Origin of the sequence: Trichocoleus sp. AS-A1 (genome assembly GCF_039962015.1) — a bacterium.
Classification (GTDB): Bacteria; Cyanobacteriota; Cyanobacteriia; order Cyanobacteriales; family FACHB-T130; genus FACHB-T130.
This window is the reverse complement of record NZ_JAMPKG010000035.1, coordinates 1-57,671: the sequence shown is the minus strand read 5'-3', so window position 1 is coordinate 57,671 and position 57,671 is coordinate 1. Positions and strand designations below refer to the sequence as shown.

The window sequence follows — 57,671 nt, the reverse complement described above, 5'->3', positions numbered from 1 at the left end:
TGCGATCGCAACCAGAAACAGAAGTCGCGATGTCCAACCAATATGTTGCTCAAGTTCTCCAAGCACCCCTACTTGAAAAAGTATTTTTCCTGACGAAAGAACCTCAGGATTTACAAACTTTGGGCGAGGCGTTACTTGAGCAGAAAAAAGAGAAGTTTATTTATGTCTGCTATTACACTCGTTCCTGCCAAATCTCTGAGAAAAAGCCTGAAGAGGTAAAGCTGCCTTTAGAAAACCAGCAGTTTACGATGGAATTCTTACCTTTAGGAAAATATGGGAATTATCCTATATTCCAGGCATCGATTGGGCAGCGATCGCCCGCAGCGCCAGCCTCATCCTCTTCTGCGGTTCCTGCCTTCAGCAATCGAAGATAAATTGTTAAGCTGTTTGCCCGTAGCGCCAACCTCATCCTCTTCTGCGGTTCCTGCTTCATCCCTTTAGAGGGAGGAAGCTAGAAACTATCGAGTGCGTTAGAGGTTGGAATTCTCGCGATCGCACGCAATTTTGAGGAAAGTGGGCGATCGCTTTCCCAAGCCTGAGGCTGGCTGAATACCTTTATCGTATCGATCAGCACTTTGCCTCAGGCTGAACGTGAGGGGGTGTCAGGAAACCCAGCACCACTTGCACAGCACAAGCTAAAGCTACCAAACTAACGACTGTAATCGGTGACAAAGCCGCACCCGCGATCGCAATCACCAGAATAAAAGCCGCAGAACCCAAACGATAGGCGGCTAAAATCTTACGATGTCGCTTTGTCCCTAAAGTACAGGTAATCAGGTGAATCACCGCCAAGGCTATCAAACACATCGTCACAGCGCCGCAGATCAGCCATCGTTCGTTACTAGGTAACGCTCCTGCCGTTTTGCTGGACACGACAATATGTTCCACACCTACACCAGCAGCAGCAATGCCAATGGCGAGGGGTAAATGGGAATAGAGCCAGATTAAACCAAAGTTCAGGTTGCCAGTTCCCATCCTCCGCAGAGGTGAGCCATCCACGCTGTCAAAGTAGATCCACCACAGGCTAAAAGCAACTATCATCCCCAGCACAGCCACAGTGGCAGATGCAAGACCCCATTGCAGCTGAGAAACGCCTTTGACTACGCCAATCACCGCCTCACCCAACACGATAATCGTAAATAAGCCTAAACGTTCTGGGATGTGTGAAAAGCTCGGCGGCACCTTGGCAGCCAACTGTCTGGCGGTGAGAGGTGTGCCAAAGTCAATCAAAAATCCCAATCCCCAAAGCCAAAAACGCCAAGGAATTGGGACAAAAATTGAGATTAGCCAGATGGCGGCGGCGATGCTAAAGCCTATCACGTACCAAGTTGTCAACTTCCGCGCTGCCACCACAAAGTATCCAGCACTTAGATACTGGAAAATTAAAATACATCGAACAGTTACGTAGGAAAGGGCAAAGCCGTCGGAAGTTTTTCCTAAGCCGTAATGCACGTTTACTGCCAGCACTGCGATCGCAATCATTTGCAGTAATGTCAGCAGTCGGTGTCCTAAGTCGTCAGTATCGAACCGACTTGCGTAAAAAGTCGCCCCAACCCAAGACCACCAAATCGGCACAAACAGCAGCATATAACCCAAAAAACCCAGCAGCGAGACGTGTTCGTTGAGATTATGCGCCACTTCCGCGATCGCTGCCACAAATACCAAGTCATAAAAGAGTTCTAACCAAGTCGCGCGGCGTTCTTTTTCGTTCTCTTCAGGCGTCCGCAGGCGGGGAGGTTGCCACAAAGTTTTAATCATCTTGCACTCTCTAATTTCCGAGAGGATTATGCAGATAATATCCCATAGAAAATCGAATCTTTCTGTAGCGATCGCATTCAGCCGCCAATTGGTCTAAATCTGACTTGGCAAGGCTACCCATAGGCAAGTGAAGCATCGCATTCAACCAGCCGGGAATCCCGATGGTACAGATAAATCTTTTGCGTAAACAGATATTTTGCGCCCATGATAGTCGGGTCAAAAAGTCGCGCGATCGCCACCGGATACTACTACTCTTAAGGGAGTAAAACCCGCTCCAGTTCTAGGTCTCAGGTCTTTCAGTAGGCGTTTAAAATAGAAGTAAGGGACAAAATAAACATTCTTCTAAATGAAACTACAATCATCGGTTTTAGTCCATCTAGGATTCGGAAAATACGTGCGCTCCGACCAGGTGACAGCAATTATCCCCATCGAGGAAGAGCGCGGGCCGGGGCGGCGAACCTTCGTTCATCTACAGGGGGAAGCTGACCCGGTCGTTGCCTCACGGGCTGAAGACACCATCATTCGTGACTTGGTGCAAGAACCGCGTGAAGTCACCCAAGCGCGTCAACAGCAAGAAATTCTCCAAGATTTATTGGTGGATTTGAGCAACGTTAACTCAACGGTGCGTCGGATTAGCCGTGATGAAGGCGGTCTTGATCTGGAACTGTTGGAACGGCGCATCCGCCAAGTTTTAGAGAATTAAGGTCATCGGGAAGGGGCGATCGCGATCGCCCCTGACTTCAGCTCCAAATTGATCAATACGCAGAATCTGACAGTATGCAAGCGATCGCAAACAACATTTCATCTCCAGAAGCGCCATCCACCCGTTTGTGGATGCCGGAGCGAGTTTTATTCACACCCGCTGCTTTAGAAGAACCTTACGGTCAGCAGATACTTTCTCGCGTCCAGTCGCTTAATTTACCCATCGAAGAGTTGGCGCGAAACCGCCTGACTGGTTTACGTGGCGAGAGCGATCGCGATACCTACAACATTGCTAAGCGTACCCTTGCCGTCGTCACCGCACCGCCTAGTTCCTTCAAACTCAGCCCCATCCCTCCATCGGCTGACTGGCAATTTCACATCGCGGAAGGCTGTCCAGCACACTGTCAATACTGTTATTTAGCCGGTAGTTTATCAGGGCCACCAGTGATTCGCGTCTTTGCGAACTTGCCGCAAATATTGGAGAATCTAGCAGCTTACGAAGGAAGCGACGCCACAAGTTTTGAGGTTAGCTGCTACACTGACCCGCTAGGTATTGAGCATTTAACAGGTAGCCTCGCAGAATGTATCCGCTACTTTGGCACGCGGACGAATGGATATCTGCGTTGGGTTTCCAAGTTCGATGCGGTGGATGAATTACTCAACTTGCCGCACAATGGTCACACCCGTTGTCGAATTAGTGTGAATGCCGATCCGGTATCTCGTCGCTTTGAAGGCGGTACAGCCTCAGTAGCTTCCCGGCTTCAAGCTTTGCGGCGGTTAGCTTTACCTCGATCTTCTGGCGGTGGCGGGTATCCAGTGGGTTTAGTGATTGCGCCGATTATGCCGATAGAGGATTGGGAGACACATTACACTCGTTTGCTTGACTCGATTAGCGAAGCACTCGATTTTGATTGTGACCTAACTTTCGAGTTGATTTCCCACCGCTTCACCCCTGGCTCAAAAGAGGTTTTGCAAACTTGGTATCCCCAATCAAAGCTGGACATGGACGAAGAAACACGCACTGTTAAGCGTAACAAATTTGGCGGCACCAAGTATGTTTATGACACTGACACGATGAAGACCCTACGGCGCTTTTTTGAGAGTGAGATTACTAAGCGCTTTCCTCAAGGTCGCATTCTCTACTGGACTTAAGATTTCTAGCTAAATCTAATCTTATTCGCTGACCAAAATTACAGGTCAGCTTTTTTATATTTTGAGCAAGTTTGCAAGGATTGAGAATTCTTCTTGATTTTGTGGAGCGATCGCTGTAGAAGGCTTATCAAGCTGATTCCTTCTTTTCGGCAGCTACACGCTTATGGTTTACCCAAACGGTAAACCATAAACAGACAGCGCGATCGCTCTACCTTCCTACACCCTTGACATTTATGTAACATGAATGTAGTATAAAGATTGCCGCACAAGTGGCAAACGTCTTTTCATAGCTCTGGTAAGGCAGAGTATTTGTCCTATGATTCCCCGAACGCGCATCCGTAATATTGGCATTTCTGCTCACATCGACTCTGGTAAAACAACCCTCAGCGAGCGGATTCTGTACTACACGGGCAAAATTTACAAGATTGGCGAAGTTCGGGGAGGTAGCGATCGCGCTACGTTGGACTACATGGAGTTGGAGCAACAAAAAGGCATTACCATCACTTCAGCAGCGACAACTTGCGTATGGAATGATACGCAGATTAACCTGATCGATACTCCGGGACACGTAGATTTCACGATTGAAGTTGAACGTGCATTGCGGGTTCTTGATGGTGCGATTATGGTGCTGTGCGCTGTTGCTGGTGTGCAATCGCAATCTATCACCGTAGATAGGCAGATGAAGCGCTACCGAGTGCCGCGTATTGCCTTCATTAATAAGATGGATCGGACGGGTGCAAATCCATTCCGAGTCGTGCGATCGCTGCGAGAAAAACTAGGTTTGAACCCGGTACTGCTTCAGTATCCTATCGGCAGCGAGGATAAGTTTGAAGGCGTCATTGATTTGATTGAAATGACGGCAAACTATTTTGCTGGAGAAAAAGGCGAAATTCGCGCTATTGAGTCGATTCCCGAACACTTACGGGATGAGGCAAAAGAAGCACGAGAAAAGATGCTCGATCAACTCTCTATGTTCTCCGAACCGATAATGGAGATGCTACTTGAGAGGGAGGAAATTCCCAAAGAAATGATTTGGGAAACCCTGCGTCGGGCAACTTTAAGCTTGCAATTAACTCCAGTTCTGATGGGTTCCGCTTTCAAAAATAAGGGGGTTCAAAACCTCTTAGATGCTGTTGCTCTTTACTTGCCGTCTCCAGTGGATAGAGAGGTGGTGAAAGCGATCGCGATTCCGACTAATGAGCCGATTCATGTCTATCCAGACACGGAATCCGCACTGGTTGCCTTGGCTTTCAAAATTGCCAAAGATGAGTACGGACAACTGACTTATACCCGCATCTATTCTGGGACGCTGCGTGAGGGACAACGCATCTACAACACTCGCACCAACCAACGGGTGCTAGTGAGCCAAATTGTGCGGATGCACGCGAACAAACGCGAGGAGGTCGAAAGTGCCGCCGCTGGGGACATTGTAGCTCTGCTGGGTGTAGACTGCGCTTCTGGCGATACCTTCTGTTCGGAAGGAACCAACTTCTCTTTGGAGGGGATATTTGTGCCAGAACCCGTAATGACGCTAGCGATCGCGCCCAAGAAACGGGAAGATGCCGATCAAATGTCAAAAGCGCTCAATCGCTTTACACGGGAAGATCCTACCTTCCGCGTCAGCATCGATCCGGAGTCCAAAGAAACCCTGATTTCGGGGATGGGGGAACTGCATCTAGAAATCTACATCGAACGCATGAAGCGGGAATACAACGCCGAAGTTAACGTCGGTGCGCCCGCCGTAGCTTACCGCGAAACCGTTACCCAGTCGGCAACCTTCGACTACAGGCTCAAGAAGCAAGGCGGCGGCCCCGGTCAGTATGCTCATGTTATCGGTCGGATTGAACCCTGCGAAGAATCGTTTGCGTTCGAGAATCGGGTGGTTGGTGGTGCAATTCCCAAAGAATTCATCCCCGCTTGCGAGAAAGGTTTCCGCGAAGCGATCGCAAGCGGACATCTCATCGGTTATCCGATTGTTGGTGTCAAAGCGATACTAGAAGCGGGTTCCTACCACGCGATTGACTCTTCGGAAATGGCGTTCCGAACTGCGGCGAGTCTTGCCCTCAAGCAAGCCTTTGCCAAAGCAATGCCAGTCATCCTCGAACCGATTATGCTCGTGGAAGTGGAAACACCTAACGAGTTTGTGGGGCGAGTGCAGGGCGATCTCTCGTCTCGTCGCGGCATCTTGCTGGGTTCTGAGACGATGGAAAATTACGCTGTCATCCGTGCCGAAGTGCCGTTCGTGGAAATGTTCGGTTATTCTGCACAGTTGCGATCGCTTTCTTCCGGTCAAGCTAACTTCTCAATGGAGTTTACCTCCAACAAGCCGGTACCCGCCAACCTGCAACAGCAACTGATGGAAAATGCCGCCCATCTGCGCGGCTAAAGCCTGCATCTGAAAATAGCACTAAGGAGTGTTCGCGTAGCGGCACTCTCTTCGCGGACTGAGGACTAAATTTTAGTTCTCAGTCTTTTCTTTGCACTAATAAAATGGAGTAACACACTCAAGGAGTGCCTGATGAGCCAAACCACTACCGATCGAGTCCGTTGGACAGTTGCCGATCTGGAGTTGTTGCCAGATAACGGGAATCGCTATGAGATTGTGGATGGAGAATTATTTGTGACACGCGCACCACACTGGGGTCATCAAAGAGTATGTAGCAACATTTGTACAGAGTTGAATTTTTGGTCGCGACAGACTGGTTTAGGAGAATCTGCAAGTGGTGCTGGCATCATTTTTACAGATGCTGATAACGTGATTCCTGATGTGGTTTGGGCAAGCAAGGAACGATTAGCTGCTGTGTTGGATGATGCAGGGCATTTAACCGCAGCACCAGAGTTGGTGGTTGAGGTGCTATCTCCAGGCGAGGAGAATGAACGCAGAGATAGACAGGTGAAACTAAAACTCTACGCATCGCAGGGAGCTAGGGAATACTGGATAGTTGATTGGCGTTTGCAGCAAATTCAGATTTATCGACGGGAGGGGGCAACACTTGTGCTAACAGCAACATTGTTTGCCAGCGATGAACTGACTTCGCCCTTGCTTCCCGGTTTTACTTGTCCTGTGGCGCGGTTGTTTAGTTAGAAGTTAGCGGAAATTAGCGATCGCAATTTGCCTTGAATTGTAAACCCAAGATGAATCGAATAGCACAACGAAAAATTGCTAGATGTTATTGTTGCAGAGACAGCCATCGTTAGTGATCGTCGTACTTAAAAATCTTTCTAAAACCCACCGCAATTGCCAATTTCAAAAGATGCTTTACTGCTACGGTTACTGCTGCCAGCGGAAGGCAAATCGTGATGATTACTATTTGCCTTTTTGCTTTTATCTTTAATATCAGGCAAACTTAGTTTAAATAACTTCATAGAAATGCTTATTTTTTAAAACACTATTGACAAATTAATTGATATATGTAGAAAATGCCTGCGGGCGTCTGTCGCCAGTGCTTGACGGGAAGCGAATCAGGATTAGGGGAAATCTCAAAGTGAACATTCTGCTAGTGGAAGATGATGAGCGTTTGGCACAAGCTCTCACCAAAACCCTCAGCGATCGCAATTATATAATTGACCGGGCAGCCGATGGGCAAGCAGGCTGGCAATTCGCACGGGCTGGTACTTATGACTTAATTTTGCTAGATGTGATGCTCCCCACACTGGATGGCATCAGTCTTTGTCAGCGGCTACGTTCTTTGGGGCGGTTGATGCCGATTCTCTTATACGCTGCCCATGAAATTGATGGCGATAAAGTCATGGCGCTGGATGCTGGTGCGGATGATTATGTCCTCAAACCCTTTGATTTAGAAGAAGTAGCGGCTCGTGTCCGCACTCTCCTGTGTCATTGCTGTTTATTAAAGCCGCCAATTCTGAAGAATGGCAGCCTAGGTCTTGACCCGCCTACCTTAGAGGGACGCTATGAAGGGAAAAACTTGCATCTTACCCCCAAACAGTACGCGCTACTAGAACTGTTTGTGCGCTGTCCGAATCAAGTCTTTAGGCGCAGCGAGCTTCTGGAACACCTGTGGTCGTTTGAGCAACCACCCGCTGAAGAAACCGTCCGATCTCACATTAAAGGGTTGCGGCAAAAACTGAGAGCCGCGGGCGCTCCCACCGATCTGATTGAGACGGTTTATGGGCTAGGATATCGCCTCAAGCCAGCTCAATCTCATCCTCCAACACAAGCGGTATCCTCCGCCCTACACCAGCCGCCGACTCCCGCTCAAACGCAGGCGGCAGTGATGAAAGTTTGGGAGCGCTTGCAAGGAGAGATTATCTCTCGGATAGATGTTGTTGAGGAGGCAACGACTGCCTTATTGAGAGACGAACTGGGGTTGGAACAGCGCCACCGAGCAGTTTGGGCAGCTCACAAGCTAGCGGGTTCTTTAGGGATGTTTGGCTTTCCTTGGGGTTCTCAACTAGCTCGTCAGATTGAACATAGCTTTCAACCGGAGACGCCATTGGATCGGGACATAGCGCAACACTTGTGCGAATTAGTTGCGGATCTCCGATGCGAACTGCGGCAGCCTCCAGCAATCGGGCGCAAAATTCGCTCGGTGTCGGTGGATGTAGAAATGCAAGATAGATTGTCTCAGATTAAATCTGGTTGATTGAGCCTAACGGAGTTCTTGGCTCATTCCAATCCGGCTTGCTAATCCAGATTAAAATCTCCGATAAGTCAAAATAATTTTCAGATGCGTTGCGTCCGTTGTTTCCTGAAATTCTTGCTGGCTTTTTTACCGCTCACCTTACCTGTTAAAGCTCAACAAATGGAAGTAACTGATAGCGATCGCCTGATTATCCGTTCTGTGATTTCTAACCAACTGGAAGCATTTCAGAAAGACGATGCTGAAGGCGCTTTCTCTTTTGCTAGCGCAGAAATTCAAGCTCAATTCGGGACGCCAGACAACTTTTTAAGGATGGTGAAGGCTGCTTATCAACCAGTTCATCGTCCTCGTTCCGTGATGTTTGAGAACATGACCACAATTGAAGGATTCCCAGCTCAGCAAGTGCTTCTACTCGATCGAGATGGGAATTTGGTCAGGGCACTTTATCTGATGAAAAAGCAATCTCAGGGTAAATGGAAAATTACTGGATGTTATTTAGTGCCAGTAAAAGGAGAAACGGTTTGAATAGAAAATTGGTAAGAAGAGTTTTGAGTTTTGATGTGAGAAGATAGTGTTTAAGATGAAATCAAAAAAAGATAAATTTATACTTATAAATCTATGAGTTCTTCTATTTCCTCCCAAACACCTCGCCCCCCACTGCTACCGACACAAGCTTTGGCGGCAAAATCATTTCACTGGATCAACATTATTAGCTTGCTTTTAATGATTACCAGCGGACTACAGATTTACAACGCCAATCCGGTTTTTGGTGGACGCGGTGGTTGGCATTTTCCACCCTTGTTTTTGCTAGGCGGCTGGCTTGCTGGAGGTAGACATTGGCATTTTGCTGCCATGTGGCTATTTGCTCTAAATTTAGTTTGGTACGGGATTTATATTTTGATAACTCGGCGCTGGAAGCATCGATTTGTAGGTGAGAAGGATGTGAAGGCACTGCAATTGAGCCACAACCCCAAGCGCATTGCTTATGCTTGGCATCGAATTGCTTACACCGCGATTATTCCGATTTTACTGCTAGCTTTGCTAAGCGGACTGGGAATGTATAAACCAGCTCAATTTCACTGGATTGTTGATTTATTTGGCGATTGGCAAGCATTGCGAATTGTTCACTTTATGAGTGTGCCAACTGTCATACTCTTTGCAATGGTTCACTCTTGGCTAGCTCTTAAAGTGGGAGGTTCTCGTTTAATTGATTCTATGTTCTGGTAACGGTATTTTATAATGAGCTGTAGCTTGGGTTACAACAATCCTAAAGCTCATTATCAATCTAGTTTCCTTCTTTAAAATGAGTTCACTGGATTTCTTACTGTAACTCTTAAAGGAGGAGGTTGCTATTTAAGTTATTGAATATTTTAGTAGAGATATTTTATGAACTTGATTCAAGTTCCCCGTCGCAGATTTCTGCAATTCTCAGGACTTTCTAGTATTAGCTTACTTCTGGGGGGTTGTGCGTTCAGCGTGTTTGAGGGGATTGCAGGTAAAGCTTTTGAACCCCTCAACCAAAGTGTTGAAGAGTTGCTGCTAAATCCGCAAAAACCTGTACCTGAATTTCCTGCTAGCCAGATTGAGCCAGATGCTTTAATTATTAATACATTTGACTTTACGCCACAAATAGACCCTGTTGCGTTTCGCCTAGATGTAAATGGCGAGGTTAATAATCCTTTGAGTCTTAGTATGGCGGAGCTTCAGCAAATGCCTTTATCCTCAATGACAATTCGCCATGTCTGCGTCGAAGGTTGGGCGGCAATTGTGCAGTGGGGGGGAATCCAACTGCGGGAAATTGTATCTCTGGCGCAACCAAAAGCGAATGTCCGCTATGCTTACTTTAAGTCGGCGGATGGTTATTACGAAAGTTGGGATATTGCTTCTGCGTTGCATCCCCAAACTCTCATGGCGTATCAAAAAAATGGTCAACCTTTATCGGTTGAGAATGGTGCCCCTCTACGTCTAGCTTCCCCGATTAAACTCGGCTACAAGCAAAGCAAATGGGTGACAAGCATTACGCTAGTTGGCGATTTGTTACCTTATAAGGGCTATTGGGAAGATCAAGGTTATGAATGGTTCGCAGGGCTATAGTTGCAGCCTGCGGTTTCACACTTCAATTTTTATCTTGAACTTTTATACGAATGGTAGATGCAAGGCTCTGGCAATTATTTTAAAGCTATTTTCAAAGCCATAAAATAACTATGTATAGCAAGATTGAGAATTCCCGAATCATACTTCAATCAAAAAATATCAATCTTGCTCCAAGCGATCGCGTTCTTTGATCTCATTGCATTGAAAGTGTAGGGGAGTCTCTGATACTCCCCTACTGACGAGGCGTATACTACTTACCTGTCGTCTATTACAACGCAATTTTCACTTCCTTGAAAATTAATCAGTTGCCCAAGACTTGCCCAAGAGCTGCGATCGCAGATTGAGCATTTTGACTCTGCCGAACGAAGTGGCAGATGTAGCGCTACTTAAGCGGCGCGGCGAGTGAGTAAGTTCCACAGGAAGACTGCAACGATTGCGCCTAAAACAGCGACAATGATTCCAGGAATGCTCAAGCTAGAAGCTGCTAATTGTAGAGTCCCCGTTTGCAGGAAAGTACCGATACTACCGCCTACGAAAGCTCCAATGATTCCTAGTACGATGGTTCCTAGAATACCACCGCCTTGATGACCCGGATAAATAGCTTTAGCAATTGCACCAGCAATCAGACCTAAAACGATCCAAGCAATAATGTTCATGGTTCTGATTCCTTAATAGTCTCTTCTTTACATTTACAGATTAACAGTTCAAATAGAGCAATCCTATCTGCCACACGATATAAGTGTCTTTACCTCAAAAGATAGGCAAACAGATAGGCAAACGGCATTCTTTTCACGTTCAGATTCCTAAAGCGCTAATTCGTCTATTGATTGCACCGAACTTTCTACTCAATTAATAATATTTAACATTGGGGTAAAAGAGGATAAACGCTTAGGTTCAAGCTCTAGAGTTGCCTTCATCCTACAAAAAAACTAAATAAAGCATCCTTCGGACTGATGTTAAATTACCGAGCAGTATGATAACCTCCGGACGAATAAATCGGGAGAATAAGCAGTGAGAGCGCTAATCCGGCTGGGAATTGCACTGTTACTTATGCTATTTGGGTTAGTTAGTTACTGCACTACGACAGTGGAGAACCCGGTAACTGGGGAAAAGCAGCGGGTGCAACTTTCGCCAAAGGAGGAAGTCGTCTTGGGACTGCAAGCGCGATCGCAAATGGCGGCGAAATTTGGCGGTCTGTACCCAGATCCGGCGCTACAAAACTATATTGACAAAGTAGGAAATGAGGTAGTGCAGGAGTCAAAGGCGAAGACTTCCGGCTATCCCTTTGAATTTCATCTGCTGCGCGACCCTCAAACGATTAATGCCTTCGCGTTGCCGGGAGGACAAATTTTTATTACTGCGGGTTTGCTGCGTCGTCTTTCTTCTGAAGCACAACTGGCGTCTGTGTTGGGGCACGAGGTCGGGCACGTTGTGGGACGACACGGGGCGGAACGCTTGGCAAAGCAGCAACTTGGTACAGCACTGGTAACAGCGGTTGGAGTTGCGGCGAGTGACGACCAAGGTGGCGGTCGGCAGGCACAAGTGATTGCCCAAGCAGTGAACCAGATTGTCAATCTGCGCTACGGACGGGAGGACGAACTAGAAAGCGATCGCCTTGGCGTTCAGTTTATGGCGCAAGCTGGATATAACCCTAAAGCCAGTGTCGAAGTGATGCAGATTCTGGCGAGTGCGAGGAGTGGCGGTCAATCCCCGGAGTTTTTCAGCACCCACCCCAACCCTGAAAACCGAATTCAAAAACTACAGGCTTTGATCTCTCAAACCTATCCCAACGGCGTTCCACCACAATTAGAGATTGGACGCGAGGACTTTGCTCAGTCTGTGCGATCGCGTTTGCCACCCGCAACTCAGTAGCGACCGGGAAACTCACCCTTACAGCCCTCAGCCCTTCAAGACAGCACATTCCGAATGTAGCCCCACTTCCCGCCGCTGAAAGACAATTCCCCATTCTCACCGGAACGCCACGATCCACCAATATTAACCAGCGCCAATCCTTGGGAAAAGGATTGCGCGTTGTCGAATTCTGTAGGAATGACCAGCTTTCCTATCTTGTTAATATAGCCCCACTTGCCAGCAATTTTGACTGCTGCTAGCCCTTCTACAAAAGACTCAGCATCCTCAAATTGCGGCAAAATTACCACCTTCCCAGTTTTATCGATATACTGCCATTTCCCAGCAAGTTTTACCGCTGCTAATTTTTCTGAAAAAGATTTAGCGTCGTCAAATTGTGGCAATATTACCAGCTTTCCCGTCGTGTCAATATAACCATATTTTCCACCAACACCAATGCGTGCCATTCCTTCCGAAAAGGCATCAGCGCTATCAAATTGCGGAGGAATTGTGAGGGTGTTTGGATTAAAAATAGTTTGGAAGCGAAGCAGAAAGTTGTTGATCCAACCCTGAGGCGCATCTAGCGCCTTAGTGTTCCTCCGATCGATGTAGCCCCACTTGTTCTCTATCTTGACTGCTGCTAACCCTTCTGAAAAAGACTTAGCTTCATCAAATTGCAGCGGAACGACGAGTTTCCCCGTATTATCGAGATAACCATATTTGCTACCAATTTTTATCGCTGCCATCCCTTCTCTAAAATACTCAGCGCTATCAAATTGGAATCGGCTAATCAATTTTCCGGTAGTATCAATAAAGCTCCATTTATAGCCCATTTTGACTCGCGCCAACCCGCTATGAAAAGAATCCACCCAGTCAAATTGTGGCTGGCTGACACTTTTTCCGGTCGTGTCGATATAGCTATATTTGCCGCCAATTCTCCGACTGGTAAAACCAAGCTGTTTGAAGTGTGAGGGATTAAAGGGTTCAGGCTGGGAGTAGGGGCCAGAACGCAAGGCTTTGGCTAAGGCGTCGTTGTCTTCTCGCAGCCCTTCGTAGAAGAAGAAAACTTCGCCTTGGATGCCACGAAAGCGATTGTAAGCGATCGCTTGCAACAAGTATTCGGCGCTGATGCGATATCCCCCGACTTTGAGTAAAATACCGGGTATCAGGGTTGGTAGCTGTTCCGGGGTAAATTGCTGGGCGACAAGAGTATCAACCAGTTGTTTGTAACTAGAGAAATCGCGGCGATACAACTGTGGATGCATCATATCAACCAACCCGCGATCGCTCCAAGCTTTGGGATCTTGCAAGTATTCCTGAAGTGCCCAACCGTGGGGACTCGGTGCCAGTGAAATCAGCAAGTCTGGCTTAATATTAATGACTTCTTGGTAGAGACGAGTTAAAAAATCGGTGAGAATATCCGCACGCCACTGAAGCCATTGCGGATCTTTTGGGTTTTGCGGAGGATTTTGGAGGAACTGCTGAAAGTAGCGATCGCTTGTTCGTCGATCGTAGCCCCCTTCGCTTGGAAGTGCAGGCAGGCGATCGTCCCCTTGAATGCCGCTAATCTCGTAATTTTTGACAACTTCTAGCACTAAATTGAGTAAGAATTCCTGCACTTCAGAATCAAGGGCATTCATCCACTCGAAACTGTTCTTTTTAACTAAATTGCCGCTATTATCGCGGGCACCCCAATCAGGCTTTTTCGCTAGAATATGCCCACCATTTTGATTGTAAGAAGCGGCGAATCCGTATTCAAACCAGGGAATCACCGCAAGTCCGACTCGACGCGCCTCAGTTATCATTTCAGCTAAGGGATCGCGATCGCGATATCGCGGATCAATTTCGACCCCAAAATTGTCTCGCATCACTTTACTGGGATATAGCGTAAAGGCACTATTCCAAATAACAGGAAAAACCACATTGAACCCAGTTTGAGCGAGGAAATCCATCGCCGCAGCAATGTTTTGCCGAGAATTCAGGACTTTGCTATCTGTCGTGGTAATCCAGACACCGCGAGTTTCCATTACTGCCTCTTTGGCGCGTATTGTCTAACCAGTGCCACTCCTTCAGAAAAAGCATCCGCTTCATCAAATTGTGGCGAGATTACGAGTTTACCTGTTTTATCGATATAACCCCACTTGTCAGCAATTTTGACTCGTGCCAATCCTTCCGAAAAAGCTTCAGCTTCATCAAATTGCGGTTGAATCACCACAAATTCCATCCCTGGAATATACTGCAAGGGCACGCCAGGAATACTCAAAGCGCGACAAATCAAAGCCGCAATCTCGCCTCTCGTGGCATTCTGATTGGGGTTAAAGCGTCGGACATTCGGATAATTGACGACGAGATATTTTTCGGTTGCAGATGCGATCGCGCCAATTGCATAATTGGGAATCTGCGCCGCATCCTCAAAATACTTTTTTAATATTTCGCTAGGATTTGTGGGAGCGCCATACTTCAACCCCGACACCAAAGCCACTAAAGCTTGCACTCGCGGAATCGGCTGGCTGGGCTTAAATGTGCGATCTGGATAGCCAGACAAAAAACCAGCCCGATAAACAATTTGAATCGCCTGATAAGCCCAATGACTTGAAGGTACATCCACAAAGTTAATCGCATTCCGAATCGGGACAGTATTGGGAAACGCTTTTCGCACCAGCGCCGCAAACTCTGCCCGCGTCACCTGTGCATTCGGACGAAAACTGCCATCTGGGTAGCCGCTAATTAGATTTCGTTCATGTAGTTGTTTGATACACTCTTGCGCCCAATGGTTTTGAATATCAGAAAAGATAAGCTCGTTCAACTTGACTAACTCCTGAATTCTAATTTACCTATTAATACAATTCTCATATTTAAAGACAAAATATTTGCTCCACCCTATATTCTTTGTTAAAAGGTGAATTTTTATCCTAGCCCCCCTTAAAAAGGAGGGTTGGGGGAATCTCTAATAATCAAGCATCAATAATGATCGTCTTGATTAACAATTTTAATCTTGCTAGCGGCTTTAGTCGCTTTATCCCGCGCCTCTTGGACATTACTTGCTTTCGCCAAAGCAACTCCCATTCTGCGGTTAGGGCGAGAATTTGGCTTTCCAAATAACCGGATATCTACATTTGGTTCAGATAAAGCCTCTTGCACCTCCATAAAAGCGATTGAATTTGAATGCTTACTTGCCAGAATTACTGCACTTGCTGAATCCCCTAATAGTTCTATTTTAGGAATTGGTAAGCCTAAAACCGCTCTTAGATGCAATTCAAATTCATTCAAGTTTTGAGAAATTAATGTTACCATTCCCGTATCATGAGGTCTGGGAGAAAGTTCGGAAAAAATTACAGAATCTTTGGTAATAAAGAACTCTACCCCGAAGATTCCAGCGCCTCCCAAAGCATCAGTAACTTTTTGCGCGATCGCCTGTGCTTCCAAAAGCAAGTTTTCTGGCATTGCTGCGGGTTGCCAAGATTCTTGATAATCCCCCCTTTCTTGACGATGACCAATAGGAGGACAGAAAATAGTTGGAGCATTCCACTGCTTAATCGTTAGCAAGGTTATTTCTAATTCAAAGGGGATGAACTCTTCAACAATAATTTTTTGAGTATCTCCTCTAGAACCTTCAATTGCGTACTTCCATGCCGCTTCAACCTCATCGCTCGAATTGACAACCGATTGACCTTTTCCAGAGGATGACATCACAGGTTTCACTACATTGGGAAACCCAATTTTGTCGCAAGCATCAATAAATTCCTCCAGCGTTGTTGCATACGCATATTTAGCAGTTCTAAGTCCTAATTGCTGATGGGCGAGTTCTCTAATTCGGTCTCGATTCATCGTGTAATGGGTAGCAGTAGCAGTCGGAATGACTGTAAACCCTCTATTTTCAAATTCAATCAGTTTCTCCGTCCTAATCGCTTCGATTTCCGGAATAATTAAATTTGGCTGATGTTTTTGCACGACGGCTTCTAGGTCATCAGCACTGAGCATAGAAATTACTTCAAATTCATCAGCTACTTGCATTGCTGGAGCATTATGATAGCGATCCACTGCAATGACATGGTTGCCTAGACGTTGAGCAGCGATGACAAATTCTTTGCCGAGTTCTCCTGAACCAAGCAGCATGATTTTTTGAGGAAGCTTCAGAGAGTGTCCCATTGATTTTTTGACTTTGAGCTACCAGATTTCGCCAATTCATTGTAAAACTAAGCAGCGCTATTTAGATCGCGATCGCCTAGAATTACTACATTCTTCTTTCCGATGCGGCGGAGGGCGAATTTATGTCAATTTTAGGCTGGAATTATGTATCTGCCTATCAAACCTACCTTTACAATAATTAAACTATACATCCATAGAAATATAGATACAGCAATCAGAATTCATTTATAAAATCTTGGATATCTCTTCTTACTCTCCCTAAGCGCTCTATAGCGAAGAGAATGTAGCGTTAATAAATTCAATTAGTTATCAGCATCATTTTTTGCGGGAGAATCTAGCCACGTCCACAACTGTGGAGAGGTGAAATCAGGCACTGCAAAAATTGCTCCGCAGTCGCAGAGAATTTTGGGATCGTAGGTGGAGGCAATGCCAATTGTCGCAATGCCTGCGCCTACCGATGAACGAATGCCGGAGGGAGAGTCTTCAAAAGCGATCGCTTGTTTCGCTTTAATACCAAAATAATCTAACGCCAGTTGATAGGGAGCTGGATCAGGCTTGCCCGCGATCGCTTCTTCTGCTAAAACAACGGTGGCGAAGGCATCTGCCAAACCCAAAGCTTCTAGCATGAAGTAGACATTTTTACGCGGTGCATTGGTGACAACTGCTCGTTGCAACTTTAATTCTTCTGTCCATGCCAAAATTTTAGAAAGTCCAGCCAGGGGTTTAAGTTCTGGTGATAATTCTCGGAAATACGCTTCTTTCGCTTCAGCGAGTTGTTCGCTTTCTGATAAGGATAACTGAGGGAGAATATCTTGGATAATAACTGGATTGAGGCGTCCGCTAATCCGGTTTTGGTAAAAATTCTCGTCAATATCAATATCGTATTGTTTTAAAATATCCTGCCAAGATTTGTAATGGATTCGGTCAGTATTTACCAGAGTCCCGTCCAAGTCAAATAAAATTGCAGCCAACATAGTTTCAGGGGCAAGACGATTGAATTAGTGCCATAGCTATCCTAGGGTGGGAAGCAAAGCCAAGCAAACATTCTGTCATCTTACCTGTACCTTTTGCCGTATTGAAGAAAACACTCCCAAGCGGACAATAGTAAGTATGCAGTCGCTCGACTGTTATACCCTTGATTGACAAAGCGGCATAAAAAGAGCGATCGCTTTCTATCTCTGGTGTGTCGTAACTCCTGTACTGATGTCCTCAAATTTTTTGTTATACGGTGCGAATGGCTATACCGGAACCCTGATTGCGCGATTGGCAGTACAGCAAGGGTTACGCCCGATTCTGGCAGGACGCAATTCCGAAAAGTTGCAGCCGTTAGCGACATCGCTTGGTTTAGAACACCGCGCCTTTAGCCTAGAAAATGAATCCGCCGTGGATGCGGCACTCAAGGATGTCGCCGCGGTACTCCACTGTGCAGGGCCATTCTCGCGCACGTCTAAGCCAATGGTTGAAGGGTGCCTGCGGACAAAAACCCATTATCTGGATATTACCGGAGAGGTGGCAGTATTCGAGGCGATCGCTGCCAAAGATGCTGAGGCAACAAAAGCAGGCGTAATGCTGCTTCCCGGCGTCGGTTTTGATGTCGTTCCTTCTGACTGTCTCGCGGCTCATCTCAAGAGACAGCTGCCTTCAGCAACAAGTCTGGCGCTGGCTTTCACCGCCGGTCAGACATCGCGGGGAACTGCCACAACAATCGTGGAAGCTCAGAAGCAAGGAGGCTTAGTGCGGCGGGGTGGCGTTCTGACTCCGGTTCCGACTGCTTGGAAAACTCGAACCATCGACTTTGGAGAAGGCCCTGTTTTAGGCACCACACTTCCTTGGGGAGATGTGTCTACCGCTTTCTACAGCACAGGGATTCCCAATATTGAAGTTTATATGGCAACCCCTCCCTCCACTTACTGGGCGCTAGTCGCAAGTAGATATTTGGGTTGGTTATTGGGGTCACCACCCATGCAAAGCTTACAGAAACGTCTAATCCAAGCTCAACCACCAGGACCAACCGATGCACAGAGGCAACAGGGGAAAACTAGATTGTGGGGAGAGGTGTCAGATGATGGCGCAACTAAGGTATCCCGACTGCAATGTCCAGAAGGCTATACGCTCACAGCACTGACGGCGCTGGCTATTGTTACTAAGGTGCTTGCCGGACAGGTGAGTGTTGGTTTCCAGACGCCGTCTAAAGTCTATGGTGCCGATTTGATTTTGGAAATTGAGGGGGTTGAGCGGTCAGATATTAATAATGGGTAATGAGTAAACAGGTATTCCATTACCCATTCCCAGCTTTATCTACCCAGATGGCGAGCTGCTAACTGCATCGCATCAGCAATATCAACATCGCCATCGCGGTCGGCATCTAAGAAAGTATTCAGAACTGGATTCGACCCGTGCGGATTTTGAGCGCTGGAGCCAGTTTTTAGAAGATTTAACACCAAGGGAACGAGAATCGGCAACATCTGTTGAATCATCGCCGGATTCAAGCCGGTTCTTTGAGCAATGACTTGCACGATTTGTGGCACTTGAGAAAAACCAAAAAGCGCATCAACGGCTTGAGGATTGGGAGAAGTGCCGCCATATTGATTGACAAGGGCTTGCGCTTGTTGGGGGCCTTCGGTAGCTTGCTTCTGTTGTAGAGCAGAGCGCACGTAGTTACCTACAAGGGACATTGTAGATTGCACTGCTGACGGGTCGGCACCATAATTATTGCTGACCTGCTGCACGGTACCAAAAATATTATCCATCTGTCCGGGAGTCGCTTCGCGATCTGGACTGTCTAAGGCATTGATAATTTGGTCAAAAAGCCCCATAACTCTTTCTACTCCGATAACTTGAACAAAATGTCTCACTTTTGGACTGTAGTTCGCCTCTAGCTATTAGCAGAGAATTTTGGTTGTTGATGTTGATGCGACACCGACTTGATGTTTGATCGGTAAAGCGATCGCTAACTCTGTCCCTTTACCAACTTCTGATTTGCAGCTAAAATTACCGCCATGTTTCTCTACGATAATCTGATGGCTGATTGATAGACCCAAGCCCGTACCAATGCCTCTCGGCTTCGTGGTAAAAAAGGCATCAAATATTTTCTCTTGATGTTCTGGTGAAATGCCAGAACCATTGTCAGCAATCCGCACCCCAACGGTATCCTTGTTTAGGCGTTCTGTAGAAATCACGATTTCTCCAGGCTCTTTTGCCTCTTCTAGAGCATCAATCGCATTGCTGAGTAAATTCATAAATACCTGATAAAGCAAGCCGGTGTAACCTTCGATGGCTGGGATATCGCCGTAGTTTTGAATAATATTGATATTATTTTTAATCCGATTGTTCAAAATCAGCAGGGTACTATCAATACAGGCGTGCAAATCTACAGAATTAGGTTGTGGTTCATCGAGGCGAGAAAAATCTTTTAAACTTAGAACAATTTGTCGAACTCGGTCAGAACCGACTTTCATCGATTGCAGAACTTTAGGCAGGTCTTGTTTAAGAAAATCGATATCAATTTCCTCTGCTTGAGTTTGAATCGTTTCAGGCGGATTGGGAATTTCAGCTTGATAAGTTTCTAGTAATGCGAGAAGTTCTTTAACGTAGTCACCAGCATAAGCCAAGTTGCCATAGATAAAGTTAACCGGATTATTGATTTCATGGGCGACTCCGGCAAGCATTCGCCCCAAGCTAGACATTTTCTCACTCTGGATCAGCCGTAACTCGCTATCTGCTTTTTGTTCTTGCAAAAGGTGCCCCACCTGGAGGATGAGCTGATTGAGGGAGGTTGCCAACATTCCCACTTCATCTTCAGTTGTAATCGGCACTTGCAAGCCAAAATTAGATTCTTGAGTTGCCCGCTGTGCTACATCAGTTGCAGCTTTCAGGGGACGGACGATGGCGCGAGAAGTGTAGATGGCTAAAAGGATAGCGATCGCAATTGACAATAAAATACTTGCAACAATAATTTTAAATCGGATTGTTTCCGCAGCAATCAAAGCCAGTTCTGCCTGCTTAACATCCTGGTAAGATCCCTGAATAACTCCAGTTAAGTCGTCTGAGAGACCATCAAAATTTAGCGCTACAGAACCATTCGTAAAATTTAAAAGTAGTTTTTGTGCTTCCTGAATTTTATCTGGCTTTAAATGAGACAGCTCAATTTGCTGTACTAATTCATCAACCTGATGAAAATAGATTTCTGGTACGTTTTCGTAAGTTTTTAGAAAACTGGGTATTCCATCAGCGTGTACATGAGCCGCTGCCTCGCGTTGATAAACGGCGCTGTTTGTATAAGATTTGATTTGAGACAATATCCGCTTAATTTCAGCAGTATGTTCCAGAAAATGAGAGTATTCGTCCCAAAACAATTCCGGATTTTCTGCTAGCGGAATCAATTGTTGTTGGTGCGTACGTGCCTGTAGTACGCCATTTTGCAAGCGATGGAGAAGGTTGAGTTCTTGGTTGCTATATTCATGCAACTTCGTAGCTCGTTGCTGATAGTAATCTCCAATCATAAATCCGGCAGCCGTTCCCAAAATGGCAATGCCTAGGGTTAGCCCATATCCATAACTAATTTTTTGGCTAACGCTGAAACGACCAGTGACCCGGCTGAGCCAGCCTGTGATACTGACTGGGTGAGGGAACGCACTGCCTAAGCGTATCTGAGGCTTCCTGACGTTTGGCTCAGAGATCATCGATCTATCCGGTGGGGGATAATTTTAAAAGCTAGTTTGTATTATAATTTACTGTTTTTTAAAATTACTCAGAAAGACGCTTTGTTTTAATTATCTAGCCGAGAAAAAATCACGGCAACAGGCTCTACTTTATTCGTGGAAGCATCTCTTGCCTGTTGCTGATAGCAGACAATGATAGGGAGATTAAGATTAGAAGCATCTCCTTACCACAATCCCGTTCATGCCCCTGTCGCGCTTATTAACGCTGATCGTTGGCCTCAGTGTAATTCTGGGGCTGATGCTGTGGCTGATTAATTCTCTCTATCGGCTGTATATTCAGATTTCTTTTACGGCACCTTTACTGGGAAATCTGCTGCTTTTGTTGCTGATTGTCCTACTGGGGGTGCTAATCGGTGGATTTATCTACTATGTGATGATTCTTCAGGGGACTGCAAAAGGTTCGCGGCAACGCCGCAGATTGCCGAAAGTCCCGGAAGTGAAGACAGAGGCGGCTTCAGAAACCCTCAAAGCAGTGCGGCAGCAAGTGGCACAGATTCAGGATGAGGTGTCGCGGCAGGCATTACTTGAGCGATCGCGCGAAATTGAAGCAAATTTGGCGCGTGGGGAACTGTTAGTCGTCGTATTTGGCACGGGTTCTGCTGGCAAGACTTCTCTGGTGAACGCCCTGATTGGGCGCATGGTAGGACGGGTAGACGCGCCAATGGGAACGACGGAGGTAGGGGAAACTTACGTTCTCAAGTTGAAAGGATTAAATCGGCAAATTTTGATTACCGATACGCCCGGAATTTTAGAAGCAGGGGTGGCGGGAACTCAGCGAGAACAACTGGCAAGGCAATTGGCAACTGAAGCGGATTTGTTGTTATTTGTCGTAGATAATGACTTACGGCAGTCCGAGTATAACCCGTTGCGAACCTTGGCAGAGATTGGCAAGCGATCGCTGCTGATCCTCAACAAAACCGATCTTTATACAGACACCGATAAGGAAACAATTCTGGCGCGTCTGCGGGAACGAGTGCGGGGATTTATCGCTACCGCCGATGTGGTTGCGATCGCCGCGAATCCCCAGCTTGCCGAATTGGAGAGTGGCGAAACCTTCCAACCCGAACCGGATGTGATGCCGTTAATTCGCCGCATGGCAGTGGTTCTTAGAGCCGAAGGGGAAGACCTAGTCGCTGACAACATCCTACTGCAATCTCAGAGACTGGGAGACGAAGCGCGACGCCTGCTGGATGCTCAGCGCAGACGCCAAGCGGAGAAGGTGGTAGAACGTTTTCAGTGGATTGGGGCGGGTGTCATCACCGTGACACCCTTGCCAGTAGTGGATTTGCTAGCAACCGCCGCTGTAAATGCCCAAATGGTTGTAGAAATTGGCAGAATTTACGGTTGCGAGCTGAATATGGATCGAGGGCGCGAATTAGCGCTTTCTTTAGGGAAAACTCTTGCGAGTTTGGGAATTGTCCAAGGAGCAATTGAGTTGCTTTCTAGAGTCCTCCAACTGAGTGTCGCCGCCTATCCTATTGGTAAGGTGATTCAAGGCGTTACCGCCGCTTATTTGACTCGAATTGCTGGGAAGAGTTTTATTGAATACTTCCGTCACGATCAAGATTGGGGCGATGGCGGAATTACAGAAGTTGTGCAGCGACAGTTTCAGCTAAATCGCCGGGATGAGTTTATCAAGACATTTGTGCAAGAAGCGATCGCGCGAGTCGTCAAACCTTTAGCAGAAGCAGAAGAACCGCAAGAGGAACGCCAATCAGATCCGCCTCAACAATAGTAGCGTTTGCGAAGCGATATTCCTCCATCGGTAACACCCAGAAATATACCAGTTCTGGGTTACAGATTAAGGGTGCGCTTGCAAATTCTCTTGATCTACAAATAAATTTTATCTGCCAACCTGAAATTTATCCGGATATAGCAATTCTTGAGTTGATTAATAAGGTTAACAAGACAGCTTGCTTAACTTGGAGAAATTTATATGGAATTAACGATTGCCGCAATTGCCTTCACCTGGATATTTTTCGCCTTTAGCGGAAGAACCTTATCCGACCAAAAGGGATCTGATAAGAAGCCAGAGTATATCGCCAAAATCTACAAAAACGATTGAAGAAAGAGAACCGCACTTTTTCACTTTCTTTCATGAATCATAAAATGACGATTTTTCAGATGCTCAACAACCTTTAAATTACTGTTTTTCATTTATCGTCATCGCAATTGGAGACTGGGAACACAAAACTTCCCAATCTCCTTTTTTATTTCTTATCGTCTCGTCCAAGCTAAACAATGCAAATTCTAAAAGCTTCCTACTGGGTGAATTAAAGATACGAGATATGCAGACTTTTTTTAAATTGTTTTTCTGAGGAAAACCCAGTACAGGGTTAGCGAAGACAATAACATAAAAAGTTACACATGGGGTATAAATAAATGGGGGAATAGCAGTTTTATCTTACAACTATTTACCAGAAGAATAAAGAATAATTAAATGAAATTGTGTAGAGCGATCGCCCTTTTTTAAAAGTCAACTTCCCCCGATTTTTATTGGCTCGCATACGTGTACATCACGTCTGAACGCAGTACATACTTTCGACCTTGGATTACGGGTGCGCCTTCATGTTTTATTTCGTGGATAAAGAACAGCGCCATACCGATTTGAGGAACTATAGAGACGTTGGGTGAAAAAAACAGAGTTTCGCCTCCCTCAAAGTCTTCGCTCAGATAAATCATAAAAGTTAAACGGCTATGGTCGCCGTTTGTTCGCCAATAACTACCATCGTGATGTGGTGCGAAGCGCTGACCCGGATCGTATCGGTAGAACCGCAAGCGCTCATTAAGTCCCATTGCACACCAGTTACCGATTCTGGGAACATAAGTTTCCACACGATGCCATAAATTTGCTGCAAGTTCTTCATCATCCAAAATCACCCGATCGTTATTTCGGATTGATGGAGCCATTATGTATTCATCCTGTCCTACGGTGAGACCAGCCGGAGTATAGCCTATGTTTTCGGTTAAGGCGATATACTCGGCACACTCTGCTTTTGATAGAACGTTGGGGACGGTAAAAATCGGATTTTCTAAAGGCGCTTTTTTCATGACTAATTATTATTTAAGGTTTTTTTTCAGGGTGTCAGGTATATTTAAGTCATGAAAAATCGGATGCCAAAAGAACATACTATTTGTGGCGATTTCTAGCATCCAAGAATTTTAGCTGCTGGTAAAGCATCGCAATTTTTGGCAAATCAACACCTGCTGCTTGTGCAGTTCGTAGGGGATTACCGAACATGGTTTCCACCTCTAGAGGACGCCCTTCGTCATAGTCGATTTTCATGCTGGTGCGGTACGGCTTCATCTTTGCCGTGTGTTCGAGCATCTTTTCGACAAAGCTATCAGGAATCACCCGACCAAGGGCAGATGCACCTGCTAGCACTTCACCCATCAACTGCTCGGCTAATAATCGAGTGTGAAGGTCGCTCATCAACTCATCTGTTGTGGCGTCAAGAACCACAGAAAGCCCGTTGTATGGGATATTCCACACCAATTTCTGCCAACGAGCAAACAGCAAGTCTTCAGCAAGTTGGATAGGGATGTCAGCACTTTCAAAGTCACCCGCAATCTGACGCATTCGCTCGGTAATCCCGGCGGGTTGATAATCGGGGATATACTCGCCGAGTGTAATCGCCTTATAGTCTAGGTGGCGGATGTGTCCTGGCCCCACTTTATTAGAGCAGAGAAAGCACAAGCCTCCCATCACCCGTTCCGAACCCACAATTTTGGCGGCTTTCTCCTCAACGCCTAGACCATTTTGCAGCACCAAAACAACGCCGTCATCCTTAACCATAAATGGCAGCATTTTAGGCAGCAGGTGGTTTTGCGTCGTTTTTAGCGCTACAACCACTACATCGCAAGGTGGCATTTTGTTAGCGTCAGGGTAGGCGTTAACGTGAGGGAGGGTAAAATCGCCGTCTGGGGACTCAATGACTAAACCCTGTTGACAGACTTGTTCGTAATCGCTGTGCAACAGGAAGTGGACATTCAGCCCCGCCCGTTGTAGTTTAGCTCCGTAGTAGCCCCCCAGCGCTCCTGTTCCCAGGATGGCGTAACTCCGATTAGACATTGCTCTCTATAAAAGCTGAATCGCGGATATTTGAGCAACTTGCACGACTGGCGGCAATTGACTTGTGGGTGCGGGTATCATTTCACCCCGGAAGTCTAGTAACTGAACCAGCAGCAGATAGGCGATCGCTAGAATTATAGAAATTGCCCCACTGATTATTGCAACTATTTTGGGTCTATCCATTTGTTTCTCGTCCATTAAAAACTCCTAAATCCAGTCTAAGTGAATAGAAGTTCAGAACTGTATTTGCGCCAGATAGACTTTAAGCCTGCTTCTCTGAGCATGGTTTTTGCGGTTTCTCGTCCGTAAATCTGCGTTAATAATCCCGGTAGCCAAGTTACATCAGCACTCTAACCTTGGCTATACCAGTATTTCCAATAATCGAGGAAACCATACACCTGGCGATCGAGGTCTGGTATGAGCCGACGAATTTCTTCCATAAACTCGTGCGTACCAGCCAGTAAACCGTGATGCTCGTGAGACATCATAACTCCCCATTTTCCTTGAGGCGAGTAGAGAACATTCTCCGAAACCAAAGCATTGTTAAACACTTTGTCATCGCCTGCGATGTAAGCTGAAATCTCGGAAAAAGGGATATACCAGTGATTGGGGCGTTCGGTTTGTTCTTGGTTACGCCATAGATTTGAGAAGTAACAACCAGTGTCTCCCACACTGGAAGCAGCCGCAACTACAGCATCTATAAGCGGTGGCTCTATGTGGTAGAAATACTCGTAGATTATCCGTCGCGCTGAGACATCCGGTGCAAAACGCTGGTTAAATGGATCGTCGCTCAGAAAAACCCGGCGCAGGGAGGATTCTGCCGATTCTCGAAACTCGGCTTCCGTCAAGATAAGCATCCGCCTAGTTGATCCCTAAGAACTAGAACAGGTTGAGGACTCATATCATCCATGATTCCAAACTGATAAGAAACTCGGCAAAATAGGGAATCAATAATATTGTAGAGAATGCGATCGCTTGCCGAACTAATATGAATTCTGTTGAAGATAAGTCAGGGGAACCGATTACCGTTTACCGTCAATCGGTAGTACAGACTTTTGAACTGCGAAAGGTTTATCGCACCGGATTTTGGTTAAATCAAAAAATCGAATCTCTCAAAAGCTGCACGCTGTCAGTGTTTGAGGGAGAAACCTTTGGGCTGTTAGGGCCGAATGGTGCTGGGAAAACGACGCTGTTAAAGACGCTCTTGGGGATTGTCCGTCCTACGGGTGGACGAGGGGTACTTCTGGGAAAACCTGTAGGCGATCGCGAGGTGAAACAACGCATCGGTTATCTACCGGAAAACGCCTATTTCTATGACTTTCTCACCGGCTGGGAGTTTTTGCAATTTACGGCTGGATTATTTCAAATCCCGAAATCAGTGCAACGCCAACGCATCCCCCAACTACTGGAATTAGTCGGATTGGCTCAATCTGCTGCCCGTAAAAAGCAGATGCGTCAGTATTCTAAAGGGATGCTGCAACGGGTAGGCATGGCTCAAGCGCTGATTAACGATCCAGAACTGGTATTTTTGGATGAGCCGATGTCAGGTCTTGATCCAATGGGGCGCTACCAGATGCGAGAGATTATTTTATCGCTCAAAAAGCAGGGAAAAACCATTTTCTTTAATAGCCATATTTTGGCGGAAGTGGAACAGATATGCGATCGCGTCGCTATCCTCGCCCAAGGCGATCTGATTTGCGTCGGCTCCCTCGATGAACTTCTAGGTACCGCCGAATCCTACCATGTCAGAGGCAAAGGCGGGAACTTGGAGGTTCTCAAACGCTGGATACCCGATTTGGCATTTGAGCATAATGGTTGGCATGGACACTTACAAGGCGAACCCCAAGAGTTTCTGGCTAGTCTCCGGCTGATGGATGCCCATCTGGCAACAATGAACCTATCCCGTCCTTCTCTGGAAGACTTTTTTATTCAGCAGCTACAACAACGTGGCATTCGTTCCAGTAGTTGAGTTGTGTAAGGGGTTGAGGGATCTGATGCGTGGCTGCACGCTAGCGAAATGAAGTGAAATGGGTAGGGGTGCTAACCTATTAGCGATCGCGCCTTCAATACTTTTGAAGGATGCACTGCAAGTCTTATAGCGAGTATCTCTAAACAGGACACTCACTTAAAATCATCAAAACGCATGGCTGACCTTTTAGAAACTGCCACTAATGAAGGATCTTTCAAAACTCTGGTTAATGCTCTTGAGGCTGCTGGTCTGTTTGAGATTCTCAAGAGTCCAGGACCCTATACTGTCTTTGCTCCAACCGACGAAGCATTTGCCAAAATTCCAGAGGATACACTGGCTTCTTGGATGGACAACATCCCCAAGCTGAAGCAAATTTTAATGTATCACGTCCTGTTTGGGGATGTTAGAACTGATAACTTCGTCGAGATAGATTCCGCTGAGACAGTTGAGGGCGGCATTCTGGGGATTGATAGCACCGACGACGGTTTTAAAGTGAATGATGCGAAGGTGCTAAAAACAGATATCCTTACCGATAACGGCGTCATCCATGTCATTGATTCAGTACTTACACCGACGATAATGTCTAAATAGGCACTAATTTCTGCTGCTAACTTCTGTCTTCAGACAGAATTTATTGACCAAAAACTGGGTAATGGTAAGACAAAAGCAAATTTGGAGTTAGTGCAATCTAAACGACATCGTAAAAATTTAAAATTCGATTTGCTGACATAAAAAAGGAGGCACCTTTGCAAAGGTGCCTCCTTCTGATTTGGGCGATCGCCAAGGAATGTGGATTAAATAATTGGTCAAATTCACATTCTGTAAGGGCATAGCACAAACACGCCCCTACCCAGACAATTAGAGGTTAATCAATCCACCCTTCTTCGCAAACATTCGCGAAATTCGTTTAACCCAGGATGCATCCACTACGCGCTGGCAAATGCAAGGACAGATGGTTGGATTCTCCCTCACCGCTCCATGACACCTCGGCAGTGCCATACAATTGCTGATTAGGCTTGGATTGTAGCCCCGTCACCTCAAAACTCACATGATCTGCCGGTGCCGTCCCCACGTTAATGGCAACAATCAGTTCCTCATCTCCCAATTTCCGAGCAAAGACGTAAACTGTTCCTTCCGCAAACAGAACGTGATAGGAACCTGTACGCAAGGCTGGATATTGGTGACGCAGGGCGATTAGTTGCTTGTGATAATCTAAAACATCACGTTCCCAGTGAGCTTCCATCGGAAAACCTCGACGCGAATCCGGATCGAGTTTTCCCGGTAATCCCACTTCATCACCATAGTAGATGCTGGGCGCGCCTGGATAAGTCAATAGCAGCAATGTTGCTAGTTGAACACTCTCCTTATCACCGCCTGCAATAGAAATCAGTCGCGCCGTATCGTGGCTAGCTAGCAAATTCAACTGAGTCAGTTGAATATCCCACGGATAAAAATCCAACAATTGCTGGATTTTTTCGGCATACTCTGGTGCAAAGAGGGGCGGGTAGGGATGGTAAGAGCGATCTTTCACTTGCTCAATGTCTACGCGATCGCCTGCGGCAAAAGCAATCGTCGGCGCAGCAAAGAGATAGTTCATTACCCCGTCAAACTGAGTCCCATCCAGCCACTCGCGGGAATCTCCCCAGACTTCCCCCACGATATAAGCTTCTGGGTTAATGGCTTTTACGCGATCGCGAAATTCTTGCCAAAATCCTTGAGCCTTAATCTCAAAGGGCACATCCAAGCGCCAGCCATCGATGCCGAATTTAATCCAATATTCGGCAATCTCCATAATATATTCCCGCACTTCCGGATTTTCATGGTTGAACACTGGCAGCGCCCGATTTCCGTCCCAGCCCTCATAATTCGCCGGAAAATCGCCGTTATACGCCGATAAAGGCCAGCCTTCAATCTTGAACCAATCCACCCAAGGCGAATGGGGGCCATTTTCCAGAACATCGTGGAAAAAGAAAAAGCCCCGACTAGAGTGATTAAACACCCCATCCAGTACAACTTTGATATCCCGTTCGTGAGCAGCTTCCAGCAACTCCCGAAAAGCGCCATTCCCCCCCAACATCGGATCGACTTGGTAATAGTCGTGGGTGTGATAGCGGTGATTGCTAGCCGATTGAAAGATGGGGGTAAAGTAAATCGCATTAATCCCTACATCCTGCAAGTAATCCAGCTGTTCCATCACCCCCCACAAATCACCGCCTTTGTACCCTTGAAGCGTCGGTATTTCGTGCCAATCTTCCCATCGGGTATCCTTCAAAAGCCGCTTGTGAGAATGCTTCGTTTTAGCAAAGCGATCCGGAAAAATCTGGTAAAAAACCGCGTGCTTAACCCAATCCGGTGTCTGTATCTGCATGAATAACTCCCTCTCCACAACCAACACGGTACAAAGGCTGGCAGCTTTCGGGTTCTACCCTCTGGGTGAAACTCAGGGATGATTTAGCCTAGATTGCGAGTTTTGAGGAAAAGTGGGGTGTTTGTTTTCAGTTGTTGTGCTTTAGGATACTGAATTTGGCGGCGGCGAACCCGGTTTTGATTTATCGGGAAACTTACACTTGACTTCGATTTCTAAGTTGCTCTCAGCCTTCCCTTCAGTAATATAAGGGATACCTGCTGAACCACCCAGTTTCATGCCAAATTTCAGTGTCACTTCCTCAATCTCAGCGGCACCGAAGTCTTTAAAAGCACTGATGGCATAAGTTGCGTAGCCCCGAATCATTTGCCGCGCTTGCTGCATTTTGATGACAGCGTCTTCTCGGAAGCCCATTGATTGGTTGGGATCGTAATCTTCGGGTGCTGTTGCAGGGGGCATGATGGGACTAGATTTTGTCTCAACGTATATTTCGTATTTTTGACCATCCTCTTCTATAAGCAGACGTTGCACTTCTGACATGGGCTGTCTCTTTGTAAGTTTTCGTGTGTTTTTTGTAAAGTTAAAGCCAGTTTCGGTCTTGCTAAGCTATCCTGGTGTCTCAATTAACATCGTCTTTCAGGGTGCCTGTCAACTAATTCAATATTTTGAAACCAGGTTGCTAAATGGCTCGATACGCCCTTGTTATTGGAATTTCTGAATATCAAAGCTCAAACTTATCACGCCTCCCCAAGACAGTAACCGATGCAGAGGCTGTAGGACAGCTACTCAAGCAATACGGCGACTTCCAGATTGTCAAACGACTGCCTGAGCGTTGGAATCAACAGCAGAATGACTATGAGATCGGGACAAAGGCGGTAACTGGTAACGAACTGGGGCAAGCTTTAAGAACGTTTCTGCTGGAGCAGGCATATAGAAGCGATGCGCTAATCTACTTCAGCGGACACGGGATTACAGTATCGGATAATCTGGGGCAAACCAAAGGGTATTTGGCAACTTCAGATTGCGTGCTGGAGACGGATGGGAAGCGTATTGTTGGGCAACAACATGGAATTGCCTTAGATAGTCTCAATGAGCTGATTCGAGCTGCCGAACTCAGTAGTTTAGTTTTGCTACTCGATTGCTGTCATGGTGGCTATTTTCTGGAACGCCAGCTAGTAGAACAAACGCTTACTGCATTTAGCTCCCAAAAAGATTACTACATAATTACAGCCTGTAGAACCTTCGAGCAAGCGTGGGCGATGCACGATGAAAAGCACGATGTCTTTACAGGAGCCGTTCTCGACGGGTTGGCGTTAGAGAATGCCGGAAAAGATGGAAGTGTCAGTGGCGATCGCTTATTCGATCACATCAGCAGACAACTCAAAGGTAAAAGGCAGGAACCGATCCGCATGGGTTGGGGTAAGTCAATTACAGTAGTGAATTATCCGCCGACTGAAAATATTCCATCTGCTACTTTTACTTTTAATCGAGAAAATCCATATCAGGGACTACAGGCTTTTGAGCTAGGAAAAGAAAAATATTTTTTCGGGCGCGAACTAGCTATCCGCGCACTCCTAGAAAGACTCAATAATGCTCGATTTCTCTCGGTTATTGGTCGCTCGGGTTGTGGCAAGTCTTCTCTAGTGAAGGCGGGTTTGTTACCGCAGTTAAAGCACGATCGCCTTCCCGGTAGCAGTCAGTGGGAAATCGAGATTTTTACTCCTGGCATTGATCCTCTAGGAAAACTAACAGAGATCCTGACTCGACGACATCAGGAAAATAAGCCGTTTGTCCTATTTATTGACCAATTTGAAGAGGTATTTACCCTCTGCAATGATGAAGCAAAGCGACAATCTTTCATGCGGTTGATGGCAGATGAAGCAACGGCTTCCGACCGAATCACCAGAGTGATTGTGGCAATTCGGGGGGATTTTCTCGACCGATGCGCTGCTTATCCAGAGGCAGTAAATTTAATCAATCGTACGCAACCGACAACTTATGTCGTTGAGCTACTATCTCACTCAGAAATAGTGGAGACAATTGAAAAACCCGCAGAGCTTCATGGCGTCGGATTTGAGCCTGGGTTAGTGTCGCAAATTGCAGAAGATGTGGAAAATCAACCAGGAGCATTACCCTTGCTGCAATATGCGCTTTCTGAATTGTGGCGAAAATTTTGCGAACAGGATTCTCCCTCTGGACAACCGCTTTTGACTTGGAAAGACTACGAGGAGATTGGCGGAGTCAAAGGCGCGTTGGATAACCGAGCGACTATTCTATATCGGAGTTTTATTCCAGAGAATCAAGCTTTTGTACGTCGCCTATTCATGAGATTAGTGAAGTTAGGTGACGGCAACGAGGTAACGCGCCGTCGTGCTACTTGGGAAGAATTGAGCGCGATCGCAGATTCCCCCGAACAACTGCTACAAGTAGTACGACTGCTAGCGGGTCAACAGCAACGCCTAATTATTACCGATGAAAACACCATAGAAGTTGCCCATGAAGCTCTTTTATCTGAGTGGAAATTACTTCGCAGTTGGATTGAAGAAGACCGCGACAATATTCGCCTCAATCAAAGTCTAGAGGATGACTGCCGCGAATGGCTTGAAAGGTTTAATAAATCTGATGATGCGCTGTTAACTGGTGCGCGACTAGCAGCTATTGAGGAGTGGGCGAGGGATACTCAGCCTAGACTTTCTCCTCTACAAGAGGAGTTTTTAAACAAGAGCTTGGAAAGGCGCGATCGCCAACTTAAAGCTGAAATAAAAAGAATCGAGGAGCAGCTGGAGCAAGAACAAAAACTCCGAAAAGCCGAAAAACAAAGAATTCGGATAGCGCTCGCCTCAGCATGGGGGCTGGCGTTCCTGGCAGCTTCTACGCTTGGATTTGGAATCAAAGCAGAACAAAACAAAAACAAAGCTATTCAAGCATTGATTTCTGACCCTATTCAGCTTTTGGAAAAGAACTATCAAATTGAAGCAATGATAGCAAGCATCCAAGCACTGAAAGATATAAAAGAAATAGGTGCAGAAAATCATGATGCTGTCAATCAACTGCAAACTTCTGTAATTGATAAAGTACGAGAGTCAAATCGTTTACAAGAGCATCAAGATGCTGTCAACAGCGTAAGTTTTAGTCCTGACGGTAAAACAATTGCCTCAGCAAGCCTAGACCAGACAGTCAAGCTTTGGAGGGTGGAAGGAGGAACGCCACAAACGCTTTCAGGACATACCAAGGGAGTTTGGCGGGTCAGGTATAGTCCATCTGAGGGTAACATGATTGCCTCTGGCAGCATTGACCACACCGTTAGGCTTTGGAAAGCAGACAACGGAGAGTTTTTAAGACCTCTGATTGGACATACAGATGTGGTCTATGACCTGAGTTTTAGTCCAGATAGCAAGAGAATCGCAACTGCTAGCTGGGATGGAACTATTAAAATATGGGACACAGCTACAGGAAAAGAGTTGAAAACGCTGGAAAATCTTGGAGAACAGGACAAAATTAATAGTCTTGACTTTGCTGGCACTGGGCAAACTCTTGCTTCAGGTGGATATAAGGATGGAAGTGTAAAGCTTTGGGACTTGAATACCGGAACTTCCACCATTATTGGTCAGCATAATAAGCAGGTTAATTGTGTGAGATTTAGTCCCAGTGGTCAATTCCTGGCTTCAAGTAGTGATGATGGCACAATCAAGCTTTGGAAGCACGGTCAGCCATTAACCAGTATCAAAGCACACGAAAAGTTTATCTATGGATTAGCTTTTAGTCCAGATGAAGAAATGCTAGCTTCTGTCAGTACAGATGGCTTTATTAAGTTGTGGAAAATTGATGGCACTCAATTGAAAACCCTGGACACCCTAAAAGGTCATATTGGTGAAGTTTATGAAGTAAATTTTAGCAGTTTATACAAAAAAGACCACTATCTAATTGCATCGACTGGTGAAGACCACACCGTTAGAATTTGGAAATTTAATATTAGTAGTATAATTCCCACTAAAATAGTTAAGCCTATAGATAATCTGCAAACATATAGTTGTAAATTTATTTGGAATTATTTGCAAAATAGTAACGATAAATTAATACAGGAACAGCGTAATTTTTGCAAAAATATATTATTGTAATTAAAAGCGTCTTAAAATTTAAATACTTAATTTACTTTAGGTGACAATCTAATGATTAATTCGATTTCTCCCGATATACGTTCCTATCCTTTACAAGAGCATCAAGATGCTGTCAACAGCGTAAGTTTTAGTCCTGACGGTAAAACAATTGCCTCAGCAAGCCTAGACCAGACAGTCAAGCTTTGGAGGGTGGAAGGAGGAACGCCACAAACGCTTTCAGGACATACCAAGGGAGTTTGGCGGGTCAGGTATAGTCCATCTGAGGGTAACATGATTGCCTCTGGCAGCATTGACCACACCGTTAGGCTTTGGAAAGCAGACAACGGAGAGTTTTTAAGACCTCTGATTGGACATACAGATGTGGTCTATGACCTGAGTTTTAGTCCAGATAGCAAGAGAATCGCAACTGCTAGCTGGGATGGAACTATTAAAATATGGGACACAGCTACAGGAAAAGAGTTGAAAACGCTGGAAAATCTTGGAGAACAGGACAAAATTAATAGTCTTGACTTTGCTGGCACTGGGCAAACTCTTGCTTCAGGTGGATATAAGGATGGAAGTGTAAAGCTTTGGGACTTGAATACCGGAACTTCCACCATTATTGGTCAGCATAATAAGCAGGTTAATTGTGTGAGATTTAGTCCCAGTGGTCAATTCCTGGCTTCAAGTAGTGATGATGGCACAATCAAGCTTTGGAAGCACGGTCAGCCATTAACCAGTATCAAAGCACACGAAAAGTTTATCTATGGATTAGCTTTTAGTCCAGATGAAGAAATGCTAGCTTCTGTCAGTACAGATGGCTTTATTAAGTTGTGGAAAATTGATGGCACTCAATTGAAAACCCTGGTAGCTCACCGAGGTGAAGTGTATGACGTTAGTTTCAGCCCCGATAACGAAGAGCGTACTGTCCTAGCCTCTGCTAGTGAAGATACAACAATCAGGCTGTGGAAAATTCTTCTTGATGAGAAATTTGATGGTTATAGCGAGAGTGTCGAGCCTCAAGAAGCTTATCAGCAAGCTATTAATAGTGCGAACTTAAGACTAAGTATCAATCCAAAACGAGACAATATAAGTTATCAAGTTGACTTACAAAATGTATTTGATGACGACGGAGCAAATTTTCAGATTTCGGAAGCTAGAGCCGTCGTTAGAGGAATTAACACGGTAATTATGCGTAGACCTTGTGCAAACTGTAGAAGAAGGTGTAGCCCACGAGAATGCCAAGCAAATCTAGAAAAATGTTGCCCTTAAGTTTTATTAATCAAAAATTCAATCTGTAGATGTTTCTCAAAAGGCAACTGTCAAATTAAGCAAAAATACGGCGGCTCTCCCTTTACGCTCAAACCAACTGCGATCTCTTTTATTTTTACTTAATAATCCAACTGTAAAGTTGGCATACAAGTAATGACTGAGCAAGATTCTTGTCAGTAAGTGTATTAAGAAAGGAAATTTTCAGATATTGCGATCGCACTCCCCACCGAATCAAGAGCGCGATCGCTCTTTCAGTCTATCCCTCTGGGTGGAGAGGACAGCTTGAAAAGGTCTTGGTATCCTTGGTAGTGAATGGTTAAACTCAAGAGCGATCGCGCTAAAAAGACAAAAGCGAAACGAGCGGCTGTTCAATTGGTTTAAACATATAAAAACTAAACTTCCAGATTTCTTTATAAATATTTAAACTTTAGAAAATTATCTACTTTAGTTTGGAGGTAAAATGAGTATTTCTTGCAGCAGTTCGCTCGGATGGTAGAGGGACTTTTGTATCCTATGCCCCTAAACTAGAACCGTCAGATGATATAGTTATCCTCTTATGTTGTCCTGTCAGCACCCCCTTCTTCGTGTTCTTGTTGTTGATGACCACGAGCTGACTCGTTTTAGCCTGAAATTAGCATTCCAGAGTCAGGCAAACATCGAGTTAGTCGGATTGGCTAGTAACGGTCAAGAAGCCGTTGAGATGGTCGAGCGTCACCGCCCTGATGTGATTATCCTCGATCTCCAAATGCCAGTATTAGACGGTTTGAGCGCATCAACGCAGATCAAGCACATCGATCCGCACGCTCAGATTATTGCCTATTCCTCAGTCGAAGACCCGCAGATTGAGGTAATGAGCCAAACTGCCAGAATTGATGCTTTTTGTAAAAAAGACACCGCTACTCAAGAGCTGATTGCTCTAGTCAAGCAGCTAGGGCAGCGGGCAGTCAGTCATTAGAAAGGGGCGCAATTAGTGATTGGCGTCCTTGCCGTAGCCTCTTGGCTAGAGTTCAGCTCGGCAAGGCGTTAGTTTCTAGTTGGCATCTGCCTCTGGGAAGGTGCGCCGAAATTCATCAATCAGGTCATCAATTTCTTCGAGTGCCTGATTAACATCAATTCGTAGAGTTCCCAGGTTTGGTTCCTCCAGGAGCCTTACCAGCGACTCACGCTTGAGTTCAATCTGGCTAATCCATTGCTTGAGTGTTTGTGGGTCCATTGTTTGCTTCCTCTGTCGATTATTTATTTACAATAATTAATCCTAGCGAAGGAAAGGAGGACGTTTCGGATCGGTAGGCTTATTTTTAATCACTTCAGAAATAAACCGCTTCAGCGCCTTCTCCCGATTTTTCATAAAAGCCGACCAAAATCCTGGTTGAAACTCATCCATTGTTTTAGCTAAAGCCCAAACATCTACAGCCAAGATGTTATAAAGCGTTTCATCTTCCTGCTTCAGCGTTTTGAGTTGATCCAGGATGGCTTTACTCTTTTTTGTAGCCCCGGAATTGTCTTCTTGAATCATTTTATTATCTCGGTTATGAATTGATGGCGGCGGACAACAGCGACTTATTTTGATAATAGGGGTTCCTTTTGTAAACGCCCTGAGTTATGAATTACCGTTGGTTGATGGGCTACTTTACAGACTCTGCACTCATTCGTCAAGGGCTATCAAATTAGCGAGACTTCTTCAGCTTCGTGCTTCCCAATCGCCACCCAAAGCAATGGACATGGTTTTATCAAAAATCTCACCCATACTAGAGATGTTACCCAGTGCCAAGGATAATAAAGCTGAAGAGATTGTCAATTGGGTATCCTAATTAAAATGTTACGTCAAACTTCTTTGGGAACGTTGGGTTTAAGTGTTGGTGGCGTTTTATTTCTGGCGGGACTGGTCGCTTACGTTACCGACAACCCAACGCTGAATCTAGCCGGATTCTTCTATGGGGTTCCTCTGTTGCTGGGAGGGCTTGCCCTCAAAGCCTCAGAACTTACGCCCGTACCATTCAGCAAACCGACTTCCAAGGACATAGTGGCACTCCGAGAACAGCAAGCAACTGCAACTCAAAACCAAATTCGTCTAGATGTCACCCGCTATCGCTACGGTCAAGATGCTCATCTCGATAGCTCTTTGAGCAGCTTGGGGCTGAGTCCAACCGATGAAGAAAGACCTGTGCTAACAGGATTACACGAAACTGCGATCGATGGGGCTTACGCTTTGGTGTTGGAATTTGAGTCGCCGCTCTTCCCTCTAGAGGTTTGGCAACAGAAGCGGGAGAAAATAGAAGGGTTTTTTGGCCCTGGTGTGCGCGTAACCGTGACTCAACCAGCTGAACAACGTGTTGATGTGGCGCTAATTGCTACACCCTAAACGTAGGGGCGGAGGAACTCCGCTCTTATTTTTCTAAACGCACGACATACCACTGTAAAAATTGTCCTGGCCCCATATCTAATTCGCAGGACGTTTCTAGCAGGTATTCAGCTTGAGCTTCTACTGAAGGAAATTTTTGCAAATCTGGCGGTAGGTTATCTTGACGAGTTGCCAAAATTGCCTTCAGTTTTTCTAACATTTCTGCGGGAGTGAGGAATTGCTCTGGTTGGTTGGGTTCCAGAACAACGAAGGCATCTTGTCGATACATCAAGGAATCTGGCATTTTAAGTTTTTTCCCAAAGAAGACATCTTGCACAAGTGTATCGTCCTTGACGATAGCTAAAAAGATGACATTGTCCAATTAGGAGATGGTTTTTTCTAGGGGCAATCTACTGAAGGCTTGTCTCGAAAATAAATAGTTTTTCAAGGTGCAACGCCAAAAAAATAGCCGCTGAGTGGAGGGTAGGATTCTACTGAAGACCACTCAGCGGTTAGATAACTAAATTAGGCTATTGTTTCTTACCCAGGCTCAAGACCCTTCAGGGAGGCAAGGGCAAGATTAGTTCACGCTAGCGTGGTTGGCTTCAGGAGTTGACTGACTCGTCAATTCTGGAGTCGTATTGGTGCTTCCTAAATTGAGTTTGACGACGGTACGCCGCGCTTCCGTGACTTTCGGCAGGGTTAATGTCAGGATGCCATTCTGGAAGTCAGCCTTGGCTTGGTCATTCTGAATCGGCACTGGTAGAGGAATCACCCGCTGGAAGCTACCATAGCGGAACTCGGAGCGGAAGAAGCCTTTTTCTTCATTCTTCTTCTCAAAGCGATGTTCGCCGCTAATGGCGATCGCTTCACGAGTGATTTGGACATCAATGTCCTTGCCTTCTACGCCTGGAATTTCAGCCCGCAGGATCAGATGGTCTTCAGTGTCTTGGAGTTCAATGGCAGGCTTCCAAGTTGTGCTGTACTGGCGAGAAGCTACGCGATCGCTTCCGGCAAGTTCATCAAACATTTGATCCATTTGACGACGTAGAGTTTCCATTTCTTGGAAGGGTTGCCAACGAATCAGTGCCATAAAACAGTTACCTCCAATTTGCAGTGACTAAATGCTTGAATTGAAATTTGTTCAATGGGATGAAGCTTTTAGTTCCCACGTTTTTATAATGTCAAAACAGTCTGGTTACGTCAGTGAGGAAAACCGAATTGCCTTTTGGGGGATTTTCCCGACTTCTAGAAGAAGGCGAAAAAATAACCGCCTTGCTGATGCTCAGCGGTTGAGTGGTTAGACTAAGAAGTTTTCGCGGCTACGGATTAACCGAAAATTATCTGGATTAATCCCAGACGCTAGCCGGTTCAGCACTCTCAGTTGCTTCGGGCTTCTTCACATCAGCAACGGGTGCGTCAGTGACTTCTGGAGTCGCGCTGGTACTATCTGCTAGATTGAGCTTAACTACGCGATCGCGAACTGACGTTACTTTGGGCAGCGTCAGCATCAAGACGCCATCCTTAAATACAGACTGGACGCGATCGTTCTCAATCGCAACAGGTAGAGAAATTACTCGCTGAAAATTTCCGTAGCGGAACTCAGAACGGACGTAACCGCCTTCTTGTTCTTTCTTTTCGTAGCGGCGTTCGCCTGTAATCACAACCGCTTCACGAGAAATGCGGATATCAAGGTCTTTGGCTTCGATGCCAGGAATTTGTGCCCGCAGGATTAGGCTGTCCTCTGTATCTTGCAGCTCAATCGCAGGCTTCCAGGTGATTGGAGCATCCCGATTAACGCTTGCCAGTTCGTCAAACATTCGATCCATTTGACGGCGCAGGGTTGCCATTTCTTGAAAAGGTTGCCAACGAATCAGTGTCATAGTCGATTCCCAAGGGTTAAAACTTCTCTGTGTCGAACGCTGGAATTGAATTTTGTTCAACTGAGTTAAGCCTTTCGTTCACACTTCTTTATGATGTCGAAGGCACCCCAGCTTTGCCGGTGAGGCAAACCGCCTTAAGACAGAGGGATTTCCCCGCCTTTGTCGGAAAGTCGCAATTAGGGGCAATCTATTACAGAGTTTGAAGTTCTGTGGCCTTTTGCAGAGGCGTCTATGCGCCTGCGGTAAACTAAGCCTTGATTCTAGTGTCATTAGTAGAGAACACTCAGAAAGGAGCCGTTTTTCGATGTCTCATACCGTTAAAATCTATGACACCTGCATTGGATGCACCCAATGCGTTCGCGCTTGCCCAACGGACGTCCTAGAGATGGTTCCCTGGGATGGCTGTAAAGCCCAACAGATTGCCTCATCTCCTCGGACTGAAGATTGTGTAGGTTGCAAGCGGTGCGAAACTGCCTGTCCTACCGACTTTTTGAGCATCCGAGTTTATTTGAGCAATGCTGAAACGACTCGCAGCATGGGCTTGGCATACTAACAAGCTGGCTTGAAAACACTTTTTATCATTCCGATTCCAAGGCATTGAGGGGGCAAATTGCTCCCTCTTTTTTGCGGAATAAGAGCGCGATCGCCCGTAACCAATACAATGTTGTTGACCTTGACGTTCCTGGGATAGCCCAGTAGCTTTTTAGTTTAAGTGTGAACAGGAGTGTTGTGATATATGTGCGGAATCGTTGGCTATATTGGCACTCAAGCGGCGACAGAGATTTTGCTGGCAGGCTTGGAAAAACTGGAGTATCGGGGCTACGATTCTGCCGGTATCGCCACAGTCTTGGAAGGTGATATCCATTGTGTGCGGGCAAAGGGCAAACTCTACAACCTGCGCGAAAAGCTACAACGAGAAGTTAATCCGGCGACGATTGGCATCGGACACACCCGTTGGGCGACTCACGGCAAGCCAGAAGAATACAACGCCCATCCCCACACGGATACGGCTAAGCGAATCGCGGTGGTACAAAACGGGATTATTGAAAATTATCGGGAATTGCGAGAAGAACTCAAAGCCAAGGGACACGAGTTTCGCTCAGAGACGGATACCGAGGTGATTCCCCACTTAATCGCCGAACTAATGGCACAGCAAGCGCAGCAGGCGGCGGCGACCGCTCAACCGTTTCCGTTTTTAGAGGCGGTGCGGCAGGCGGTGACGAAAACTGGGACGGATACGGAGTTGATTCCCCAGTTAATCGCCGAATTAATGGCACAGCAAGTACACAACTCAGCTTCGATGCCTCAACAGTTTCCGTTTTTAGAGGCAGTGCGGCAAGCAGTAACGAAGGCGGGGACAGATACAGAGGCAATCCCGCAATTAATGGCTGAAGTGATGACACAGCAGGTACACAACTCAGCTGTGACAAGTCAGCATTCTTCCTTTTTAGAAGCGGTACGGCAGGCGGTGAATAAACTGGAGGGAGCGTTTGCGATCGCGGTTATCTGTGCCGACTATCCCGATGAATTGATTGTGGCACGGCAACAAGCTCCCCTCACCATTGGTTTCGGTCAAGGAGAGTTTTTCTGCGCCTCTGATACCCCGGCGCTGGTTCCCCACACTCGTGCCGTCCTGACGCTGGAAAATGGCGAATTGGCAAGAATGACCCCGATTGGCGTTGAGGTGTACAATTTTGCAGGCGATAGGCTCAAAAAAAGTCCCCGGACGTTGAGTTGGAATCCCGTACAGGTGGAAAAACAGGGATTCAAACACTTTATGCTCAAGGAAATTTATGAGCAACCGGGGGTGGTTCGCGCTTGTTTAGAAGCTTACCTAAACGCAGATTGGACCGCCGACTCTCGTCAATCTCCCATCAAACTGAATTTACCCGCGTCACTCTACGAAAATTTAGAACACGTTCAAATTCTTGCTTGCGGTACCAGTTGGCACGCCGGACTGGTAGGTAAATACCTGCTGGAACAGTTAGCGGGAATTCCCACCATCGTGCAGTACGCCTCTGAGTTTCGCTATGCACCCGCGCCTCTCACTGCGAATACGCTGACCATTGGTGTTACCCAATCTGGAGAAACAGCGGATACGCTGGCGGCTTTGGCAATGGAATCCCAGCGTCGTGCCAGTCAGCCGCCCCAGTTTCAGACGCGATTGCTGGGGATTACCAATCGTCCTGAAAGCACTTTGGGGACGATGGTGCCCCAGATTATCGAAACCCATGCGGGAATTGAAATTGGAGTAGCGGCGACGAAAACTTTTGTTGCCCAACTGATGGCATTTTACTGTTTGGCGCTGGATTTAGCTTATCGGCGTCAAACGGTATCGGGAATTCGGTTAGAGCAAATTTTAATTGGCTTACGACAGTTGCCAGCGCAGATTGAACTAATTTTAGAAAGTCAGGAGCGCTATATTGAGCATCTGACTCACGATTTTGCCGAAACAAAAGATTTTATCTTTTTAGGACGGGGGATTAATTTCCCGATTGCCTTGGAAGGGGCGCTGAAACTGAAAGAAATCAGCTATATCCATGCCGAAGGTTATCCCGCTGGAGAGATGAAACACGGCCCGATTGCACTGCTGGATGCGAAAGTGCCCGTAGTAGCGATCGCCATGCCGGGGACTGTCTACGAAAAAGTCCTCTCGAATGCCCAGGAAGCGAAGGCGCGGGATTCCCGCTTGATCGGCGTGACGCCGATGAATGACCCAGAAGCAGCGGAAACCTTTGATGATTTGTTGCCCGTTCCTGCCGTGGAAGAGTTGCTTTCTCCCATCCTCACAGTAATCCCGTTGCAACTGTTGGCTTATCACATTGCAGCACTTCGAGGTTTAGATGTAGATCAGCCTCGGAATTTGGCGAAATCGGTAACAGTTGAATAAGCTGTTAGAGCGATCCTTTATTGGTGTAGAGGAATAATTCGGTTGAACAATTAATAAGTCGGTTCAACAATTAGTAAAACGATTGAACAATAACCTCGCAGGGAGTACAATTGTACCAATTGAAAGTGCGATTGCTTCCGGAGGTTATTTTTATGGTTAGGGGCACAAGGGAATGGACACAAGCTAAATTTGAGCGATACAAAAAAGAAGGTCGTGGTCGAGGAAGTGGTAAAGACTATAAACCTTGGCTTACAATCCAAGACTTTTCCTCAAAAGGCCGTTCCTCTAGAACTCCTGGCTGGAAAACAAATCGAGTACATCATTTCTTCTCAGACCATGAAAAACGGCTATTTTATTTGTTTGAGTGGTCAGATACAGTTACAGATATAAGAGAGCAATTTCCTCTAAGCGATCTCGATCTGGCAATGAGTATCGCTACAGACATGGGTGTAAAGTACCCCATAGACACACAAAGTGGAACTCCTTACGTTTTAACAAGCGACTTCATGCTCACTGTAAACCACAATGGGAAGCAGGTGCAGATTGCCCGGACGGTCAAGCAGTCAACAGAACTGGAGAAGAAGCGAGTTAATGAGAAATTGGAGATAGAAAGACAATATTACTTAGCAAAAGGTATTGACTGGGGAATTATTACAGAAAAAGAAATTTTAAGGCGTTTAGCAGAAAATGTTGAGTGGGTTCATTCCGCTTATAGGTTAGAAGCAAATTCTGAAATGGATGTTGCACAACTGCGTGAGTTGTCAACAATTCTAAAATCCAAGCTTCAAGAAGAGGATACAACCATCAATAGAATAACTACTGCTTTAGATAAAGAAATGAATATAAATCTAGGAACGTCACTCTATGTGTTTAAGCATTTAATCGCCAAGAAAGAAATTATTGTGGATTTACTAGAAATCAAACTATCTGCCTGTCCATCTACTCAAGTTATAAAAAAAATAATATTTTAGACACATTTAGTAGGTAAAAATATGCTTAAAAATTTATTTATAAACGATTTAATAGAGTGGAAAGCAGATGATAACAATCATTTGATTGAAAGGATTATATGGATAGACGAAGGTTATGTTATTGCATTTGTTATAGATATTAATGCTAAAAAAGGGCTACCTGAACCTAAAAAAATTTCTGAAATTTTAGAAGCTATATCTGAAGGTATTGCTTTAAAGCATCAACAAGATCCTTGGCTCAGAATTGTTCGAGATGAAAATTTAACAGATAGAGAAAAGGAATATAGAGATAAAGCTTGGGAAATAATTTCAACATTTAGTTACGCAGGAGCCATCCATATATTATAGAAATATTAGAGGCTCACTGGTCAAAAAAATTGTTGAAAATTATAACCTAGGAAGAGATAAAGATAAATTAGTAGAAAAAACTGTATATAGTTATTTGAGAAGATTTTGGCAAAGGGGAAAAAATGTCAACGCTCTTATACCTGATTTTATCAATTCATCAGGTAAGGGCAAGATTCGAGGACAATCAGGCAAGAAGAGAGGAAGACCGAGAAAATATGCACATGAACCAGCAATTGGTGAAGGTGTCAATGTTACAGAAGAAGATAGAAAGATTTTTAGAATAGCTATAAGTGAATTTTACAATAATCCAAAAGCGAACTATTTAACAACTGCTTATGAGTTAATGGTTAAGAAATTTTACAAAGAAGGAATTAGATATGACGAAAACGGTGTCCCAAAATCTATCTTAACTCCGACTGAGAAAATACCTACAATTACCCAATTCAAATACTGGTATCAACTTGAGCAGGATGATGTCACTAAAACTTTGACATCTCGCAAAGGAGCCAAGCGAGTAGCATTAGAGAATAGAGCGATTTTGGGAACCTCTAAGATGGAAACTATTGGCCCAGGTTCTCGATATCAAATTGATGCCACGGTTGCTGATGTATATTTAGTGTCAAAATATAACCGTAATTGGATAATTGGAAGGCCAGTTGTTTATGTAATCATTGATGTTTTTAGCCGCATGATTACAGGTATTTATGTTGGTTTAGAAGGCCCATCTTGGACAGGAGCAATGATGGCACTAGCCAATGTAGCCACAAATAAAACTCTGTTTTGCCAGGACTACAACATTAATATTACTGAAGATGAATGGCCTTGCCATCAAATACCAGATGCAATTTTAGGAGATAGGGGAGAATTAGCAGGTATGACTATTGAAACATTAATCCCTAATCTCTACGTTCGTATTGAAAATGCAGCTTCCTATAGAGCAGATTGGAAAGGGTTAGTAGAAAGACACTTTCGTATAATCCATGAATACGTAAAACCTTTTTTACCTGGTTATGTGGATACAGATTTTAGGCAAAGAGGCGCAAGGGATTATAGGCTTGATGGCAAACTTGATATAGATCAATTCACTGAAATTATTGTTCGTCTAATTGTTCACCACAACAATAAACCTCTTAAGGTATATGAAAGGGATGAAGCGATGATTGCTGATGATGTACCTCCTATACCCAGAGAGTTATGGAAGTGGGGTATTGCTAATCGTTCTGGTAGACTTAGAACTTTTTCTGAAGATATTGTCAAATTGAACTTGATGCCTACCGAAAAAGCAACTATTACAGCTAAAGGCATCAAACTGAGAGGCAAGGAGATGTACTATACCTGTAATAGTGCTGAAAAGGAGCAATGGTTTGAAAAAGCTAGAAGTAATCTCCTTTCTAAATCAGATAAATCACTGATTGTGTCTTACGATATCAGAAAGCCAAACTTCATTTACCTTCCATCTATTGATGGTAGAAATTTTGAAAAATGTTCTCTTATTGACTTAGAAGGGCGGTATTCCAATAAAAACTTTCATGATATTGAATATCTGCTTGCTTATGAAGAATGGCAAAGACAGAAAAGCCAAGGTAAACAAATACAAGAAAAGGTGGATTTGATAGCTGATATCGAAAGCATAGTAGACAGAGCCGAAAAAATGACTGATACTGCTCAAGAGCCTAATTTAAGTAAAAGTAAAAAAGTTTCTGGAATAAGAGAAAATAGAGCTTTTGAAAAGGCTAAACGACGAGAGAGCGAAGGATTTGAACTAGCCAGTACAGAGCAAAGCAGCTCTAAGGTTGTAGATAGCAAACCTGAGAACTTAGAACAACCAAAATCACTACAACCAGACTATTTGGAGCTTCTCAAGAAAAACCGGCAGGAGCGTAAACGTGGACAGGAATGAAGGTGAATTAATTAAAATTTCTAATGGAGAATTAGCGGTTGTGGCTAGATATATAGACCAAAAACTTCCAGAATACAACGCTAATCCATTAATTCAGGCACTACCTCCTATCCTTTCGGCAGAAGAATTTCTAAAGAAAGTAACAATAACGCCAGATTTTGATGAACAAGAGAGGGAGTTAGAAGCTCATTATAGAGTTCATTGCATTGAAAGGCTATCTAGATATTTCGATCCTCAAAATAAAACTGTTGAATTACAAAAGGTCATTTGTGCGCTAATTATGACGGGCTATTTAGCTCGGAATATTCTGAAGCCTGAATATGCAAGTCGCTCTAGGCAAATTTATAGTGCAATAAAAGATGGAGGAGGTAAAAACTTAGAAAACTATGTTAATCTTCCTACGTCTGCTTCCGGCTTAACACTAATTGGCCCATCAGGGATGGGAAAGTCTACAAATTTCCAAAATATTCTTAATCTTTATCCTCAAGTAATTCTTCACCCTGAGTATAGTGTTTACCAAATAGTTTGGTTGAAGGTTGACTGCCCTCATGCAGGTTCTTTGAAGGGCTTGTGTACTGATATTTTTCTCGCTGTTGACAGACTATTGGGTACTAACTACTTTAAAAAATTTGGCTCATCGCGCAACTCTGAAGATTATATGCTTGCTCAAGTTGCCCAAATTGCCCATACTCATCATTTAGGAGTTCTAGTTATAGATGAGATGCAAAATCTTGCTACAGCAAGAAGAAAAAGCTCAGATATGTTAAACTTTTTAGTAAAAATGGACAATACTATAGGAATTCCAGTAATTCGAGTTGGTACGAATGAGGCTTTTCCTATTCTGCAAGGAAATTTTAGAAATGCTAGGAGAGGGACAGGAGAAGGAAGCGTAATTTGGGACAGGATGATAAATGATGATGAATGGTATTTCTTCATGGATGGAATGTGGGAATACCAATGGACAAAAACGCTTGTTCCTTTCTCGGATGAAATAAACGAAGTTTTTTATGACGAAAGCCAGGGAATTATTGATATTGCTGTCAAACTTTACAAAATAGTTCAATGGAGAGCGATTTCAATAGGTGGTAAAGAAAATATTACTATTGACCTAATTCGTCAAGCTGCTAAAGACGGACTATATTTAGTCAAACCAATGCTAGATGCAATTAGGTCAGGGGACAAGGAGTGGATGACTAAGTATAAAGATATTGCTCCTCTCGATACTACAGAATATCAAAATAAATGTCTATCCGAAATTGATGCTAAAGATTTGACAGATATTAGGAGATTAGCCCGAAAGCAGCAAAATCAGCCGAAAGTATCGCCGAAGCTAAATTATGTAATTCTTGAGCTTTTAAACTTGGAAGTAGAACCTGTTAAAGCAAAGGAATGTGTAGAACAAGTAATTGCTTCTAGTGATGAAGATGCAGACATTTCATCTTTACTTAAAAAGGCATATGCTCTTGCTTTACAAGGAGGTCAAATAAATGAGAGCCTTGCTAAGACAAATATAAAGAAAGCTAAGTTAAAGCCAAAATATCAAGAAAATGATATTCGACGAATTGTTGAAAATGCAAATAAAGATAAAAAATCTGCATACGAGGGTTTGAAATTGGCAAGTATAATCAAAAATCCAGTTGAAAATTTTATAAATACTTAGTTTCTTGATGCTTAGTTTCTTTCCAATTCTGTATCCCGACGAACTGTTATATAGCACTTTAGCTAGATACCACATTCGGAGTGGAAATAAAAATTTTAAGCAAACTGACTTAGAGCTATTTGGTTACAGTTCTCAACAAGTATGCAGAATTACTTTAACTAATAATTTAAATTATTTGGTGAAAAACTTATCTTTACTTTCCCCGCCAACAGTTGATAACTTACTGCAAAATCATACGTTATATCCGTTTTATACAACTTTTTTAAAAACCCAGGAAGCTTGGTTACTAAAAGACTCAATGAGTAAAAAACTTAGTGGCTCCATCCTAGATGTTGCTAAAGTTGCTACTAATTCTAGCGGTGATTCAAAAAGGTTTTTAAAATTCTGTCCCGAATGTTTAGAAAACGATATCCAAAAATATGGTGAACCTTACTGGCATAGAATACATCAAGTACCTGGAATTTTAGTTTGTCCTACTCATAGCGTCGTTCTACATGATAGTTGTGTAGAAGTGGAATCGAAAGGCGTACATTATCATGCTGCTAGCGTAGATAATTGTTTAGTAACCACCAATATAAAAAAATTTACGAATCAGACTTTGGAAACACTCTTGACGCTGGCAAATGATATTAATTGGCTAATTCATAGCAATTTTGCTTTTCAAGGTTTAGCTTGGCTTCGCACTCAGTATCAGCATTACTTAGTTAATAAGGGACTATTACAATCCTTTCCTGGTGGCAAGTTTAAGTTTGATGAGTATGGTTTTGCCCAGCTTATATTTGAGTTTTATGGTCAAGAATCCTTAGAAGCCGTAAATACAAAATTGACTCATCATCAAGGTAAATATTTTTCTCATTGCTTATTTGGATGTGACTTAGAACCAGCGATTGACCGTGTAGCTCATATCTTAATGATGAAGTTTTTAGCAAACTCTATAGAAGAATTCTTACAGTAATGAATGTATTATAAAAATGTAAAGTATATTGATAAAAATTAATAAAAATTTACTAAAAATTATCTTTATAGTTTGGCATTTAAGTATTCTCAGATTAGTGAATAAGGTAATGTAAGTAATATCATATTCATTCAAAATCTCGTTGCATTTGCTTAATACTGGCATCTACAAATGATTCTTGATAGCAACTTACTTACACAGATTCACTCAGAATCACCTCCAAAGCCAAGAGAGCTTTTAATGTCTCAGTTACCATATATGGATTTAACTTTTAATCTTATTGGTGAGACATTACCTTTCGACCACGGCTATGAGTTATTCTCTGCGATCGCTCATTTTGAACCTAAACTGCATCAATTAGATACTCTTGGAATTCATACCATTGCAGGTATTCCCAAGGATGGTGTAATTAATCTAACCCAAAATTCTAGGCTTCGTATTCGGATACCAGTAAATCAGGTACGTTTGGTTTATCCGTTAGCAGGTAAGTCTTTGAGAATTGGCAAGCATACAATTCGTTTGGGTATTCCCGACATCTATTTACTTCAACCTGCAAAGCAATTGCGATCGCGCATTGTGGTAATAAGAGGATATGAAGAACCTGAGACGTTTTTAGCTGTAGCGCAGCGTCAGCTAGAACAACTGGGTATCCAAGCAATCGCTAGCATTCTCACCAAAGCCAATGGTAAACCAGCTCGTAGAACTATCAAAATTAAGCGCTTTACAGTGGTAGGTTTTGGATTAAAAGTCTCCAATTTAAGCGATGAAGATTCACTAGCTCTGCAAATACATGGTGTTGGCGGAAAGCAAAAAATGGGTTGTGGAATATTCGTGCCAATTAAAGAAAGGCCATAGCATAGCAAATGCTCGAAAGCAGATGAAGAGAGCAGCTAACCCCAAAATTCAGCTTAATCTCGGCGATCCTAGTATCACTTTATTGCATCGTGCAGGGATGGCTGGACTCTGGATGACTCTCAAAAAACTGAAACAAATTTACCCAACACCTGCTCAACGTATTGGTAGACTTACTTGGCAGCTAACTCCTTGCAGTATTAGTCTTGATTGGGAAGGACAAGATTTTACAGTTTTAGACTGGTTGCTGAAGCAATCTTTTCAAATTAGCGATGAAGGATTAATTTCTCTAACAGGGTTAAATCCTGAAAAAATGGATATTCAAACTAAAATAATTATCCATCAAGGTATCACAGAAACCTTTACACAACATAATAAATTTTTTAAGTCTGCGGGTCAAGAATTTAAGCAACTGACTATTGATGGCGTTGAACTTAGAGTTGATTATAAGAAAGCTGCTTGGTATGCTCATCAACACTTTGCTAAGTATCTATGCGACCAATACGGTCAATTATTACAAGAGCTAGTTGGTATAACGGGGTGGCTTTATCCAGGGGCAGTAGTTCGTCATTATGCTTTTCAAAAGGAAACTAAGTTTGAAGAGAAAACAGAACATGCTCTAGCTTTGTTATTCGCTCCTGTCGCTTGTCAATATTTTGCAATACGAGCGCACACAAACCCGCAAGATACAAAGTATGTTCTAGTTGTACCTGAAGTAATTGATTTAGAACTTTGTGCCCAGTATTTCTGGAGTTTAAATAACTTAAATTACAAAGATTTTCATGTATCTAGCTTGGGAGATGCTGGATTAAAATTTCTTACTTATGAAACAACACAACAAGCTACCTCCAATTTCATTAAAAGATGTCAAGCAATCTCTTTTAGTACAGTACCTTGGTCAAAACAGCAAAAAACTCGTACAGAAATAGTATTCATAGAATTAAATTCTTCAGTTAGTTCTCTTTATAAACTCAGTTGTATTTGTTTTTCCAAATACCAATTGGTTTTCTATAAAAATCAATTATTTATCTTGAGTAGTTTAGTCAAAGGGATAATTGCCAACAATCTGGTAATGGGCTTTCCTTGGTGGACTAACTTCAGTTTAAAAATTAAAAATAACAAACTATTTCAAGAAAATGTTCACGATTATATAGGCATTTATCAGATGATTCAACAATATGAATGGGATATTGAAGCTCAAAAGTTATTTGTTAAAGCTTGTCATGAAGCATTGCAGAAAATATACACTAAAATTTATAGCCGCACCAAGGAAGGTGAATATGCTCAAATAGAACGGGAAAATACGCGCATTTTATCTCAACTTAGACGTTGTACTAATGCTGGCAATTTCCGAAAATTTATTGCAGAGTTTTGGGCAACAGCAGGGCAAATATCTATTCTTGAAGAACATTGGGCAGAATTATTACCGCTGACAACAGGTATGGGAAATTGGAAGGTTGCTAGAGATTTAACTTTTATTGCAATAGCTAGCTATCCAAGAAGTAAGACAAAAGAGACAGAATTGTTAAAAACATCTGAGCTAAATGCTGAATAAATGTAAAAACTTTCGATTTTATTAAGCACAAGGTATTAATTTATTAGGGAATGGTTAAATGTTTCATCTATTTGGTAACATTTTGACTAGTTATGGAACCGCAGCTAATAATCGTGGTGAAAATGAAGGTAACACAACTACTTTACAAAAATTAGTTTGGAAAGGTGAAGTTCACTCTACCGTTTCATCTGAGGCAATTCGTTGGGCATTACGGTATTTTTGGCAAAATGCTGGCTATCCTGTTAATAGAAGTTGGGATGAGAACGCTCAACCTGTAGCGACTCACATATGGCAAAACCCTAGTTTTGATGATATTCGCTTCATTGATGATGATGTATTAGGATTTATGCAAGCGGAAGCGGCAAAAGTCGAAGCCGCAAGCGAATCTGAAGCTCAAGTCCAGCAATCATCTGAGGATGATAATAAAAAAAGCTCTCAACGTAAGCGCAAGGAAAAGCCTAAAGGAAGAATAACTGCTAGACGAGGTGTACTAGAAGTTACTCGTGCAGTATCAACTATCCCTTATGCTGGTGATCTTACCTTTAATGCTATGAGCGGAAAGAAAGGACGAACTTCTCTTTATGCTACAGAAGTTCATGCTACTCGGTATCAATATGGCTTTGCATTAACACCCAATAGCCTCAAAGATAAATCTCGCATTAATGCTGTTTTAGATGGCTTAATTTCTATTGGAGAAGTGGCAGGAAATCACGCTCGTTTCTTGTATGATTTTTCTCCTGATAGCATCATATTACGGTGGACCCATGATTTCTCACCACGGTTGCTCTACTGTTTTGAAGAAGATGAACTTAGAAATGTGTCTGTACCGGATTTAGTGAGGCGGGTAGAAGTTGGAGATATAGATCCCAAAGAATTATGGATAGGAGGAGCAATTTCCCGCACTTTAGAAGATTTAGGGGCAAATGTGTTTCCTGGAGTGAAGGCAACTGCTGAAGCTCTAAAACAGGTGATTACCCAAGATTTGCAGTTGTCGCCAAGGAGTTCATAAAGTGACGACGATCGCCTTAAAAGTAGAAGTTCCCATAGCTTGCTTTCGCCAGTCTCGTGTTAGAGAGTATGCCGAAACCTATCCTATGCCACCTCCATCAACAGTGTATGGAATGTTACTTTCTCTTGTAGGGGAAATGAATAGATACAAACACTGCGGGGTGAAGCTGGCGATCGCACTTCTATCTGAACCAGAAAAGTCAACTGTTATCCGCACCTTTCACCGATTTAAAACGAAGAATATCCATGACCCTAAAAATACTAAACCTGATTACCAGGAGTTACTAACTAATATAGAATTTATAGCTTGGGTAGATGCTGGCGTAGATAAAGCTAAACCGAATTTAGTACAGCGTTTAGAAGAAGCATTTACCAATCCAGCTTCTATTAATAGATTTGGTGGATTGTGTTTAGGTGAAAGTCGGGATTTAGTAAATGATGTTACCCTTTTACCTGAAAATTACTATGCAGAATCGATGCGATGGTTAATTCGAGATGAATATAGCTCGCTAACTTTACCTTATTGGGTAGACCATGTGGGTTCCAGGGGAACACGATGGTTGCGTTACGGGATGCAAGAAAGTCAAGTATTTCAACCACCTGAATTAGCGTGGACTTCAGTTCAAAGTGATTAGAGCATATTATTTTCTTTGGCAAGCACCTTTGCTTGGGAAATTTAAATGCCATGAGAAATAGCCTTGTCTTCTTATTTTACAAGCGTTTTAGGTATTTTGTATGCTTCCAAGATGCTTGCGATTTCCTGGAATACTCTAAATACAAGAGTTGAGAGCTTTAAAAACTTTGCTTTTCCCATCAGTAGCTGTTAATTTTTGCAACTTGACCAAGCCTAAGTGGAAGGTGCTTGTAAAATTGATGTAGAGCATAGGCAAATCAACAAATGGGGCGATCGCCGTGCTTTACCATTAGATGCCGTTAGGCTTTGAGCAGCTAGAAGTCGGCAAAATTAGCATCGATATTGCTGACGTGCTTTACCATTAGATGCCGTTAGGCGTTGAGCAGCGCTCCCTCACTTTGACGGTGCGCTAAGTAGACAGTGCTTTACCATTAGATGCCGTTAGGCGTTGAGCAGAATCCCCCATTCTCGGTCAAAGGGAATCCGCTAGCCGTGCTTTACCATTAGATGCCGTTAGGCGTTGAGCAGATTGCATGTTATGTCGCTTGCAATGTTTATGATGCGTGTGCTTTACCATTAGATGCCGTTAGGTGTTGAGCAGCGAAGATTGCAGGCTGCGGCACTGCACCTACTAAAGGTGCTTTACCATTAGATGTCGTTAGGCGTTGAGCATATTACTGTTTTTTGGAAATAATCAAGCCCAAAGACGTGTTTTACCATTAGATGTCGTTAGGCGTTGAGCAGTGCCATCCATATATTAGCGGGGTCAGCGATCGCTCTGTGCTTTACCATTAGATGTCGTTAGGCTTTGAGCAGAGTTGAGAAGAAGTTACTCTGTATTACTCTTGTTCTGAGTTAACAGAGTTGGCAGTAATGGAATATTGGCTATCAGTGGGATTGAGTTTTGAGGTGGCGGCTAGGGCGTTGCAGGCTTTGAAGCAAAAAGTACCGGATTTTTCCGATCTAGTAGTGCAGAAGCGATTTATGTTGGTCTGGGATAGAACGGAAAAGGATTTCCGGTTAGAGGCATTTGAAAGGGAAGACGCGATCGCATCTCTAGATAATGGTCAACCTGTGATTCCGGTATGCTTGGACGAGATTCATCAGCAATTGGCGGTTAGGTTGAAGAGTTGAGCGCGATCGCAGCATTGTTGCATTCAATCAGCCTTATCGTTGCTTGATCTGGAAATAATTCATTGGCGGTTGCTGGGAAGATAAAAAGAAGTCGGTGGTGCCAGCTTAATTTCAATAGCTTTCAAGTGGAGCGCGGTTCAACTCATCTTTATAGAAACGCCAATTAGGAAGGAATCCGTTCATTAAGGTTGTGAATCGCTCGTTGTGATGCCGTTCTAAAAGATGCGTCATTTCATGAACGACGACGTATTCCAAACAGTGAGGATCTTTCTTAGCTAGTTCAAGGTTCAGCCAGATGCGTTTCGCTTCAATGTTGCAGGTGCCCCATTTCGTTTTCATCAGCTTAATTCCCCAATCGTTTACCCGAACGCCGAGAACTGCTGCCCACTTTTCGATTAATAGTGGAATGTCTTGTTTTAATTGTTGCCGATACCAATTCATCATGACTTTTTGGCGTTGGGCTTCGTCGCTTCCTTCCCTGACGTAGAGGTCGATATAGGTATTGTTTCTGACTTTTACTTTAGGGCTACCTTTGTGGTAAATAACATTCAGTAAATAGCGGTTTCCTTGGAAATAGTGGCTTTCACCAGATACATATTCTCTTTTTAATTGGCGTTCTTGCGCCTCAAAATTGGCTTGGTGCTTTTTAATCCAAGAGATTTTTGAGATAGCAAATAGCCGCACTGCCTCATCATCCACTCTCAGAGGGGCGGCAATACGCACTCGTCCATCGGGTGGATACACCCCTAGATGGATGTTTTTAATATCTTTCCTATCAACGTCAATGACTAAATCGCTGACCCTTATCTGATGCATCCTAATAGTCGCTTTGATTCTTCACGATGTCAAAAATGATATCTACTTTTTCAGATGAGTCAAGGTGTTTTTTTATTGCCTTTTTTACTTCACGCTCCTTAATTTTATTGCCGCGCCAAGCATCTTTTTTGGTTTGGCGAATTTCATTGTCGATCGCCAGTGCCAGGGCCTCATTTTGGCCTAGGTTATCGTACAACGCTCGTTTGGCAGAGGAATCCAGGGATGGGGGGTACTGGGTTGAGGTTGCAGGCTGGGTAACTTGTCGGCTCAAAGTCACAATTTTGTTCAGGTAGTCCTCATATTCCTGAGCGGCTGTTTTTCGCTCTTGAATCAGTTCATCCAGAAGTGCGGACATTTTGCCGAAATATTTAGGGTTGGTGGGGCATTGGTCAATGATAACTTTGCGTAAGTTGTTCTCAATGGTTTCGGCAACAGCTTCTTTGTTTTGTCTAATGCTCTTGGGTAGGGTGTCCACTGCATCCTTACCGCGTTCCACAATCAACTGAATCAGTGTCATGTCATCAAAAGTGGAAAGCACTTCGCTCTCTTCTGCGCCGATGTAAGTATCGAGCAGGTGGCGCATAGCCGGTTCGTAAGCTTTCAAGTCAATGGCATCGCCGCTGGCAAGTTTTACTTCGGCGCGAATTTGTTCGTAATATTTGACCTCCTGCTTGATGGTTTCAATTCTGGTGGAAGAATAGCCAGCTTCTGGCATATCGTTTGCAAGGTTAGCGTAAGCTCGAATCAGAGAAGCGGTAAGTTTGTAGAGGGTAACTCGCTTTTGTTCGTGTTCTTTTACTAGGTCTGGGTCTTCCGTATTGGGGCCACAGAAATAGCGGATGTAGGCAAGGCTATCTTTCGGCGGTTCTACAGGTTCGCACAGGGCTTTAATACTCTCCCTGGCAGTTTCTAGACGCTCTACTCCTTTTTCCAGGCGATCGCTAAGTAACCCATTGACATCGCCTGGATCGTAGCCATCAAAGGCTTCGACCGTATAGTGGTGAACGGATTTTTCTAGGCTCTTGAACAGATCCTTGTAATCGATGATGTAGCCATATTCTTTATCGTCGCCATCCAGTCGATTAACACGACAAATCGCCTGAAACAAACCATGATCTCGCATGGTTTTATCTATGTAGAGATAGGTAGTGGGGGGGGCATCGAAACCAGTCAGCAGCTTATCCACCACAATCAGCAGCTTCATCTGGGCGGGTTCATCAACAAATTTCTTTTTGACTTCTTCCTCAAAGGCTTCGGGGGTTTTACCATTCAGCATTTTTTGGTAAATCTCATACTGCCGCAGCTTTTCGGTGTATTCGTCTGTGCCAGTGCTTTCGCCTTTGATGCTTTGGAGGGAGCCATCGTAAGAGGTGACGATCGCACATCGTTTGAAGCCTTGATTCTGGAACAACTCGTAATACTTACAGGCTTCGTAGATGCTGCCTGCCACCAGCAGGGCATTGCCCCGACCGCTTTGTAGACGGTCTTTGGTTTCAAAGTCTAGTAGGATATCGCCGACAATCTTCCCTAGCCTGGATGCTGAACTCAAGACCTTTTGTAGGGTACCCCAGCGTTGTTTCAATTGGGTTTTGGCTTGTTCGGTCAAGCCTTTGGTCTTAGCTTCAAACCACTGGTCGATTTTGGACTGGGAGGTGATGAATTGATCGACGTTGCGGGCTTCGTAGCGCAGATCGAGGACGACTTTATCAGCTACAGCCTCGTTGAATTTGTAGGTATGGATGTAATCACCAAATACCTCAATACTATTGTGCTTGTCCTTCCTGAGTAGAGGGGTACCCGTGAAGCCGACGAACAGGGTATTGGGCAGAATTTCTTTCATGGCATCGTGCAGTTTGCCCGATTGGGTACGGTGGCACTCATCCACAAACACATAGAGGTTGCCTTTGGCAGTGAAGTCTTTTGGGAGGCTACGCTTGAGGTCTTCGATGTAGCTGTTGTAATCCGCGTCGCTAACCTCATCTTTGTCTTTCTTGCCAAATTTGTGGATGAGGGAGCAGAGTAGCCAGGGGGTGGTGCGATCGAGCTTGTCGATCGGGTCGTTGCCGTTTTTGGTGCGGTAGATGTCTTCATTCACGCCTTTGAAAACGTTCTCAATCTGTTTGTCCAGTTCGTCCCGGTCGGTCACGATTAGGACGCGGGCATCGGTGAGATTTTCCCGCATCCATTTGGTCAGCCACACCATTGTCAGGCTCTTACCGCTGCCTTGGGTGTGCCAGATGATGCCGCCTCTGCGTTGTTGCAGAGAGGTTTGAGCTGCTTTTACGCCGAAATACTGGTTATGGCGGCAGACTTTTTTGATGCCGCGATCGAAGACAATGAAGTCGTGGATCAGTTCGAGGAATCGCTCTCTTTGACAGAGTTGCAGCAGGTGTCGGTCTAAACGGTTCTCAACGGAACTGTCTTCTTTCCAAGCCAGATAATTCTTTTCCGGGGTTTCAATCGTGCCATAGCGGAGTCCTTCGGTGTCATTGCCTGCCATGACGAACTGCATGGTGGCAAAGAAGGATCTGATAAATCTTGAGGTTTGGTTATCGAGGTTTTGGCGGATGCCTTCGGAAACGGAAACGGTGCTGCGTTTGAGTTCTAATACACCCAAGGCGATGCCGTTGACATACAGCACCACATCCGGGCGTTTGGTATTTTCGCCTTTAACTGTGACCTCTTCGGCGATCGCAAAGTCGTTTTCTAAGGGGGTTTCCCAATTAATTAGCCAAACGGTCTGGGTGTTTTCGCCTACTTCTTCTCGGACTTTGACCCCATAGCGCAGCAGGCTGTAGACGGCTTTGTTGATGTCGTAGAGGCTTTTGCTCTGGTCGTCTGCGACTTTTTTGAGTTCGTACAAAGCTTTGTTAATCAGGCTGTCACTGTAGCTTTGTTTGTGGCGCAAAAAGTTGGTGAGGAGGTCGGTTTCGATATGGCTATTATTGGGGCGGTCTTGCCAGTTGCCCAGATAGCCATAGCCTAACTGCTGCTGAAACAGTTGCACAACACGGTTTTGGGTTAAGCGTTCCCGTTGTCCGACCTGACTCATACCAGTCGAGTCCTCCCGGTGAGAAGTTCCTGCATCATGCCCTGTTTAATGGCTTTGTGTTTATCGCGTTTTTGCTCTAAGGCTTTGATTTGGGCATCCATGTCGGTGAGGACTTGGGCGATCGCTTTTTGTTCGTCAACAGAGGGCAAGTAAACTTCGATATTCTCAATTGTTTTAGCGTTAAGGCTGGGAACTCCTGATGCTTCATTATAGGAATACCAATTAATTAAATTAAACCGATAGAAAACAAATTTTGGAAATGCGTTATTGAATATCTCTGTATAAAACAAAGTATCTATCGTCCAAAATGGGCTATCCATATATTGAGGAACGTCAATCGTTCCTTTTCGTCCAATTAGCACTGACGGCTTATCATATAAGTAAGTCTTTGCTCTGCCAATTTCGCCACCCGTAGCTAAGATTGGAAATTGACCATTCTCATCGGCTATATCATGCTGACTTTTTCCGTGTCCGACTTTTAATATTTCCCCCAATCTTTTTATCTCCCACTCGCTGCTAAAACCGGGCAGGCGTTTTTTGCCTGTAAGGAGTTGCTGCATTGTGCCTTGCTTAATGTTGCACTTTTTGGTGATGAGGCGATCGAGTTCTGTGATCGCGGCATCGATATCACTGAGGGCTTGCGCGATCGCTTTTTGTTCAGGAAGTGGAGGAAGTGCGACTTTGTATTTTGCAAGACCTATACCAGTTAACTGAGGAATTCCACTACTTTCGCTAAATACATCTACTTCATGATTAATGGGCGTTGCTGAATAGTGGGAGGAATCAAGCAGGAATCGGGACATCTCCAAATCTCAAGTAGTGAAGTAACAAGCGGATTGAATGTCTCAGCATTTCTTGGGATTTGGAATAAC

Annotated in this window: 55 protein-coding genes and 1 pseudogene (1 of these 56 running past the window's edge); 32 read left to right on the top strand and 24 right to left on the bottom strand. The window is 44.5% G+C overall.

Going from position 1 to position 57,671, the window contains the following annotated elements; translation table 11 throughout:
• Positions 1–374: the end of a hypothetical protein gene (locus NC994_RS22130; RefSeq protein WP_348225616.1), read on the top strand. 745 nt of this gene lie to the left of the window's left edge; 374 of the gene's 1,119 nt are visible here — the last part of the coding sequence; its start codon lies beyond the left edge, outside the window; it ends in the stop codon at positions 372–374.
• Between the two features lie 193 nt (positions 375–567).
• On the opposite strand, the gene NC994_RS22125 is transcribed toward NC994_RS22130, so the two are convergent.
• On the bottom strand, positions 568–1,758 hold the full coding sequence (locus NC994_RS22125; RefSeq protein WP_190431626.1) for a low temperature requirement protein A: 1,191 nt from the start codon (positions 1,756–1,758) through the stop codon (positions 568–570).
• A 10-nt stretch (positions 1,759–1,768) separates the two neighbouring features.
• The gene (locus NC994_RS22120; RefSeq protein WP_339380865.1) at positions 1,769–1,978 is read right to left on the bottom strand and encodes a hypothetical protein; all 210 of its coding nucleotides are present in this window, start codon (positions 1,976–1,978) and stop codon (positions 1,769–1,771) included.
• Between the two features lie 126 nt (positions 1,979–2,104).
• On the opposite strand from NC994_RS22120, the gene NC994_RS22115 reads away from it, so the two are divergent.
• From NC994_RS22115 to NC994_RS22080, 8 genes are all read left to right on the top strand, one after another.
• Positions 2,105–2,461: a hypothetical protein gene (locus NC994_RS22115; RefSeq protein WP_190431624.1), complete on the top strand. Its 357-nt coding sequence runs from the start codon at positions 2,105–2,107 to the stop codon at positions 2,459–2,461.
• Between the two features lie 74 nt (positions 2,462–2,535).
• Complete coding sequence (locus NC994_RS22110; protein WP_190431623.1) at positions 2,536–3,612, top strand: spore photoproduct lyase family protein; 1,077 nt, start codon at positions 2,536–2,538, stop codon at positions 3,610–3,612.
• Between the two features lie 316 nt (positions 3,613–3,928).
• The gene (gene fusA, locus NC994_RS22105; RefSeq protein ID WP_190431620.1) at positions 3,929–5,998 is read left to right on the top strand and encodes an elongation factor G; all 2,070 of its coding nucleotides are present in this window, start codon (positions 3,929–3,931) and stop codon (positions 5,996–5,998) included.
• Positions 5,999–6,130: 132 nt separating this feature from the next.
• The gene (locus NC994_RS22100) at positions 6,131–6,697 is read left to right on the top strand and encodes a Uma2 family endonuclease (RefSeq protein WP_190431618.1); all 567 of its coding nucleotides are present in this window, start codon (positions 6,131–6,133) and stop codon (positions 6,695–6,697) included.
• Positions 6,698–7,097: 400 nt separating this feature from the next.
• Complete coding sequence (locus tag NC994_RS22095; RefSeq protein WP_190431616.1) at positions 7,098–8,216, top strand: response regulator; 1,119 nt, start codon at positions 7,098–7,100, stop codon at positions 8,214–8,216.
• Between the two features lie 84 nt (positions 8,217–8,300).
• Positions 8,301–8,738 carry a DUF4864 domain-containing protein gene (locus NC994_RS22090; protein ID WP_242032483.1) on the top strand — a complete coding sequence of 146 codons (438 nt, stop codon included), beginning with the start codon at positions 8,301–8,303 and terminating at the stop codon, positions 8,736–8,738.
• Between the two features lie 93 nt (positions 8,739–8,831).
• Positions 8,832–9,440, top strand: coding sequence for a cytochrome b/b6 domain-containing protein (locus NC994_RS22085; protein WP_190431614.1), 609 nt, complete (start codon positions 8,832–8,834; stop codon positions 9,438–9,440).
• Positions 9,441–9,599: 159 nt separating this feature from the next.
• Positions 9,600–10,307, top strand: coding sequence for a molybdopterin-dependent oxidoreductase (locus NC994_RS22080; RefSeq protein WP_190431611.1), 708 nt, complete (start codon positions 9,600–9,602; stop codon positions 10,305–10,307).
• Between the two features lie 386 nt (positions 10,308–10,693).
• On the opposite strand, the gene NC994_RS22075 is transcribed toward NC994_RS22080, so the two are convergent.
• A complete protein-coding gene (locus NC994_RS22075; protein WP_190410490.1) occupies positions 10,694–10,963 on the bottom strand; it encodes a GlsB/YeaQ/YmgE family stress response membrane protein in 270 nt (89 codons plus the stop codon).
• A 394-nt stretch (positions 10,964–11,357) separates the two neighbouring features.
• Between NC994_RS22075 and NC994_RS22070 the strand changes: the two genes are divergently transcribed.
• Entirely contained in the window at positions 11,358–12,179 is an 822-nt protein-coding gene (locus NC994_RS22070) for a M48 family metallopeptidase (RefSeq protein ID WP_190428607.1), read from the top strand.
• 35 nt (positions 12,180–12,214) lie between these two features.
• On the opposite strand, the gene NC994_RS22065 is transcribed toward NC994_RS22070, so the two are convergent.
• The 4 genes from NC994_RS22065 to NC994_RS22050 form a co-directional block, all read right to left on the bottom strand.
• Positions 12,215–14,182 carry a WG repeat-containing protein gene (locus NC994_RS22065; RefSeq protein WP_190431608.1) on the bottom strand — a complete coding sequence of 656 codons (1,968 nt, stop codon included), beginning with the start codon at positions 14,180–14,182 and terminating at the stop codon, positions 12,215–12,217.
• A complete protein-coding gene (locus NC994_RS22060) occupies positions 14,182–14,961 on the bottom strand; it encodes an S-layer homology domain-containing protein (RefSeq protein WP_190431606.1) in 780 nt (259 codons plus the stop codon). Before NC994_RS22060 ends, NC994_RS22065 begins: the two co-directional genes overlap by 1 nt.
• 155 nt (positions 14,962–15,116) lie before the next feature.
• Positions 15,117–16,304, bottom strand: a complete 1,188-nt coding sequence (gene purT, locus NC994_RS22055; protein WP_190431604.1) for a formate-dependent phosphoribosylglycinamide formyltransferase — start codon at positions 16,302–16,304, stop codon at positions 15,117–15,119.
• A 302-nt stretch (positions 16,305–16,606) separates the two neighbouring features.
• Positions 16,607–17,278, bottom strand: a complete 672-nt coding sequence (locus NC994_RS22050; RefSeq protein ID WP_190431601.1) for an HAD-IA family hydrolase — start codon at positions 17,276–17,278, stop codon at positions 16,607–16,609.
• A gap of 229 nt (positions 17,279–17,507) precedes the next feature.
• On the opposite strand from NC994_RS22050, the gene NC994_RS22045 reads away from it, so the two are divergent.
• The gene (locus NC994_RS22045; RefSeq protein WP_190431599.1) at positions 17,508–18,563 is read left to right on the top strand and encodes a saccharopine dehydrogenase NADP-binding domain-containing protein; all 1,056 of its coding nucleotides are present in this window, start codon (positions 17,508–17,510) and stop codon (positions 18,561–18,563) included.
• A 35-nt stretch (positions 18,564–18,598) separates the two neighbouring features.
• Here NC994_RS22045 and NC994_RS22040 read toward each other — a convergent pair whose 3' ends face one another.
• The gene (locus NC994_RS22040) at positions 18,599–19,120 is read right to left on the bottom strand and encodes a DUF937 domain-containing protein (RefSeq protein ID WP_190431597.1); all 522 of its coding nucleotides are present in this window, start codon (positions 19,118–19,120) and stop codon (positions 18,599–18,601) included.
• Between the two features lie 66 nt (positions 19,121–19,186).
• A complete protein-coding gene (locus NC994_RS22035) occupies positions 19,187–20,986 on the bottom strand; it encodes an ATP-binding protein (protein ID WP_190431596.1) in 1,800 nt (599 codons plus the stop codon).
• Between the two features lie 220 nt (positions 20,987–21,206).
• Here NC994_RS22035 and NC994_RS22030 point away from each other — a divergent pair, with 220 nt between their 5' ends.
• Both NC994_RS22030 and NC994_RS22025 read left to right on the top strand, forming a co-directional pair.
• Positions 21,207–22,760: a GTP-binding protein gene (locus tag NC994_RS22030; RefSeq protein WP_190431594.1), complete on the top strand. Its 1,554-nt coding sequence runs from the start codon at positions 21,207–21,209 to the stop codon at positions 22,758–22,760.
• A gap of 201 nt (positions 22,761–22,961) precedes the next feature.
• The gene (locus NC994_RS22025) at positions 22,962–23,090 is read left to right on the top strand and encodes a hypothetical protein (protein ID WP_277879681.1); all 129 of its coding nucleotides are present in this window, start codon (positions 22,962–22,964) and stop codon (positions 23,088–23,090) included.
• A 428-nt stretch (positions 23,091–23,518) separates the two neighbouring features.
• Here NC994_RS22025 and NC994_RS22020 read toward each other — a convergent pair whose 3' ends face one another.
• The 4 genes from NC994_RS22020 to NC994_RS22005 form a co-directional block, all read right to left on the bottom strand.
• Complete coding sequence (locus NC994_RS22020; protein WP_190431592.1) at positions 23,519–24,076, bottom strand: 2OG-Fe(II) oxygenase; 558 nt, start codon at positions 24,074–24,076, stop codon at positions 23,519–23,521.
• 79 nt (positions 24,077–24,155) lie between these two features.
• On the bottom strand, positions 24,156–25,097 hold the full coding sequence (locus tag NC994_RS22015; protein ID WP_190431589.1) for a putative 2-dehydropantoate 2-reductase: 942 nt from the start codon (positions 25,095–25,097) through the stop codon (positions 24,156–24,158).
• Between the two features lie 6 nt (positions 25,098–25,103).
• A complete protein-coding gene (locus NC994_RS22010) occupies positions 25,104–25,295 on the bottom strand; it encodes a hypothetical protein (protein WP_347276572.1) in 192 nt (63 codons plus the stop codon).
• A 152-nt stretch (positions 25,296–25,447) separates the two neighbouring features.
• On the bottom strand, positions 25,448–25,954 hold the full coding sequence (locus NC994_RS22005; protein ID WP_190431587.1) for a hypothetical protein: 507 nt from the start codon (positions 25,952–25,954) through the stop codon (positions 25,448–25,450).
• A 131-nt stretch (positions 25,955–26,085) separates the two neighbouring features.
• Here NC994_RS22005 and NC994_RS22000 point away from each other — a divergent pair, with 131 nt between their 5' ends.
• Both NC994_RS22000 and NC994_RS21995 read left to right on the top strand, forming a co-directional pair.
• Complete coding sequence (locus NC994_RS22000; RefSeq protein ID WP_190431584.1) at positions 26,086–27,066, top strand: ABC transporter ATP-binding protein; 981 nt, start codon at positions 26,086–26,088, stop codon at positions 27,064–27,066.
• 174 nt (positions 27,067–27,240) lie between these two features.
• Positions 27,241–27,657 carry a fasciclin domain-containing protein gene (locus NC994_RS21995; protein WP_190410504.1) on the top strand — a complete coding sequence of 139 codons (417 nt, stop codon included), beginning with the start codon at positions 27,241–27,243 and terminating at the stop codon, positions 27,655–27,657.
• Between the two features lie 316 nt (positions 27,658–27,973).
• On the opposite strand, the gene NC994_RS21990 is transcribed toward NC994_RS21995, so the two are convergent.
• A complete protein-coding gene (locus NC994_RS21990; RefSeq protein WP_190410505.1) occupies positions 27,974–29,434 on the bottom strand; it encodes a glycoside hydrolase family 13 protein in 1,461 nt (486 codons plus the stop codon).
• Positions 29,435–29,575: 141 nt separating this feature from the next.
• Entirely contained in the window at positions 29,576–29,971 is a 396-nt protein-coding gene (locus NC994_RS21985) for a CU044_2847 family protein (RefSeq protein WP_190431582.1), read from the bottom strand.
• Positions 29,972–30,114: 143 nt separating this feature from the next.
• On the opposite strand from NC994_RS21985, the gene NC994_RS21980 reads away from it, so the two are divergent.
• From NC994_RS21980 to NC994_RS21970, 3 genes are all read left to right on the top strand, one after another.
• Positions 30,115–33,549 carry a caspase family protein gene (locus tag NC994_RS21980; protein WP_190431579.1) on the top strand — a complete coding sequence of 1,145 codons (3,435 nt, stop codon included), beginning with the start codon at positions 30,115–30,117 and terminating at the stop codon, positions 33,547–33,549.
• 51 nt (positions 33,550–33,600) lie between these two features.
• Entirely contained in the window at positions 33,601–34,800 is a 1,200-nt protein-coding gene (locus tag NC994_RS21975; protein WP_190431577.1) for a WD40 repeat domain-containing protein, read from the top strand.
• Positions 34,801–35,356: 556 nt separating this feature from the next.
• The gene (locus NC994_RS21970; protein ID WP_190428355.1) at positions 35,357–35,755 is read left to right on the top strand and encodes a response regulator transcription factor; all 399 of its coding nucleotides are present in this window, start codon (positions 35,357–35,359) and stop codon (positions 35,753–35,755) included.
• Positions 35,756–35,830: 75 nt separating this feature from the next.
• Here NC994_RS21970 and NC994_RS21965 read toward each other — a convergent pair whose 3' ends face one another.
• Positions 35,831–36,013 carry a hypothetical protein gene (locus tag NC994_RS21965; RefSeq protein ID WP_190410508.1) on the bottom strand — a complete coding sequence of 61 codons (183 nt, stop codon included), beginning with the start codon at positions 36,011–36,013 and terminating at the stop codon, positions 35,831–35,833.
• Between the two features lie 42 nt (positions 36,014–36,055).
• Positions 36,056–36,316 carry a hypothetical protein gene (locus NC994_RS21960; protein WP_190428356.1) on the bottom strand — a complete coding sequence of 87 codons (261 nt, stop codon included), beginning with the start codon at positions 36,314–36,316 and terminating at the stop codon, positions 36,056–36,058.
• Positions 36,317–36,616: 300 nt separating this feature from the next.
• On the opposite strand from NC994_RS21960, the gene NC994_RS21955 reads away from it, so the two are divergent.
• Positions 36,617–37,162, top strand: a complete 546-nt coding sequence (locus tag NC994_RS21955; protein WP_190431575.1) for a DUF2854 domain-containing protein — start codon at positions 36,617–36,619, stop codon at positions 37,160–37,162.
• 25 nt (positions 37,163–37,187) lie between these two features.
• Here the strand turns inward: NC994_RS21955 and NC994_RS21950 are convergent, their stop codons facing one another.
• Together NC994_RS21950 and NC994_RS21945 are read right to left on the bottom strand one after the other, a co-directional pair.
• The gene (locus tag NC994_RS21950; protein ID WP_190410511.1) at positions 37,188–37,445 is read right to left on the bottom strand and encodes a chlororespiratory reduction protein 7; all 258 of its coding nucleotides are present in this window, start codon (positions 37,443–37,445) and stop codon (positions 37,188–37,190) included.
• A 276-nt stretch (positions 37,446–37,721) separates the two neighbouring features.
• Positions 37,722–38,234, bottom strand: coding sequence for an Hsp20/alpha crystallin family protein (locus NC994_RS21945; protein WP_190431574.1), 513 nt, complete (start codon positions 38,232–38,234; stop codon positions 37,722–37,724).
• A gap of 88 nt (positions 38,235–38,322) precedes the next feature.
• On the opposite strand from NC994_RS21945, the gene NC994_RS21940 reads away from it, so the two are divergent.
• Positions 38,323–38,445 carry a hypothetical protein gene (locus tag NC994_RS21940; RefSeq protein ID WP_277879326.1) on the top strand — a complete coding sequence of 41 codons (123 nt, stop codon included), beginning with the start codon at positions 38,323–38,325 and terminating at the stop codon, positions 38,443–38,445.
• Positions 38,446–38,490: 45 nt separating this feature from the next.
• Here NC994_RS21940 and NC994_RS21935 read toward each other — a convergent pair whose 3' ends face one another.
• A complete protein-coding gene (locus NC994_RS21935; protein WP_190431572.1) occupies positions 38,491–39,024 on the bottom strand; it encodes an Hsp20/alpha crystallin family protein in 534 nt (177 codons plus the stop codon).
• 304 nt (positions 39,025–39,328) lie between these two features.
• On the opposite strand from NC994_RS21935, the gene psaC reads away from it, so the two are divergent.
• The 12 genes from psaC to NC994_RS21875 all read left to right on the top strand — a co-directional run bounded on the left by psaC (position 39,329) and on the right by NC994_RS21875 (position 52,931).
• Entirely contained in the window at positions 39,329–39,577 is a 249-nt protein-coding gene (gene psaC, locus NC994_RS21930; protein WP_089128523.1) for a photosystem I iron-sulfur center protein PsaC, read from the top strand.
• A gap of 183 nt (positions 39,578–39,760) precedes the next feature.
• Positions 39,761–41,914, top strand: coding sequence for a glutamine--fructose-6-phosphate transaminase (isomerizing) (gene glmS, locus NC994_RS21925; RefSeq protein WP_242032482.1), 2,154 nt, complete (start codon positions 39,761–39,763; stop codon positions 41,912–41,914).
• Positions 41,915–42,066: 152 nt separating this feature from the next.
• Complete coding sequence (locus NC994_RS21920; protein ID WP_190431570.1) at positions 42,067–42,885, top strand: TnsA endonuclease C-terminal domain-containing protein; 819 nt, start codon at positions 42,067–42,069, stop codon at positions 42,883–42,885.
• A 21-nt stretch (positions 42,886–42,906) separates the two neighbouring features.
• Positions 42,907–43,233: a hypothetical protein gene (locus tag NC994_RS21915; protein WP_199299400.1), complete on the top strand. Its 327-nt coding sequence runs from the start codon at positions 42,907–42,909 to the stop codon at positions 43,231–43,233.
• Between the two features lie 94 nt (positions 43,234–43,327).
• Positions 43,328–45,133: a DDE-type integrase/transposase/recombinase gene (locus tag NC994_RS21910; RefSeq protein ID WP_199299399.1), complete on the top strand. Its 1,806-nt coding sequence runs from the start codon at positions 43,328–43,330 to the stop codon at positions 45,131–45,133.
• Positions 45,120–46,793 (top strand): AAA family ATPase, encoded by a 1,674-nt coding sequence (locus tag NC994_RS21905; protein ID WP_190431568.1) that lies wholly within the window; start codon positions 45,120–45,122, stop codon positions 46,791–46,793. Before NC994_RS21910 ends, NC994_RS21905 begins: the two co-directional genes overlap by 14 nt.
• 7 nt (positions 46,794–46,800) lie before the next feature.
• Positions 46,801–47,748 (top strand): TnsD family Tn7-like transposition protein, encoded by a 948-nt coding sequence (locus NC994_RS21900; protein ID WP_190431566.1) that lies wholly within the window; start codon positions 46,801–46,803, stop codon positions 47,746–47,748.
• Positions 47,749–47,988: 240 nt separating this feature from the next.
• Positions 47,989–48,603, top strand: a complete 615-nt coding sequence (cas6, locus tag NC994_RS21895; RefSeq protein ID WP_190431557.1) for a type I-MYXAN CRISPR-associated protein Cas6/Cmx6 — start codon at positions 47,989–47,991, stop codon at positions 48,601–48,603.
• Positions 48,539–50,155, top strand: coding sequence for a type I-MYXAN CRISPR-associated Cas8a1/Cmx1 (cas8a1, locus tag NC994_RS21890; protein WP_206753506.1), 1,617 nt, complete (start codon positions 48,539–48,541; stop codon positions 50,153–50,155). The genes cas6 and cas8a1 overlap by 65 nt, the downstream gene beginning before the upstream one ends.
• 58 nt (positions 50,156–50,213) lie before the next feature.
• Positions 50,214–51,164: a DevR family CRISPR-associated autoregulator gene (locus NC994_RS21885; RefSeq protein ID WP_190431553.1), complete on the top strand. Its 951-nt coding sequence runs from the start codon at positions 50,214–50,216 to the stop codon at positions 51,162–51,164.
• 1 nt (position 51,165) lies between these two features.
• A complete protein-coding gene (cas5, locus tag NC994_RS21880; protein ID WP_190431551.1) occupies positions 51,166–51,798 on the top strand; it encodes a type I-MYXAN CRISPR-associated protein Cas5/Cmx5/DevS in 633 nt (210 codons plus the stop codon).
• 872 nt (positions 51,799–52,670) lie between these two features.
• Entirely contained in the window at positions 52,671–52,931 is a 261-nt protein-coding gene (locus NC994_RS21875; protein WP_190431550.1) for a hypothetical protein, read from the top strand.
• Positions 52,932–53,042: 111 nt separating this feature from the next.
• Here the strand turns inward: NC994_RS21875 and NC994_RS21870 are convergent, their stop codons facing one another.
• From NC994_RS21870 to NC994_RS21855, 4 genes and pseudogenes are all read right to left on the bottom strand, one after another.
• Positions 53,043–53,747, bottom strand: coding sequence for a SprT family zinc-dependent metalloprotease (locus tag NC994_RS21870; RefSeq protein WP_190431548.1), 705 nt, complete (start codon positions 53,745–53,747; stop codon positions 53,043–53,045).
• A gap of 1 nt (position 53,748) precedes the next feature.
• A complete protein-coding gene (locus tag NC994_RS21865) occupies positions 53,749–56,799 on the bottom strand; it encodes an HsdR family type I site-specific deoxyribonuclease (protein ID WP_190431546.1) in 3,051 nt (1,016 codons plus the stop codon).
• A complete protein-coding gene (locus tag NC994_RS21860) occupies positions 56,796–57,602 on the bottom strand; it encodes a restriction endonuclease subunit S (protein WP_190431544.1) in 807 nt (268 codons plus the stop codon). Before NC994_RS21860 ends, NC994_RS21865 begins: the two co-directional genes overlap by 4 nt.
• Positions 57,583–57,671, bottom strand: a pseudogene (locus tag NC994_RS21855) (IS1 family transposase); the annotation flags it as partial. The gene NC994_RS21860 and the pseudogene NC994_RS21855, both read right to left, overlap by 20 nt.

Bases quoted from the DNA above. Each gene is read 5' to 3' on its own strand.
- NC994_RS22025 (WP_277879681.1), top strand. From the start codon at position 22,962: ATGGAATTAACGATTGCCGCAATTGCCTTCACCTGGATATTTTTCGCC.
- NC994_RS22005 (WP_190431587.1), bottom strand. From the start codon at position 25,954: ATGCTTATCTTGACGGAAGCCGAGTTTCGAGAATCGGCAGAATCCTCC.
- NC994_RS21970 (WP_190428355.1), top strand. From the start codon at position 35,357: ATGTTGTCCTGTCAGCACCCCCTTCTTCGTGTTCTTGTTGTTGATGAC.
- NC994_RS22065 (WP_190431608.1), bottom strand. From the start codon at position 14,182: ATGGAAACTCGCGGTGTCTGGATTACCACGACAGATAGCAAAGTCCTG.
- NC994_RS21915 (WP_199299400.1), top strand. From the start codon at position 42,907: ATGCTTAAAAATTTATTTATAAACGATTTAATAGAGTGGAAAGCAGAT.
- purT (WP_190431604.1), bottom strand. From the start codon at position 16,304: ATGGGACACTCTCTGAAGCTTCCTCAAAAAATCATGCTGCTTGGTTCA.
- NC994_RS21955 (WP_190431575.1), top strand. From the start codon at position 36,617: ATGTTACGTCAAACTTCTTTGGGAACGTTGGGTTTAAGTGTTGGTGGC.
- NC994_RS21990 (WP_190410505.1), bottom strand. From the start codon at position 29,434: ATGCAGATACAGACACCGGATTGGGTTAAGCACGCGGTTTTTTACCAG.
- NC994_RS21995 (WP_190410504.1), top strand. From the start codon at position 27,241: ATGGCTGACCTTTTAGAAACTGCCACTAATGAAGGATCTTTCAAAACT.
- NC994_RS21860 (WP_190431544.1), bottom strand. From the start codon at position 57,602: ATGTCCCGATTCCTGCTTGATTCCTCCCACTATTCAGCAACGCCCATT.
- glmS (WP_242032482.1), top strand. From the start codon at position 39,761: ATGTGCGGAATCGTTGGCTATATTGGCACTCAAGCGGCGACAGAGATT.
- NC994_RS21945 (WP_190431574.1), bottom strand. From the start codon at position 38,234: ATGGCACTGATTCGTTGGCAACCCTTCCAAGAAATGGAAACTCTACGT.
- NC994_RS21975 (WP_190431577.1), top strand. From the start codon at position 33,601: ATGATTAATTCGATTTCTCCCGATATACGTTCCTATCCTTTACAAGAG.
- NC994_RS22000 (WP_190431584.1), top strand. From the start codon at position 26,086: ATGAATTCTGTTGAAGATAAGTCAGGGGAACCGATTACCGTTTACCGT.
- NC994_RS21985 (WP_190431582.1), bottom strand. From the start codon at position 29,971: ATGTCAGAAGTGCAACGTCTGCTTATAGAAGAGGATGGTCAAAAATAC.
- NC994_RS21950 (WP_190410511.1), bottom strand. From the start codon at position 37,445: ATGCCAGATTCCTTGATGTATCGACAAGATGCCTTCGTTGTTCTGGAA.
- NC994_RS22085 (WP_190431614.1), top strand. From the start codon at position 8,832: ATGAGTTCTTCTATTTCCTCCCAAACACCTCGCCCCCCACTGCTACCG.
- NC994_RS22075 (WP_190410490.1), bottom strand. From the start codon at position 10,963: ATGAACATTATTGCTTGGATCGTTTTAGGTCTGATTGCTGGTGCAATT.
- psaC (WP_089128523.1), top strand. From the start codon at position 39,329: ATGTCTCATACCGTTAAAATCTATGACACCTGCATTGGATGCACCCAA.
- NC994_RS22070 (WP_190428607.1), top strand. From the start codon at position 11,358: ATGCTATTTGGGTTAGTTAGTTACTGCACTACGACAGTGGAGAACCCG.
- NC994_RS21935 (WP_190431572.1), bottom strand. From the start codon at position 39,024: ATGACACTGATTCGTTGGCAACCTTTTCAAGAAATGGCAACCCTGCGC.
- NC994_RS22050 (WP_190431601.1), bottom strand. From the start codon at position 17,278: ATGTTGGCTGCAATTTTATTTGACTTGGACGGGACTCTGGTAAATACT.
- NC994_RS22030 (WP_190431594.1), top strand. From the start codon at position 21,207: ATGCCCCTGTCGCGCTTATTAACGCTGATCGTTGGCCTCAGTGTAATT.
- NC994_RS22100 (WP_190431618.1), top strand. From the start codon at position 6,131: ATGAGCCAAACCACTACCGATCGAGTCCGTTGGACAGTTGCCGATCTG.
- cas8a1 (WP_206753506.1), top strand. From the start codon at position 48,539: ATGGTGTTGGCGGAAAGCAAAAAATGGGTTGTGGAATATTCGTGCCAA.
- NC994_RS21960 (WP_190428356.1), bottom strand. From the start codon at position 36,316: ATGATTCAAGAAGACAATTCCGGGGCTACAAAAAAGAGTAAAGCCATC.
- NC994_RS22080 (WP_190431611.1), top strand. From the start codon at position 9,600: ATGAACTTGATTCAAGTTCCCCGTCGCAGATTTCTGCAATTCTCAGGA.
- NC994_RS21865 (WP_190431546.1), bottom strand. From the start codon at position 56,799: ATGAGTCAGGTCGGACAACGGGAACGCTTAACCCAAAACCGTGTTGTG.
- NC994_RS22010 (WP_347276572.1), bottom strand. From the start codon at position 25,295: ATGGACGAGAAACAAATGGATAGACCCAAAATAGTTGCAATAATCAGT.
- NC994_RS22045 (WP_190431599.1), top strand. From the start codon at position 17,508: ATGTCCTCAAATTTTTTGTTATACGGTGCGAATGGCTATACCGGAACC.
- NC994_RS22125 (WP_190431626.1), bottom strand. From the start codon at position 1,758: ATGATTAAAACTTTGTGGCAACCTCCCCGCCTGCGGACGCCTGAAGAG.
- NC994_RS22035 (WP_190431596.1), bottom strand. From the start codon at position 20,986: ATGATCTCTGAGCCAAACGTCAGGAAGCCTCAGATACGCTTAGGCAGT.
- NC994_RS22015 (WP_190431589.1), bottom strand. From the start codon at position 25,097: ATGTCTAATCGGAGTTACGCCATCCTGGGAACAGGAGCGCTGGGGGGC.
- NC994_RS21900 (WP_190431566.1), top strand. From the start codon at position 46,801: ATGCTTAGTTTCTTTCCAATTCTGTATCCCGACGAACTGTTATATAGC.
- NC994_RS21870 (WP_190431548.1), bottom strand. From the start codon at position 53,747: ATGCATCAGATAAGGGTCAGCGATTTAGTCATTGACGTTGATAGGAAA.
- fusA (WP_190431620.1), top strand. From the start codon at position 3,929: ATGATTCCCCGAACGCGCATCCGTAATATTGGCATTTCTGCTCACATC.
- NC994_RS21940 (WP_277879326.1), top strand. From the start codon at position 38,323: ATGTCAAAACAGTCTGGTTACGTCAGTGAGGAAAACCGAATTGCCTTT.
- NC994_RS21920 (WP_190431570.1), top strand. From the start codon at position 42,067: ATGGTTAGGGGCACAAGGGAATGGACACAAGCTAAATTTGAGCGATAC.
- NC994_RS22040 (WP_190431597.1), bottom strand. From the start codon at position 19,120: ATGGGGCTTTTTGACCAAATTATCAATGCCTTAGACAGTCCAGATCGC.
- NC994_RS21980 (WP_190431579.1), top strand. From the start codon at position 30,115: ATGGCTCGATACGCCCTTGTTATTGGAATTTCTGAATATCAAAGCTCA.
- NC994_RS21965 (WP_190410508.1), bottom strand. From the start codon at position 36,013: ATGGACCCACAAACACTCAAGCAATGGATTAGCCAGATTGAACTCAAG.
- NC994_RS21885 (WP_190431553.1), top strand. From the start codon at position 50,214: ATGTTTCATCTATTTGGTAACATTTTGACTAGTTATGGAACCGCAGCT.
- NC994_RS21875 (WP_190431550.1), top strand. From the start codon at position 52,671: ATGGAATATTGGCTATCAGTGGGATTGAGTTTTGAGGTGGCGGCTAGG.
- NC994_RS22110 (WP_190431623.1), top strand. From the start codon at position 2,536: ATGCAAGCGATCGCAAACAACATTTCATCTCCAGAAGCGCCATCCACC.
- cas6 (WP_190431557.1), top strand. From the start codon at position 47,989: ATGTCTCAGTTACCATATATGGATTTAACTTTTAATCTTATTGGTGAG.
- NC994_RS22020 (WP_190431592.1), bottom strand. From the start codon at position 24,076: ATGAAAAAAGCGCCTTTAGAAAATCCGATTTTTACCGTCCCCAACGTT.
- NC994_RS22090 (WP_242032483.1), top strand. From the start codon at position 8,301: ATGCGTTGCGTCCGTTGTTTCCTGAAATTCTTGCTGGCTTTTTTACCG.
- NC994_RS22115 (WP_190431624.1), top strand. From the start codon at position 2,105: ATGAAACTACAATCATCGGTTTTAGTCCATCTAGGATTCGGAAAATAC.